Source organism: Bifidobacterium merycicum DSM 6492 (assembly GCF_900129045.1).
Lineage (GTDB): Bacteria > Actinomycetota > Actinomycetes > Actinomycetales > Bifidobacteriaceae > Bifidobacterium > Bifidobacterium merycicum.
Genome location: NZ_FQTX01000002.1, coordinates 57,672 through 115,342 on the forward strand (window position 1 = coordinate 57,672; position 57,671 = coordinate 115,342).

The 57,671-nt window shown below is 61.8% G+C and carries 43 protein-coding genes, 1 tRNA gene, 1 other RNA gene and 1 riboswitch (2 of these 46 cut by a window edge); of the genes, 37 read left to right on the forward strand and 8 right to left on the reverse strand.

From position 1 onward, the window contains the following. On the reverse strand, positions 1-524 hold the 5' portion of the coding sequence (locus BUB29_RS02805; protein ID WP_033521955.1) for a threonine aldolase family protein. It extends 502 nt beyond the left edge of the window; the window shows 524 of its 1,026 coding nt (coding positions 1-524); its start codon is at positions 522-524; the stop codon falls past the left edge of the window. A gap of 66 nt (positions 525-590) precedes the next feature. Next, a tRNA-His gene (locus BUB29_RS02810) sits at positions 591-666 on the reverse strand. Positions 667-938: 272 nt separating this feature from the next. Between BUB29_RS02810 and BUB29_RS02815 the strand changes: the two genes are divergently transcribed. From BUB29_RS02815 to BUB29_RS02885, 15 genes are all read left to right on the forward strand, one after another. After that, positions 939-1,976: a bile acid:sodium symporter family protein gene (locus tag BUB29_RS02815; RefSeq protein ID WP_033521953.1), complete on the forward strand. Its 1,038-nt coding sequence runs from the start codon at positions 939-941 to the stop codon at positions 1,974-1,976. A gap of 920 nt (positions 1,977-2,896) precedes the next feature. Beyond that, positions 2,897-3,763: a D-hexose-6-phosphate mutarotase gene (locus BUB29_RS02820; RefSeq protein ID WP_033522131.1), complete on the forward strand. Its 867-nt coding sequence runs from the start codon at positions 2,897-2,899 to the stop codon at positions 3,761-3,763. A gap of 601 nt (positions 3,764-4,364) precedes the next feature. Further along, the gene (rpsL, locus tag BUB29_RS02825; protein ID WP_003825774.1) at positions 4,365-4,736 is read left to right on the forward strand and encodes a 30S ribosomal protein S12; all 372 of its coding nucleotides are present in this window, start codon (positions 4,365-4,367) and stop codon (positions 4,734-4,736) included. A gap of 5 nt (positions 4,737-4,741) precedes the next feature. After that, the gene (rpsG, locus tag BUB29_RS02830) at positions 4,742-5,212 is read left to right on the forward strand and encodes a 30S ribosomal protein S7 (RefSeq protein WP_003825775.1); all 471 of its coding nucleotides are present in this window, start codon (positions 4,742-4,744) and stop codon (positions 5,210-5,212) included. Between the two features lie 33 nt (positions 5,213-5,245). Next, on the forward strand, positions 5,246-7,372 hold the full coding sequence (gene fusA / locus BUB29_RS02835; protein WP_033521949.1) for an elongation factor G: 2,127 nt from the start codon (positions 5,246-5,248) through the stop codon (positions 7,370-7,372). Positions 7,373-7,509: 137 nt separating this feature from the next. Further along, positions 7,510-8,709, forward strand: a complete 1,200-nt coding sequence (gene tuf, locus BUB29_RS02840) for an elongation factor Tu (RefSeq protein WP_033521947.1) — start codon at positions 7,510-7,512, stop codon at positions 8,707-8,709. Positions 8,710-8,898: 189 nt separating this feature from the next. Further along, positions 8,899-9,285, forward strand: a complete 387-nt coding sequence (locus BUB29_RS02845) for a DUF4186 domain-containing protein (protein ID WP_033521945.1) — start codon at positions 8,899-8,901, stop codon at positions 9,283-9,285. Between the two features lie 287 nt (positions 9,286-9,572). After that, on the forward strand, positions 9,573-10,970 hold the full coding sequence (gene hisD / locus BUB29_RS02850) for a histidinol dehydrogenase (RefSeq protein ID WP_033521943.1): 1,398 nt from the start codon (positions 9,573-9,575) through the stop codon (positions 10,968-10,970). After that, a complete protein-coding gene (locus BUB29_RS02855) occupies positions 10,967-12,127 on the forward strand; it encodes a histidinol-phosphate transaminase (protein WP_033521941.1) in 1,161 nt (386 codons plus the stop codon). Before hisD ends, BUB29_RS02855 begins: the two co-directional genes overlap by 4 nt. 163 nt (positions 12,128-12,290) lie before the next feature. Continuing rightward, positions 12,291-12,890: an imidazoleglycerol-phosphate dehydratase HisB gene (gene hisB, locus BUB29_RS02860; protein WP_033521939.1), complete on the forward strand. Its 600-nt coding sequence runs from the start codon at positions 12,291-12,293 to the stop codon at positions 12,888-12,890. Beyond that, the gene (locus BUB29_RS02865) at positions 12,890-13,702 is read left to right on the forward strand and encodes a hypothetical protein (protein WP_033521937.1); all 813 of its coding nucleotides are present in this window, start codon (positions 12,890-12,892) and stop codon (positions 13,700-13,702) included. The genes hisB and BUB29_RS02865 overlap by 1 nt, the downstream gene beginning before the upstream one ends. 27 nt (positions 13,703-13,729) lie before the next feature. After that, on the forward strand, positions 13,730-14,374 hold the full coding sequence (hisH, locus tag BUB29_RS02870; RefSeq protein ID WP_033521935.1) for an imidazole glycerol phosphate synthase subunit HisH: 645 nt from the start codon (positions 13,730-13,732) through the stop codon (positions 14,372-14,374). A 54-nt stretch (positions 14,375-14,428) separates the two neighbouring features. Further along, on the forward strand, positions 14,429-15,154 hold the full coding sequence (priA, locus tag BUB29_RS02875; RefSeq protein ID WP_033521933.1) for a bifunctional 1-(5-phosphoribosyl)-5-((5-phosphoribosylamino)methylideneamino)imidazole-4-carboxamide isomerase/phosphoribosylanthranilate isomerase PriA: 726 nt from the start codon (positions 14,429-14,431) through the stop codon (positions 15,152-15,154). Between the two features lie 242 nt (positions 15,155-15,396). Continuing rightward, a complete protein-coding gene (glnA, locus tag BUB29_RS02880) occupies positions 15,397-16,734 on the forward strand; it encodes a type I glutamate--ammonia ligase (protein WP_033521931.1) in 1,338 nt (445 codons plus the stop codon). A gap of 174 nt (positions 16,735-16,908) precedes the next feature. Then, positions 16,909-17,850 carry a hemagglutinin gene (locus tag BUB29_RS02885; protein ID WP_143155132.1) on the forward strand — a complete coding sequence of 314 codons (942 nt, stop codon included), beginning with the start codon at positions 16,909-16,911 and terminating at the stop codon, positions 17,848-17,850. Positions 17,851-17,961: 111 nt separating this feature from the next. On the opposite strand, the gene serA is transcribed toward BUB29_RS02885, so the two are convergent. Further along, positions 17,962-19,161 carry a phosphoglycerate dehydrogenase gene (gene serA, locus BUB29_RS02890; RefSeq protein ID WP_033521929.1) on the reverse strand — a complete coding sequence of 400 codons (1,200 nt, stop codon included), beginning with the start codon at positions 19,159-19,161 and terminating at the stop codon, positions 17,962-17,964. A gap of 10 nt (positions 19,162-19,171) precedes the next feature. Then, the gene (locus BUB29_RS02895; RefSeq protein WP_033521927.1) at positions 19,172-21,451 is read right to left on the reverse strand and encodes a HelD family protein; all 2,280 of its coding nucleotides are present in this window, start codon (positions 21,449-21,451) and stop codon (positions 19,172-19,174) included. Positions 21,452-21,863: 412 nt separating this feature from the next. On the opposite strand from BUB29_RS02895, the gene mraZ reads away from it, so the two are divergent. From mraZ to ssrA, 13 genes are all read left to right on the forward strand, one after another. Continuing rightward, positions 21,864-22,340: a division/cell wall cluster transcriptional repressor MraZ gene (gene mraZ, locus BUB29_RS02900; RefSeq protein WP_033522127.1), complete on the forward strand. Its 477-nt coding sequence runs from the start codon at positions 21,864-21,866 to the stop codon at positions 22,338-22,340. Then, positions 22,340-23,398: a 16S rRNA (cytosine(1402)-N(4))-methyltransferase RsmH gene (gene rsmH / locus BUB29_RS02905; protein ID WP_033521925.1), complete on the forward strand. Its 1,059-nt coding sequence runs from the start codon at positions 22,340-22,342 to the stop codon at positions 23,396-23,398. The genes mraZ and rsmH overlap by 1 nt, the downstream gene beginning before the upstream one ends. 2 nt (positions 23,399-23,400) lie before the next feature. Further along, positions 23,401-23,856: a cell division protein FtsL gene (locus tag BUB29_RS02910; protein WP_033521922.1), complete on the forward strand. Its 456-nt coding sequence runs from the start codon at positions 23,401-23,403 to the stop codon at positions 23,854-23,856. Next, a complete protein-coding gene (locus BUB29_RS02915) occupies positions 23,853-25,664 on the forward strand; it encodes a peptidoglycan D,D-transpeptidase FtsI family protein (protein WP_051914825.1) in 1,812 nt (603 codons plus the stop codon). Before BUB29_RS02910 ends, BUB29_RS02915 begins: the two co-directional genes overlap by 4 nt. A 30-nt stretch (positions 25,665-25,694) precedes the next feature. Further along, entirely contained in the window at positions 25,695-26,585 is an 891-nt protein-coding gene (locus tag BUB29_RS02920) for a hypothetical protein (RefSeq protein WP_033521919.1), read from the forward strand. 105 nt (positions 26,586-26,690) lie between these two features. Then, positions 26,691-28,157 (forward strand): UDP-N-acetylmuramoyl-tripeptide--D-alanyl-D-alanine ligase, encoded by a 1,467-nt coding sequence (locus BUB29_RS02925; protein WP_033522123.1) that lies wholly within the window; start codon positions 26,691-26,693, stop codon positions 28,155-28,157. A 60-nt stretch (positions 28,158-28,217) separates the two neighbouring features. Beyond that, positions 28,218-29,324 (forward strand): phospho-N-acetylmuramoyl-pentapeptide-transferase, encoded by a 1,107-nt coding sequence (gene mraY / locus BUB29_RS02930; protein WP_033521915.1) that lies wholly within the window; start codon positions 28,218-28,220, stop codon positions 29,322-29,324. A 63-nt stretch (positions 29,325-29,387) separates the two neighbouring features. After that, a complete protein-coding gene (gene murD, locus BUB29_RS02935; RefSeq protein ID WP_033521913.1) occupies positions 29,388-30,842 on the forward strand; it encodes a UDP-N-acetylmuramoyl-L-alanine--D-glutamate ligase in 1,455 nt (484 codons plus the stop codon). A gap of 166 nt (positions 30,843-31,008) precedes the next feature. Beyond that, positions 31,009-32,145 carry an FtsW/RodA/SpoVE family cell cycle protein gene (locus BUB29_RS02940; RefSeq protein ID WP_234356074.1) on the forward strand — a complete coding sequence of 379 codons (1,137 nt, stop codon included), beginning with the start codon at positions 31,009-31,011 and terminating at the stop codon, positions 32,143-32,145. Positions 32,146-32,168: 23 nt separating this feature from the next. Beyond that, positions 32,169-33,338 (forward strand): UDP-N-acetylglucosamine--N-acetylmuramyl-(pentapeptide) pyrophosphoryl-undecaprenol N-acetylglucosamine transferase, encoded by a 1,170-nt coding sequence (locus tag BUB29_RS02945; RefSeq protein WP_033521911.1) that lies wholly within the window; start codon positions 32,169-32,171, stop codon positions 33,336-33,338. A 221-nt stretch (positions 33,339-33,559) separates the two neighbouring features. After that, a complete protein-coding gene (gene murC / locus BUB29_RS02950) occupies positions 33,560-34,972 on the forward strand; it encodes a UDP-N-acetylmuramate--L-alanine ligase (protein ID WP_407640905.1) in 1,413 nt (470 codons plus the stop codon). Beyond that, positions 34,972-36,423, forward strand: a complete 1,452-nt coding sequence (locus tag BUB29_RS02955; RefSeq protein ID WP_073117575.1) for a cell division protein FtsQ/DivIB — start codon at positions 34,972-34,974, stop codon at positions 36,421-36,423. Before murC ends, BUB29_RS02955 begins: the two co-directional genes overlap by 1 nt. Positions 36,424-37,081: 658 nt before the next feature. Next, positions 37,082-37,479, forward strand: a transfer-messenger RNA (tmRNA) gene (gene ssrA / locus BUB29_RS02960). A gap of 291 nt (positions 37,480-37,770) precedes the next feature. Here ssrA and BUB29_RS02965 read toward each other — a convergent pair. Next, positions 37,771-39,459 carry an aryl-sulfate sulfotransferase gene (locus tag BUB29_RS02965; RefSeq protein WP_081888347.1) on the reverse strand — a complete coding sequence of 563 codons (1,689 nt, stop codon included), beginning with the start codon at positions 39,457-39,459 and terminating at the stop codon, positions 37,771-37,773. Positions 39,460-40,506: 1,047 nt separating this feature from the next. On the opposite strand from BUB29_RS02965, the gene efp reads away from it, so the two are divergent. The 6 genes from efp to gmk all read left to right on the forward strand — a co-directional run bounded on the left by efp (position 40,507) and on the right by gmk (position 48,084). After that, positions 40,507-41,064 (forward strand): elongation factor P, encoded by a 558-nt coding sequence (gene efp / locus BUB29_RS02970; protein WP_033521907.1) that lies wholly within the window; start codon positions 40,507-40,509, stop codon positions 41,062-41,064. A 20-nt stretch (positions 41,065-41,084) separates the two neighbouring features. Next, entirely contained in the window at positions 41,085-41,498 is a 414-nt protein-coding gene (gene nusB, locus BUB29_RS02975) for a transcription antitermination factor NusB (RefSeq protein ID WP_033521905.1), read from the forward strand. A gap of 205 nt (positions 41,499-41,703) precedes the next feature. Then, positions 41,704-42,900, forward strand: a complete 1,197-nt coding sequence (carA, locus tag BUB29_RS02980; RefSeq protein WP_407640900.1) for a glutamine-hydrolyzing carbamoyl-phosphate synthase small subunit — start codon at positions 41,704-41,706, stop codon at positions 42,898-42,900. A gap of 1 nt (position 42,901) precedes the next feature. Continuing rightward, the gene (gene carB, locus BUB29_RS02985) at positions 42,902-46,285 is read left to right on the forward strand and encodes a carbamoyl-phosphate synthase large subunit (protein ID WP_033521903.1); all 3,384 of its coding nucleotides are present in this window, start codon (positions 42,902-42,904) and stop codon (positions 46,283-46,285) included. Position 46,286: 1 nt separating this feature from the next. After that, complete coding sequence (gene pyrF, locus BUB29_RS02990; protein WP_407640901.1) at positions 46,287-47,237, forward strand: orotidine-5'-phosphate decarboxylase; 951 nt, start codon at positions 46,287-46,289, stop codon at positions 47,235-47,237. 268 nt (positions 47,238-47,505) lie between these two features. Then, complete coding sequence (gmk, locus tag BUB29_RS02995) at positions 47,506-48,084, forward strand: guanylate kinase (RefSeq protein WP_033521901.1); 579 nt, start codon at positions 47,506-47,508, stop codon at positions 48,082-48,084. A gap of 593 nt (positions 48,085-48,677) precedes the next feature. On the opposite strand, the gene BUB29_RS03000 is transcribed toward gmk, so the two are convergent. After that, positions 48,678-51,227, reverse strand: coding sequence for an energy-coupling factor transporter ATPase (locus BUB29_RS03000; protein WP_033521899.1), 2,550 nt, complete (start codon positions 51,225-51,227; stop codon positions 48,678-48,680). 43 nt (positions 51,228-51,270) lie between these two features. After that, positions 51,271-51,936 carry an ECF transporter S component gene (locus tag BUB29_RS03005; RefSeq protein ID WP_051914827.1) on the reverse strand — a complete coding sequence of 222 codons (666 nt, stop codon included), beginning with the start codon at positions 51,934-51,936 and terminating at the stop codon, positions 51,271-51,273. A 6-nt stretch (positions 51,937-51,942) separates the two neighbouring features. Then, positions 51,943-52,094: riboswitch (FMN riboswitch) on the reverse strand. 231 nt (positions 52,095-52,325) lie between these two features. On the opposite strand from BUB29_RS03005, the gene ppgK reads away from it, so the two are divergent. Both ppgK and BUB29_RS03015 read left to right on the forward strand, forming a co-directional pair. After that, positions 52,326-53,096 (forward strand): polyphosphate--glucose phosphotransferase, encoded by a 771-nt coding sequence (gene ppgK / locus BUB29_RS03010; protein ID WP_033522111.1) that lies wholly within the window; start codon positions 52,326-52,328, stop codon positions 53,094-53,096. 166 nt (positions 53,097-53,262) lie between these two features. Continuing rightward, positions 53,263-54,435 (forward strand): pyridoxal phosphate-dependent aminotransferase, encoded by a 1,173-nt coding sequence (locus BUB29_RS03015; protein WP_033521895.1) that lies wholly within the window; start codon positions 53,263-53,265, stop codon positions 54,433-54,435. A gap of 55 nt (positions 54,436-54,490) precedes the next feature. Here BUB29_RS03015 and BUB29_RS03020 read toward each other — a convergent pair whose 3' ends face one another. Next, positions 54,491-55,300: an ATP-binding cassette domain-containing protein gene (locus tag BUB29_RS03020; RefSeq protein ID WP_033521893.1), complete on the reverse strand. Its 810-nt coding sequence runs from the start codon at positions 55,298-55,300 to the stop codon at positions 54,491-54,493. 312 nt (positions 55,301-55,612) lie between these two features. Between BUB29_RS03020 and BUB29_RS03025 the strand changes: the two genes are divergently transcribed. Beyond that, positions 55,613-57,671 carry the 5' portion of a hypothetical protein gene (locus BUB29_RS03025; protein ID WP_234945696.1) on the forward strand. Its footprint extends 29 nt past the window's final position, so the window shows 2,059 of its 2,088 coding nt (coding positions 1-2,059); it begins with the start codon at positions 55,613-55,615; its stop codon lies off the right edge, out of view.

Genomic DNA, 57,671 nt, shown 5'->3' on the forward strand with positions numbered 1-57,671 from the left:
GCACCGTCCACGAACAACGGCATATCGTACTTGTGCGCCACGTCCGCGATGCGACGCAGATGCTCCTTGGTGTACACGGTCCCGTATTCGCTGGACTGCGACACGTACACGCATCCGGGGAACACCATGTGCTCGTAGTTGCCGTCCGCGTAGAAGGTGGCGCAGAACTCATCCAGTTCGTCGGCGTCCATCAGGCCATCGTGCTGGGGGATGGTGAGCACCTTGTGCCCAGAGTATTCGATGGCGCCCGCCTCATGCACGTTCGGATGGCCGGATTCCACGGTGACCACGCCCGCATACGGGGGAGTGATGGCGTCGATGACCACCTGATTGGTCTGCGTGCCGCCCACCAGGAACCAGATGTCCGCATCCGGCTTGCCGCAGGCCTTGCGGATGCGCTCCTTGGCGTGGTCGCACACCTCGTCGCTGCCATAACCGGGGTAGGGGGTGTCGCTGATGGCGGCCAAAGCCTCGAGCACGGCGGGGTGCGCGGCCCTGGAATAGTCGTTTTCGAAGTGCAGCATCGGTTCTCCTTTTGGTTCGGACATGCTTTGGATACGAAAAAACCCTTCCCGAGGGAAGGGTTTCAGTGGGGTGGATAACGCGGCTCGAACGCGCGACCTTCTGAACCACAATCAGATGCTCTACCAACTGAGCTATATCCACCATGTTCATGTGAACGGCGAACCGTTTCGCACAACGAGTGATTACTATACACGATTTTTGCGCTTCGCACGCATCGGCGTGTTGCGGCGTGTTTTTTATCGGCCGCGCGGTTGGTCGATGTCTGTCGGATCATGTTCGAAATGTGATTGATGCGTGGTTATGCGGATGCGAGATGCCTATTTTTTGGGGCGAAACTGTTCGCGGAACAGCGTATGCCGGGAATTGGCGACAATGCTTGGCGTAAAGCAATGAGAGAAGGATAGAAGTCAACAATGGAAAAGGTCAAAGCCTTTGGGGAGTGGCTTACCAAATGGTTCACCGCGATCGTGATCGCGTGGGCCGTGTTCAACTATTTCGTGCCGCAGGCCAGCCTGTGGGGCAAATCCTATACCGGATATTTTCTGGGTATCGTGCTGTTCGGCATGGGCCTGACGCTGACGCTCGATGATTTCAAGCGCATCCTCACCCAACCGCTGATGGTGATCGTCGGAACCGTGGCTCATTTCGTGATCATGCCGTTGGTGGCGGTGTTGCTGTGCTGGATCTTCCGTCTTGACGGTGCGCTCGCCGTCGGTGTGATCCTGGTCGGATGCTGCCCGTCCGGCACGTCCTCCAATGTGATGAGTTATCTGAGCCGCGGCGACGTGGCGCTGGACGTATCGATCGGCATCCTGTCCACGCTGTGCGCGCCGTTCATGATCCCGCTGCTGATGCAGTGGCTTGCGTCCCAATATGTGACGGTGCCGACGCAGTCGCTGTTCCTCAACGCCGTCAAGGTGGTGCTGTTCCCGATCGCGCTTGGCGTGGCTTGCCATGCCATCTTCAAGGAGAAGATCGAGAAGGTCACCGTGGCGCTGCCCATCGTTTCCCAGGTGGCCATCCTGCTGATCATCGGTGTGGTGGTCGCGGCCAATGGTCCGAAGCTGTTCGTGGCTTCCTCCCTGCTGGCCATTCCGGTGGTCATCCTGCATAATCTGTGCGGTTACGCGCTTGGCTTCGGTTTCTCCAAGCTCATGTACAAGGTGTATCCGAAGGGATTCCGGTATGCGCAGCAGAAGGCCATCACCTTCGAAGTGGGTATGCAGGATTCCGCGCTCGGCGCCACGCTGGCCTTGACGTCCTTCGCCTCCAATCCGCTGGCCGCGGTGCCGTCCACCTTCTTCAGCGTGTGGCATAACATCTCCGGCTCCGTGCTGTCCAGCTGGTGGCGTGGCCATGACGACAAGCATCAGATCCATCCTGATTCCGACAACGGCGAGAAGGGCTCCGCGTCCGTGGATGCCAAGAAGCCGGCTTCGGCTCAGGCCTGATGACGTGACCGGTCGCGTGATATGCGTGGCTGACGCGTGATATGCGCGGCTGGATTTGCAAACAGCCTCTGAACTGTGCGAAACAGCTCAGAGGCTGTTCGTTTCTGGCGGCTGTGAGCGGCGATTTGTTCGATTCTGTTCATTTTGTTTGACGTGCTCAAAGCATTGAAATTACTGGTATTCTGAATGTTTTTACGCCGTGTCTCATGTTCGATACGGTGTATACTGTAACTGAAGGCCGGAGTTGCTGACTGGTCGAGGATTCGTCAGATCGCAACGAAGCGCCAAGGCCGTGAGGTGCAAGCGCAACGCCTTCAAAATAATTGAAGATTGCAGGATTGGAACGGCGGCGAGGGAAAGCCGGCAGGGATGCCGGGGCCGTCGGGAACGAGGTGATTGGTTCCTGGCGCATGCAAGGTGGCATGGCGGCTGGGAATGAGAAGCTGAAAGCAGAGGCAGCGGCCCCGGCGAAGGTTATCGCCGGGGCCGCTCTTTTGTGTTTGGCACGATGCTTTCGAGTTTGACCCTTGAGTTTGACCCTTAGGTGTATTAGATGTAGCTGTATGACGAGCTTCCCTCTCTCTGCCTGCACTGGTGGATGCTTGGGGCGTAGCGATTTGGCGGCATTTTCTCTGTCTCTCTACGCTGACGGGGCCTCAGCGTGGTTGTTTGGGGACGGGTTCCCCATTTGTCTGCGCTGAGGGGCTCTCAGCGTAGCCGTTTGGCGGCATTTTCTCTGTCTCTCTACGCTGACGGGGCTTCAGCGTAGCCGTCTGGCGGTATTGTCTCCGTTTGTCTGCGCTGACGAGTTCCCAGTGCATCTATTTGGCGAAGTCTTTGTCGCCTGTCTACGCTGGCGGGGTGCGATCGCCATTCCCCATTCGGGGTGCCGCGATGGTGTTTAGACATATAATATGCATATGTCTAATGAAATGGTGATTAGGAATATCAATGTCGATACCGCATCGGCTATGGTCAGTGATTACGGCGCCCATGTGCTTACTTGGGCTCCGCGTGGGGAAAGCGCGGTCGTATGGTGCCCGTCAGTCGTCCATCTGAACGAAGGTAAAGCCATACGCGGCGGCGTGCCGATCATCTTCCCCTGGTTCAACTTCGGTTTCGAGAATGGCAGGGTCACATCCAAAAAACCGAAGCATGGATTCGGACGTGTAAGTTTTTGGGAATTCGACGAGCGGGCGTCAAACGAGGGGCATCTGCGCTACATGCTATCCGACGAGGCGATCGATGATACCGTCCTCGCGCAGTTCGGTTTTGGCGGCATTCCGCGATTCCATGCCATCTACGACATCGAAATCGGCGAGTCCCTCACCATGGCGTTGACCGTATGCAATGTGGGTAACGTGCCGTTTGCCTATGAGGCGGCGTTGCATACCTATCTGCATGTCGGCGATGTCGATTGCGCCAAAGTGCTGGGATTGGAGGGTGCGCGTTACGTCGATACCACGTTGGAGGACGATCCGATTGTTGTTCAGGGGAATGAGGCGGTCGCCTTCTCCGGTCTGGTTGATCGCATCTACTATTCGACGGACACCCTTCGTCTGCGTGATGATGCGTTGGGCCGCACCATCGTCATCGCCAAACAAGGTGCGCCGCAGACCGTGGTGCGGAATCCGGGTGAACGCAACGGCAATGCGATGGGTGATCTGAGCAAGGGGGAGTGGCGTCGTTTCGTCTGCGTCGAAGCCGTTGCGAACCGTGACGGCGCCATCACCGTGGATCCGGGTGAATTCCACACGCTTTCCCAAACCATTTCCGTCGAACGCTAGCCCCAACCCGTAAATCCGCATCTCGCGCATCTATGAAGTCGTGCGTCCATGCCCTGGGCGTAGCGACTTGGTGGTTTCGTCTCCGTCTGGCTATGCTGAGCGGCTCTGAGTGTAGCTGTTCGGCGAACTCATTTCCATCTTGCTACGTTGGCGGGCTTTCAGCGTAGTCAGTTGGTGATGCTTCCGTCGTTTGTCTACGCTGAGCGGCTCTGAGCGCAGCCGTTTGGCGGGCCCATTTCCGTCTGTCTACGCTGAGCGGTTCCGAGCGCAGCCAGTTGGTGGTGGCGTCGCCGGCTGCATACGCTGAGCCCTCCCCAAAAATCGTCCGCGACACGACGATGGAAAGCATTGTCGCACCCTGCCGTATACTGATAATTCGTGTGTGCCAACGGCAGGCCTTATGTAACAGGCAAGTCGGTTGGGATATCCCGCGAATCGCATGGATCGCGCGCAGTAATGCGGCGGCGAGAGAGGAGCGGGTCATCGGGCCGGTGAACAGTGGCTATCTTTCCGATTCGGGTTCGCCCGTGTGAATGGGAGAGTGTGGTTGCAGTGCGGCGGCCTCACAGGTAAGAAGAACCACTGAATCGGAGAATTCAAGTTGCCTACTATTGAACAGCTCGTCCGTAAGGGACGCTCGCCGAAGCCGAAGAAGTCCAAGACTTTGGCGCTGAAGGGCAGCCCGCTGCGTCGCGGCGTGTGCACCCGTGTCTACACCACCACCCCGAAGAAGCCGAACTCCGCTCTGCGTAAGGTCGCCCGTGTGCGTCTTTCCTCTGGCATCGAAGTCACTGCTTACATCCCGGGTGAGGGCCACAACCTGCAGGAGCACTCCATCGTGCTCGTGCGCGGCGGCCGTGTGAAGGATCTGCCGGGTGTGCGTTACCACATCGTGCGTGGTGCCCTCGATACCCAGGGCGTTAAGGACCGCAAGCAGGGTCGTTCCCTGTACGGAGCAAAGAAGGCGAAGTAAGAGATATGTCACGTAAAGGACCTTCCAAGAAGCATCAGCTGCTGCCGGATCCGATTTACGGCTCCACCGTTGTGGCACAGCTCATCAACAAGATCCTCCTCGACGGCAAGAAGTCGATCGCTGAGGACATCGTGTACTCCGCGCTCGATATGGTCAAGGAAAAGACCGAGCAGGAGCCCGTGGCCGTGCTGAAGCGCGCCCTCGACAACATCCGTCCGTCCCTCGAGGTCCGCTCCCGCCGTGTCGGTGGTGCCACCTACCAGGTGCCGGTCGAGGTGAAGCCCGCCCGTGCGAACACTCTGTCCCTGCGCTGGCTGACCGACTTCTCCCGCGCCCGTCGCGAGAAGACCATGGCCGAGCGTCTCGCCAACGAGATTCTCGACGCCTCCAACGGTCTGGGCGCTTCCGTGAAGCGTCGCGAGGACACCCACAAGATGGCCGAGGCCAACAAGGCCTTCGCCCACTACCGCTGGTAATCACTCGGACCTTTAGAAAGTTAAGGATTAAAAATGGCTGAAGAGGTGCTTTCGGACCTTCATCACGTCCGCAACATCGGCATCATGGCTCACATCGATGCCGGTAAGACCACCACTACCGAGCGTATTCTGTTCTACACCGGCAAGAACTACAAGATCGGCGAGACCCACGACGGTGCTTCCACCATGGACTTCATGGAGCAGGAGCAGGAGCGTGGTATCACCATCCAGTCCGCCGCTACCACCTGCTTCTGGCACCGCCAGTCCCACGACACCAAGGACAAGTTCCAGATCAACATCATCGACACCCCGGGCCACGTGGACTTCACCGCCGAGGTGGAGCGCTCCCTGCGCGTGCTCGATGGTGCCGTTGCCGTGTTCGACGGCAAGGAAGGTGTGGAGCCGCAGTCCGAAACCGTGTGGCGTCAGGCCGATAAGTACGGCGTTCCGCGTATCTGCTTCATCAACAAGATGGATAAGCTGGGCGCGAACTTCTACTACTCCGTCGACACCATCAAGGACAAGCTGGGCGCGACCCCGCTTGTGATGCAGCTGCCGATCGGCGCCGAGAACGACTTCACCGGCGTCGTCGACCTGGTCGAGATGCAGGCTTACATCTGGAACGGCACTGAGGAGCTCGGCGCCAAGTACGACACCACCGAGATCCCGGACGATCTGAAGGACAAGGCCGAGGAATACCACAACGCCCTCGTCGAGGCCGTTGCCGAAACCGATGACGCCCTGATGGAGAAGTTCTTCGGTGGCGAGGAAATCACTAAGGAAGAAATCCGCGCCGCTGTTCGCAAGCTGACCATCAACAAGGAAGCCTTCCCGGTCTTCTGCGGTTCCGCGTTCAAGGATAAGGGCGTTCAGCCGATGCTCGACGGTGTGGTTGACTACCTGCCGAGCCCGGAGGACGTGCCGGCCATCCAGGGTTACGACCCGCAGGATGAATCCATCGAAATCGACCGCAAGCCGCTGAAGTCCGATCCGTTCTCGGCTCTGGTCTTCAAGATCTCCACCCACCCGTTCTACGGCAAGCTCGTGTTCGTGCGTGTCTACTCCGGTGCCGTCAAGCAGGGCGATTCCGTGCTCGACTCCACCCGTGGCAAGAAGGAACGCGTCGGCAAGATCTTCCAGATGCACGCCGACAAGGAGAACCCGGTGGATGAGGCTTCGGCCGGTAACATCTACACCTTCGTGGGTCTGAAGAACGTCACCACCGGCGACACCCTGTGCGCCCTCGACGCTCCGATCTCCCTGAACTCCATGACCTTCCCGGATCCGGTGATCCAGGTCGCCGTGGAGCCGAAGACCAAGGCCGATCAGGAGAAGATGGGCATCGCTCTGGCGAAGCTCTCCGAAGAGGATCCGACCTTCCAGGTCACCACCGACGAAGAATCCGGCCAGACCCTGATCGCAGGCATGGGCGAGCTCCAGCTCGACATCATCGTCGACCGTATGCGTCGTGAGTTCAAGGTGGAATGCAACCAGGGCAAGCCGCAGGTTGCCTACCGCGAGACCATCCGCAAGGCCGTCATGGACCAGGGCTACACCCACAAGAAGCAGACCGGTGGTTCCGGCCAGTTCGCAAAGGTCCTGATGAACTTCGAGCCGCTCGAGACCACCGAAGGCAAGACCTTCGAGTTCGAGAACGCCGTCACCGGTGGCCACATCTCCCAGGAATTCATCCCGTCCATCGAGGCTGGCGTCAAGGAAGCCATGGAATCCGGTATTCTCGCCGGCTTCCCGGTTGTGGGCGTCAAGGCCACCGTCACCGACGGCCAGATGCACCCGGTCGATTCCTCCGAAATGGCCTTCAAGCTCGCTGGCTCCATGTGCTTCAAGGAAGCCGCTCCGAAGGCCAAGCCGGTCATCCTCGAGCCGATCATGGCCGTCGAAGTCCGTACTCCGGAAGAGTACATGGGCGAAGTCATTGGCGATCTGAACCAGCGTCGTGGCAGCATCTCCCAGATGTCCGATGCCACCGGCGTCAAGGTCATCGACGCCAAGGTCCCGCTGTCCGAGATGTTCGGCTACATCGGCGACCTGCGTTCCAAGACCCAGGGCCGCGCTATGTTCACCATGCAGATGGACTCCTACGCTGAGGTGCCGAAGAGCGTCTCCGAAGAGATTATCAAGGCTCAGCGCGGCGAGTGACACACGTTGCCACGCGTGAGGTGGCGTCAGTCTCCAGTCAGCGGTAGTATCGTGTATCGCTGACTGGGTTCTGGCTCATCAATGTGGCACAACCCAGAAACCCAGTAAACCTACGAAACGTCCAGGAGGACAAAGTAATGGCAAAGGAAAAGTACGAGCGTACTAAGCCGCACGTTAACATCGGTACCATTGGCCACGTCGATCACGGTAAGACTACCCTGACCGCCGCCATTTCTAAGGTTCTGCACGAAGAGTTCCCGGATCTCAACCCGGAGTACGACTTCAGCCAGATCGACGCCGCTCCGGAAGAGCAGCAGCGTGGTATCACCATCAACATCGCCCACATCGAATACCAGACCGCTGAGCGTCACTACGCTCACGTGGACTGCCCGGGCCACGCCGACTTCGTGAAGAACATGATCACCGGCGCTGCCCAGATGGATGGCGCTATCCTCGTGGTCGCCGCTACCGACGGCCCGATGGCCCAGACCCGCGAGCATGTTCTGCTCGCTCGCCAGGTTGGCGTTCCGCGTATCCTCGTCGCCCTGAACAAGTGCGATATGGTCGAGGACGACGAGCTCATCGAGCTCGTTGAAGAAGAGGTCCGTGACCTCCTCGACGAGAACGGCTTCGACCGCGATTGCCCGGTCATCCACACCTCCGCTTACGGCGCGCTGCACGATGACGCTCCGGATCACGAGAAGTGGGTTGAGTCCGTCAAGGAACTCATGAAGGCCGTCGACGAGTACATCCCGACCCCGGTCCACGATCTCGACAAGCCGTTCCTGATGCCGATCGAAGATGTGTTCACCATCTCCGGCCGTGGCACTGTGGTTACCGGTCGTGTTGAGCGTGGTAAGCTGCCGATCAACACCAACGTTGAGATCGTCGGCATCCGCCCGACCCAGTCCACCACCGTCACCTCCATCGAGACCTTCCACAAGCAGATGGATGAGTGCGAGGCTGGCGATAACACCGGTCTGCTGCTCCGCGGCATCAACCGTACCGACGTCGAGCGTGGCCAGGTTGTGGCCGCTCCGGGCTCCGTCACCCCGCACACCAAGTTCGAGGGCGAAGTCTACGTGCTGACCAAGGACGAAGGCGGCCGTCACTCGCCGTTCTTCTCCAACTACCGTCCGCAGTTCTACTTCCGCACCACCGACGTCACCGGCGTCATCGAGCTGCCGGAAGGCGTCGAGATGGTTCAGCCTGGCGATCACGCCACCTTCACCGTTGAGCTGATCCAGCCCATCGCTATGGAGGAAGGCCTGACCTTCGCTGTGCGTGAAGGCGGCCACACCGTCGGCTCCGGCCGTGTCACCAAGATCCTCGCCTGATAATTGCTTCAGCGATGATCGACACGCTGTGAACTAGCGTTCCGAAGAACCCCCTTGGAATATTCCGAGGGGGTTCTTCCGTTTTCCGGAGGCGTGAGCCTATTGTTCGGCCGTGCCCGACCGGAGGGCGGTTTGAGTGCACAATGGGTGCGTAATGGGCGCATAATGGAAGAGGAAGAAGGAATCTGCATGATGGATAGGGACGAGGCGGTGTGGATCGAGGATACGATGCGCCGGCTGTCGTATTCGAGGTTCCGGTCCAAATTCGTGCTTTCGGACAAGGACCGTGCGTATGCGCGGGCCAAGGGCAAGGCGACCATCGACCGGCACGCCTGCGAATTGCTTCGGTCGAGGGTGGGGGATGCCCACCCGTTGAAGGACGGCAAGCAGACACCATGGCGTGGGCATCCGGTGTTCACCGCGCAGCATGCCACCGCGACCTGCTGCCGTGGGTGCATCGAGAAATGGCATCATATCCCGCAAGGCCGGGAACTGACCGATGAGGAGATCCGCCGGCTCGCCGATCTGGTCATGGCGTGGATCGAACGAGACTTGACATGGCATCCCGCGGCGTAGACGTTCCGCTCAACATATGCCATGCCTTGTCATAGGATGCCCAAGGCACTTGGATGGGCGATCCACCTGAAGTATCCGAACCATCCGGAATATGCGGAACGGGCACGATGACGTTTCTGAACAATGGTACGGAGAGACGGAACATACGATCTGCGGGCAGCTTGCTTCCGCGGCGTTCCAACGGGCGAACCGATGGATGCGGCGGGGGAGGGGCTTCTGTCTCACGATTTGGGTTTTGGCGGAATTATGACGTTTTCCGTCACGAAGAGAACTTACACTGGGAAGCTATGAGCGAAAACATTATGCGAATCATTGATCTCAGGGGCAAGAACCTCTCCCGTGCCGAGCTGCTGGCCGCCATGCCGCGTGCCGAGATGGGCACTTCCGAAGCCACCGATCTGGTGCGTCCGATTCTCGAGGACGTGAAGGCGCGCGGAGCCGCTGCGCTGCGTGATTTCGGCGAGAAGTTCGACGGCGTGCGTCCGACCAATCTGCGTGTTCCCGTCGAGGCGATGAAGAACGCGCTCGAAACCCTTGATCCTGAAGTGCGTGCGGCCATCGAGGAATCCGTGCATCGCGCCCGCGCCGTGGCGAAGAGCCAGGTGCCGCATGACTTCCACACCGATCTGGCCGATGGCGCCCGCGTCGCCGAGCGTTGGATTCCGATTCAGCGTGTCGGCCTGTACGTGCCTGGCGGTAAGGCCGTGTACCCGTCCTCCGTGATCATGAACACCGTTCCCGCCCAGGCCGCCGGCGTCGAATCGCTCGCCATCGCGACCCCGCCGAGCAAGGGGGATCCGGACGGTCTGCCGAACAAGACCATCCTCGCCACCTGCGCGATCCTTGGCGTCGAAGAGGTGTACGCCGTGGGCGGCGCCCAGGCCATCGCCATGTTCGCCTACGGTGCCAAGGGCAGCGAACCGCAGGACGGCGAGATCCTGTGCGATCCGGTCGACAAGATCACCGGCCCGGGCAACATCTTCGTGGCCACCGCCAAGTCCCTCGTCTCCGGCTTCGTCGGCATCGACGCCGTCGCCGGACCGACCGAAATCGGCATCATCGCCGACAAGACCGCCAACCCGAGCCTGCTGGCCGCCGATCTCATCGGTCAGGCCGAGCACGACGAGCTCGCCGGTTCCGTGCTGTTCACCGACTCCACCGACATCGCCGAGAAGGTTCAGGAGAACCTGAACTACCGCGTGCCCCGCACCGAGCATGCGGAACGCGTGCACACCAGCCTGTCCGGCACCCAGTCCGCCATTGTGCTGACCGACGACCTTGACCAGTCCATCGACGCGGCCAACGCCTACGCCGCCGAGCATCTGGAAATCCAGACCGCCGACGCCGACGCCGTGGTGCCGCGCATCAAGAACGCGGGCGCCATCTTCCGCGGCCCGTACTCCCCGGTCCCGCTGGGCGATTACATGTCCGGCTCGAACCATGTGCTGCCCACCGGCGGCACCGCACGTTTCGCCGCAGGCCTTGGCGTGCACACCTTCATGAAGCCCGTCGAGGTCATCGAATACGACGAACAGGGTCTGAAGGCCATCGCCGCACGCATCAACGCTTTCGCCGTCTCCGAGGATCTGCCCGCACACGGCGAATGCGTGCTCAGCCGTTTCATCGACGATCCGTACGATAAGGCGACCATCGTCGAGCAGGAGAAGAAGGCCGGTCTGCGATGAGCTCCATTCCCGCGAATCTGCCGCTGCGCAATGATCTGATCGGCGAGGAGCCGTACGGCGCCCCGCAACTTGACGTGCCGGTGTGCCTCAATGTGAACGAGAACCCGTATGCGCCCGATCAGGCCGTATGTGAGGCCATCGCCAAGCGCGTGCTGGACATCGCGCCCACGCTGAACCGTTACCCGGATCGTGAGCATGTCGAACTGCGTCAGGCGTTCAGCGACTATCTGGATCGTGAATCCGGCGTGCGTCTGAGCGTCAACGAACTGTGGGGTGCGAACGGTTCCAACGAGATCATGCTGCAGCTGTTCCAGGCGTTCGGTGGCCCGGGCCGCGTGGCGCTCGGCGCCGATCCGACGTACTCCATGTACCCGGAGTACGCCCGCGACACGTTCACCGGTTGGAAGCTGGCGCATCGCAACGCCGACTTCACGCTGGACGTCGACGCGCTGATCGAGCAGATCAAGACGGTCAAGCCGTCCATGGTGCTGCTCACCAGCCCGAACAACCCCACGGGCACCCCGCTGCCGCTGGCCGATGTGGAACGTGTGCTTGACGTGTGCGAATCCGCCGAAGTGGCGGGCGCCGCCGAAGGTGTGCATCCCATCGTCGTCATCGACGAAGCCTACGTGGAGTTCCGTAACCCCGGCACCCCCAGCGCGGTCACCCTGATCGCCGATCACGCGAATCTGGCGGTGTCGCGCACCATGAGCAAGGCCTTCGCCTTCGCCGGTGCACGCGTCGGATATCTCGCGGCCTCCAAGGGCATCATCGACTGCATGCGCATCGTTCGCATGCCCTACCATCTGAGCGCCGTCACCCAGGCTGCCGCACTGGCGGCCTTCGAACACACCGACGAGCAGCTGAGCCGTGTGGAGCATCTGCGTCTGACCCGCGAGGCCACCGCGCAGTGGCTGAAAACCCAAACCTACAAGGGCAGGCCGCTCGATGTGGCCGAATCCGAGTCGAACTTCCTGCTGTTCGGCGGTTCCTTCGACAAGCGCGACGAGATCTTCGACGAGCTGCTCAAGAGGGGCGTGCTGATCCGCGTGGTTGGCCCCGACGGCTGGCTTCGCGTGTGCATGGGCACCGACGAGGAGATGGAACGGTTCCGTACGGCACTCACCGAAGTGCTGCGTATAGTGGAAGCGGAGTAGATGACCAGTGCGGGGCGTGGGGGGAGACTTCCTGCGCCCCGCGCCGGCGGATATGTGCACCTTACAATCGTGCGCATATCCAGGCGAACAGAATCGAGGCATGCGCGTGTGGCACATGGACGCATGCGAACAGACAGAGACACAATGCCGTAAGGAGCGCAACATGGCAAGAACCGCGCGCATCGTTCGCGAAACCAGCGAATCACATATCGAACTTGAACTCAATCTCGACGGCACCGGTAAGACCGACATCGATACTTCCGTGCCGTTCTACAACCATATGATGACCGCCTTGGGCAAGCATTCGCTCATCGACCTGACCATCCATGCCCACGGCGACACCGATATCGACGTGCATCACACCGTGGAGGACACGGCGATCGTGTTCGGCGAGGCGTTAAGGCAGGCGCTGGGCGACAAGCGTGGCATCCGTCGTTTCGCCGACGCCACCGTGCCGCTGGACGAGGCGCTCGCCAAGGCTGTGGTCGATATCTCCGGGCGCCCGTACTGCGTGTGCTCCGGCGAGCCGGAAGGTTTCGAGTACTGCATGATCGGCGGGCATTTCACCGGTTCGCTGGTACGTCATGTGATGGAATCCATTGCGATGCATGCGGGCATCTGCCTGCATATGCAGGTGCTGTCCGGCCGTGATCCGCATCATATCGCCGAAGCGGAGTTCAAGGCGTTGGCGCGTGCGCTGCGTTTCGCCATCGAGCCCGATCCTCGCGTGGACGGTGTTCCCAGCACCAAGGGCGCACTGTGATGGCCGATAATCCGAACGATAACGGGAAGGACTTCGACCCGGACGACTCCTTGTTCTCCGACGAGGAACTCGATGCGGCCATGTCCGATTTCGAATGGGAATTCGCGCAATCCGCGGATGAGCTGACCGGATCGGGTGAATCCGACGGCAGGGCCTCCGGAACCTCCGATGTTTCCGGTTCCGGGGATTCCTCCGGTTCCGCCGCCGCCAGCAACGGCGTGAACGGGGCCGATGATGGCATCGAAGGCTTTGATGACATCGATTCCATCACCATTCCCGACGATGCTTCCGAAATCGACCCGTCCGTGGGATTCGAGGATGAACTGGCCGGACTGCTCGGCAACAAGGCAAAGCGTGCCGCGCTAATCACCGGTATCGCCTCGGCGGAACTGCTGGCCGCATTCTGCCAGCTGTCCGACATTTCGGCCGACTGCATAGGGTCGAATCAGGGTGCCGTCGCCGTGCTGCGCAACCTCGATGGGGACTCCCCGGAAGCCGCAGCCAAGGACATCACCACCGTGGTCGCAGGCATGTCGGTGGTGCTGGGCGTGAACCGCGCCGACAAACTCGAAATCACCATGTACGCCGGCGGCAAGGCCGGTCCGACGATGGCTCCACCCATTCTGTTCAATTCCACGCCGCGTTTCGTGGAGGATCTGATGCTGGGCATCACCACCGTGGGCCAGCTCAAGGAACAAGGATTCGAGGTCATCGATTCGGGAAGCTTCGACCATGCTTCGGCCATGCAGGTGATCGCCAAGCACACGCGTCCGGGCCGGGGCGGATCCGTTCCCGGTGCGAGCATCGAATAGCGAGACAGCAAGAGACAGGGAAAGACAATGACCACGGCAGTTGTATTCGATTACGGTTTCGGCAATGTACGTTCCATGGTCCGTGCCATGGCGCGTCTGGGCGTCGACACCACGCTGACCTCCGACTACCGTCAGGCCCTTGAGGCGGACGGTCTGGTCGTGCCCGGCGTCGGCGCGTTCGCCGCATGCATGGAAGGCCTGAAGACGGTTGACGGCGACAGGGTGATTCTGGACCGTCTGCGCGCCGGGCGACCGGTGCTCGGTGTGTGCGTCGGCGAGCAGGTGATGTTCGAGCTTGGCCGCGAACACGGCGCTGACGCTCCCGGCATCGGCCTGATCGGCGGCAGCGTCGATCCGCTGGACGCCGACGTGGTGCCGCATATGGGTTGGGATACCGTCGAAGCCCCCGAGGGGTCGCAGCTGCTCAAGGGCATCGAGGATGAGCGTTTCTATTTCGTGCACTCCTGCGCCGCCCATGAGGCCCGCGAACTCGACCTGAGCAAGTCTGGCATCGACATCAGCGCCCATCAGCAGGTGACCTGGTGCGAGTACGGTCGCAGCCGTTTCGTCGCCGCGTATGAGCGCGGCCCCCTGTTCGCCACCCAGTTCCACCCCGAGAAGTCCGGCGACGCCGGCGCCCAGCTGTTGGAGAACTGGATCGCGACGTTCTGAACCGGACGGCATCGAAACACGTAAAGCCACGAATCGCAATATAAGGAGAGAACCATGCCACTTACCCTTCTGCCCGCAGTGGATGTGCGCGACGGCAAGGCCGTGCGTCTGCGTCAGGGTGAATCCGGATCCGAAACCGATTACGGTTCGCCGTTGGAAGCGGCCCGCACATGGGTTGAATCCGGTGCGCAGTGGATCCATCTGGTCGACCTCGACGCCGCGTTCGGCACCGGTGACAACCGTGCCCAGCTGCGCGCCATCGTCCAGGAACTGGGCGACAAGGTGAACATCGAGATGTCCGGCGGCGTGCGTGACGACGCTTCGCTTGAATCCGCGCTGGAGGCTGGCGCCGCCCGCGTGAACATCGGCACCGCGGCCTTGGAGAACCCGGATTGGACCGCATCCGTGATCGAGAAGTACGGCGACCGCGTGGCTGTCGGCCTTGACGTGCGTGGCCATACGCTCGCCGCACGCGGTTGGGTGAAGGAAGGCGGCGACTTGTTCGAAACCATGGCGTTCCTCGACTCCGTCGGCTGCTCCCGTTACGTGGTCACCGACGTCGCCCGCGACGGCATGATGAGCGGGCCGAACATCGACCTGCTGCGTGAGGTCGTCGAACGCACCAACGCCAAGGTCACCGCATCCGGTGGTATTTCGAAGCTCGACGACCTGCGCAATATCAAGCGGCTAGCCGAACTCGGCGTCGACTCCGCCATCCTCGGCAAGTCGCTGTACGCCCGTGCGTTCACCCTTGAGGAGGCGTTGGAGGTCTCCCGCTGAGCGCGGCGCATATCATATCGGATATCGGACAAGGCGCGTTCCCGAACCATGACTCATGGCTTGGGAACGCGCCTTTCCATATGCTGATTCGAGGGATGTCTCTGATATTCTCCGGTGTTTTCCGGCATGGTGGGTCGCCGTCTGCGTTTTCCCGATACGGTGCCGTCACAATCCGAACCGGGTACGGATGCACGACTTGTGTTAACGATGTTCGTAACACGCGCATGGAACGATGGGATGTTATGGATAAGCAGCAGGAGTTTGCTCTGCGCACGGTCGAAGAACGCGACGTGCGCTTCATTCGTCTATGGTTCACCGACGTGTTGGGTACATTGAAATCGGTGGCCATCGCCCCCGCGGAACTTGAAGCGGCCTTCGAGGAGGGACTTGGATTCGACGGATCGGCCATCGAAGGCATGACTCGTGTCTCCGAGGACGACATGATCGTCAAGCCCGACCCCTCAACGTTCCAGATTCTGCCGTGGCGAGGAGGCCCCCAAGGCACCGCACGCATGTTCTGCGATGTGCTGACCCCCGACGGTGAGCCGAGTCTCGGCGACCCGCGCCATGTGCTCAAGCGGGCGCTCGCGAAGGCGAAGGAGAAGGGTTTCACCTTCTACGTGCACCCGGAGATCGAATTCTACCTGTTCGAAAGCCAGGACGACTGGTCCCAGACCCCCAAGCCCATCGACGAAGGCGGCTACTTCGACCATGTGCCGCGCAGCCCCGGCATGGACTTCCGCCGTGCCACCGTGAACATGCTCGAACAGATGGGCATTTCGGTGGAATACTCCCATCACGAGGGAGGTCCAGGCCAGAATGAGATCGATCTGCGCTATGCGGACGCGCTCACCACGGCCGACAACATCATGACGTTCCGCACCGTCGTCAAGGAGATTTCGCTGGAGCGCGGCATCCACGCCAGCTTCATGCCCAAGCCTCTCGCCGACGCGCCCGGCTCCGGCATGCACACGCATCTGAGCCTGTTCGAAGGTGATTCCAACGCCTTCTACGAGGCCGGTCAGGAATTCAACATGTCGCTCACCGCACGCCAGTTCGCCGCGGGCATTCTCGCCCATGCGGCCGAGATCTGCGCGGTGACCGACCAGTACGTGAACTCGTACAAGCGCCTGTGGGGCGGCAACGAGGCTCCGAGCTACATCTGCTGGGGTCATAACAATCGTTCCGCGTTGTTGCGCATCCCGCAGTACAAGCCAGGCAAGGGCAATTCCGCCCGCATGGAGTTCCGTGCGCTCGACCCGGTCGCCAACCCGTACCTCGCGTATTCGGGGCTGCTGGCAGCCGGCCTTGACGGCATCGACAAGCAGATGACCTTGGGTGAGCCCACCAGTGATGATGTGTGGGAGTTCACCGACGCCGAACGTCAGGCCATGGGCATCGAACCGCTGCCCACATCGCTTGGCGAGGCGTTGGAGATCATGGAGAAGTCCGACTTCGTGGCCGACGTGCTGGGTGAGCATGCATTCGAGTACTTCCTGGCCAACAAGCGTCAGGAATGGCACGAATACAACCGTCAGGTCACGCCGTTCGAGCTGAAGAAATATCTGCCGAAGCTCTGAAACCCCAAGGTCCGTGCCGTTCGGTCCGGCGGAAGGCCGGTATCCGTTCGGAACGGTTCTCTTGGAAACACCGTTACGGGAAACCTCGTTCAGGGGTTTCCCGTTTTGTGATTATTCGGTTCCGAATCGACCAAGTGCCTTGCGAATCGACCGACCTGTGCGAAGGTGGAGTGGATGTCAGATACACGTAGGAAGAAAAGCGGCGATGCGCCGGTCCACAAGCCGGCATCCAACCGCAATCCCGTGTCCAACGCCCGTAAACGCAGGAAGAAAGTCACGTTGTCGCAACGTTGGCGACGTGCCAGCTTCGCCACACGGTTCAAGATCATCTCCATCGGCACGATCACCACGATCTGCGTGATCGCGCTGGTGACGGGACTGGTGTACTTCCTGCGTTGGTACAACGATCTGCAGGCGGCCGAGGCGCGGCAGCTGGAACTGTCGCAACAGTACAATTTCGATCCGGGCAACATCATCTCCGACGGTCAGTTCTTCAATGGCAATGCCATGAGCGAGGCCGAAATCCAATCGTTCCTCGATTCCAAGGGCGGTGCCATAGCCACGATGCGATTTGATACGACAACCCAGAAAGCCGACGAGCTGTGCGGCGAATACAAGGGAGCGAAGCAGGAGCGCGCCGCCGCGATCATTGAGAAATCCGGTCGGGCATGCAAGGTGAGCCAGAAGGTGTTGCTCACCGTGCTGCAGAAGGAGCAGCATCTTGTCACGGCGACGGAGCCGAACGACTTCCAGCTCAAATCGGCCATGGGATTGAGCTGCCCTGACGATGACAGCTGCGATCCGCAGTATGCCGGATTCTTCAGGCAGATGTTCGGCGCGGCGAAACGATACCAGTACTACGTGAGGCATGAAGGCGACTATGCGTACCAGTCGGGCAAACTGACGCCGATCCTGTACAATCCGGACAAGAATTGCGGTTCCGCGGACGTCTATATCCGCAACAAGGCGACCGCGCTGCTGTACATCTACACGCCGTACCAGCCCAATAAGGCGGCGCTCGAAGCCGGGGACGGGGAGGGCGATGCCTGTTCCACCTACGGCAATCGCAACTTCTCGAACATCTACAATTACTGGTTCGGCAATCCGCGCAACTGATCGTCTGCCGACTGACTGTTGGCCATCCGTGACGGGCCGAATACCAGAAAGGGCCGTTCCCGCTTGCAAGTGCAGCGGGAACGGCCCTTCCTTGAAGGCGGATGCGGTGCGTCAGCTGATCACGCGCATACGAATGGTGCCTTCGATGGAACGAAGTGCCTCCAGCGTTTCACGGCTCGGACGCTGGGCCACGTCGGTGACCACATAGCCGAGTTCGCCCTCGGTGCTGAGCGCCTGCGCGGCGATGTTGATGTTCTCCTCGCCAAGCACATGGTTCACGCGGGCCAGCACGCCGGGCAGATTCGAATGCAGGTGCGCGATGCGGGCCACGCCGCGGTTGTCGCCCAGATTGATCTGCGGCATGTTCACCGAAAGGGACGTGGAGCCCTTCTCCCAGTAATCCTCAAGACGCTGCGAGACGAAATGGCCGATGGACTCCTGTGCCTCCAGCGTGGAACCGCCGATATGCGGGGTCAGGATCATGTTGTCCTCGTTGGCCAGCGCGGTTTCGAACGGGTCGCCGCTCTTCTTCGGTTCGATCGGGAACACGTCCACCGCGGCGCCGGCGATATGGCCGGAATCCAGATGCTGCTTCAACGCGCCCAGATCGGCCACGAAACCACGCGACAGGTTCAGGAAGATGGAATCCTGCTTCATATGGGCGAACTGATCCTCGCCGAAGAAGCCGGTGTTGGACTTGCGGCCGTCCACATGGAGAGTCACGATGTCGGACTGTTCGAGCAGTTCATTCAGGGTCTCGCAACGATGCGCGTTGCCCAAGGCGAGCTTCTCCTCCAGATCATAGAACACCACGCGCATGCCGAGCGCCTCGGCCAGTACGGACAGCTGCGAGCCGATGTTGCCATAGCCGATGATGCCCAAGGTCTTACCGCGGACCTCGTGGGAGCCGGTGGCGGACTTATCCCACATGCCGTGCTTCATATGATGCGTGTGCGCGGGGATGCGACGCAGCAGGCAGATGATGTCGCCGATGACGAGCTCCACCACGGAACGGGTGTTGGAATACGGGGCATTGAACACGGCGATGCCATGTGCGCCCGCATACTCGAGATCGACCTGATTGGTGCCGATGCAGAAGCATCCGACGGCGCTGAGGTTCGGACGCGCGTCGATCACTTTGCGGGTGACGGTCGTCTTGGATCTCACGCCGAGCAGGTCGACGCCGTCGAGCGCTTCGATGAGCTCGTCCTCGCTCAAGGCGCCCTTCATGGTGGTGACGGTGAAACCGTGATCACGCAGCGACTTGGCCGCGTCGGGATGGATGTTTTCCAGTAACAGTGCTTGAGGCATGATACCCACCTTAGAGTTCGAGTTCGTGTTCGTCCAGCAATGTCCGAACAATGGCCAGACGCTGGGTCGGTCGCGTCATCGCCACATACAGGTCGGCGGCGGAGACCAGACGGCTCGGAGCCTCCTGATCGATCAGCGCCGGTTCGACCACTACGACCGCATCATATTCGAGCCCCTTCACCGTTTCGGTGTCGCTCACCATGATCTGGCGGTCCCAGGAATCCTGCGAGCGCAGACGGTGTGCTTCCTCGGCGCCGAATTCGCGTTCCACCTCGGCATACACACTGGACTCCAACTGGTCGAGCAGCTGGTTCGGGCCGATTACGGCGACACGGCCGGTGCCGTCCTGCGCGACGAATTCGCGGGCCAGTTTCACGGTTTCGCGGGCGACGGCGCCGAACAGCGCATCGCGATCCTCCACGGTGACGCGTTCGACCGAATCCGGAATGCCGCGCACGGCGTGCACGGTGGAGATGTACAGGCCTTGCTTGGCAGCGAAATTGGAGGCGAGACGGGAGACTTCCTGCGGGTTGCGGTAGTCGATGGTCAGTTCGTTCACGTCCCAGTGGCCGTGGCCGAACAGGCGGTCCATGGTCTTCGCCCAGGATCGGGTGCCGCCCAGGGCCGAGGTTTGCGCCACGTCGCCCACGATGGTGAACGAGCGCGACGGGCAACGGCGCATGAGCATGCGCCAGTCCATGGCGGTGAGTTCCTGCGCCTCATCCACCACGATATGGCCGTACGTCCATTCGCGGTCGTTGGCCGCACGCTGGGCTGTGTCTTCGGGGGAGGAGCCGTTGATGTTGTCCAGCAGCATCTGGGAGGTGACGATGCCGTTGCCGATGCCGTTCTGCGCGAGCGTATCCTTGGCGAACTGGATTTCCTCGTCATGCTTCGCCTTCAGGCGTTCGCGCTTCGCGGCCAGCTTCGGGTCCTCGCCCAGCAGTTCCATGGCCTCGTCCAACAGCGCGATGTCGGAACGGGTGAGCGGGGAGCCTTTCGGGCGGGTCAGCGCCTTCACCTGCTCGTCGCTCAGCCACGGGGCGTAGCGGCGCAGCTTGTGCGGCTTGGAGAACATGTCGTCGAGCAGCCATTGGCCGGTCATCGGCAGCCAGGCCAGATTCAACGTCACGCGTACCTTATCGTTCATGCGCAGCAGCGACACGGTGCGGTAGAGCTCGTCCTGATCGGGCGTGTAATCCAGCTGCTCCTCGTAGCGCATGCGCATGGCCGACAGCATGGACTTGACGAACGTCTCACGGGCCTTGTTATGCGGCTGATGCGTGCGACGTGCGTCGCCCAGCGCCTGTTCGATGTCGGCGGGCAGCATGGGCACGTCAATGCCGTTGATATGCACGACCGGCAGGTTCGAGGGGATGCGCTCGCGGTCGGCGACGGCATTGCGGATCGCGTTGGCCATACGGCGCTCGCCCTTGAGATAGGCAACCTGCGGCGTATCGACGGCGGTTGCCATCACGCCGGGGATGAGGTCGGCGATGGTGCGGCTCACCACACCGGTTTCACCAAGCGACGGCAGCACCTGGTCGATGTAGTGCAGGAACGCGGGGCTCGGGCCGACGACGAGCACGCCCGATCTGGACAGCGTGCGGCGATGCGTGTACAGCAGGTAGGCGGCGCGGTGCAGCGCGACGGCGGTCTTGCCTGTGCCGGGGCCGCCCTGCACCACCACGGCGCGGCCGATGTCGGAACGGATGATCTTGTCCTGTTCGCCCTGGATAGTGGCGACGATATCGGTCATCTTGCCAGTACGACGGGAGCTCAGGGACGCGAGCAGCGCACCTTCGCCGGTGAGCGTGCCGGAGGTCGAAGCCTCGTCCACGGATTTCGAATGGACATCCAGGACCTCATCCTCCAACGCCACCACGTCGCGGAAATGCAGGGTGATGTGGCGTCGCATCACGATGTCGCCGTGATGCGACGGCGTGGCCTCATAGAACGGGCGTGCGGCTTCGGCACGCCAGTCGATGAGCATGGGGTTGTGACGTTCGTCGGTCAGGCCGATACGCCCGATGTACAGGCGGTCGCCCTTCGAATCGTCGAGACGTCCGAAGACCAGCCGATCCTCCACGCCGCGCAGCTGTATGAGACGATCCTCATACATGGTGGCGAAGGAGTCGCGTTCGGTGCGCTGCGTGGGCGAGCCATGCGAGCCGGCGGCCCTGACCGCGTCAAGACGGTGCTTCGTCTCCTCGCGCAGTGCGTCCAGTCGGTTGTAGGCGCGGCTGACCGCGCGCTGTTCTTCCTCAAGTTGCGAGGCATAGGTCGACATCAGTTAGTATCCGTCCCCTCACGATGCGTGAAAACTCAGACGTTCCAATGTACTCCGTCCCAAGGTCATTTCGGCCGCCGGCGCAGAGCCGCGATGTCGGTTCAATGCGCCGGGACACGGCCATGATGCGGCAGCGGCGCATGACCATATGCAACCCCTATGCGCCGTTTACGCACCATATATAGGTGGCGCAGTGGTGCATGCGGCCCGCAGGCACCATCCGATGCGAAGGAATCATGGCCAAGTGTGTCTTTTATGCACTGAAATGCCCTCAAGTGGCGACGCCGTGGGGAGAAATGGGGATAGGTGGGGTAAAGTGGGGCACAGTGTGTGAGTGAAGTATACCCAAAATCGTCTGGAAGGAGGTGGGGCAGTGGCCGAAGAACCAGCGAACGAAGCCGCGCCCGCCACCATGATGGACGATATGGCCGGCGGCATGATGGGATTGCCGCCACTGTTGTTGGGAACCTACACTCCGAAAATCGACGCCAAAGGGCGTATGGCTTTGCCTGCGAAAATGCGCTCGCAGCTTGGAAACGGGTTGGTCATGGCCAGAGGGCAGGAGCGCTGCATCTACCTGCTGCCGGTCATGGAATTCCGCCGCATCGCCATGCAGATCCAACGGACCTCGATGAGCGACAAGGCCGCACGTGAATACCTGCGCGTCTTCCTGTCCGGGGCGAGTGATCAGACCCCGGATAAGCAGGGGCGTGTGCTCGTACCGCAGATGCTGCGGGATTACGCCGACCTTGGGGACGACATCGTGGTGATTGGCGTGGGAACCCGCGCCGAGATCTGGAACCGAACGACTTGGGAAGAATACTTGGCCGACAAAGAACAGAACTACGCCGATATCGCCGATGATGTGCTGCCGGAGGTGGGATTCTGATGACGACGGATGACCGTTCCATTTCCACGATCCACCAGCCGGTATTGCTGGAGGATTGCGTGCGCCTCGTCACCGGCGGACTGTCCCGTCGGCATGCCCCGACCATCGTCGACTGCACGCTCGGCCTCGCCGGTCACGCTACCGCGTTCCTGAAAGCGGCCCCGGAAGCCCGGCTGATCGGCATCGACCGTGATGCCGAGGCGCTGGGACTGGCGACCGAACGCATGCGCGATGAGGGACTCGCCGACAGGTTCACCCCGGTGCACGCGCCCTTCGATGAATTCGCGCACGCCCTGGAGGACAACGATATCCGCCATGTCGATGCGGTGTTCATGGACCTTGGACTGTCCAGCCTGCAGATCGACGAAACCGAACGCGGCTTCTCGTACTCCCACGACGCGCCTCTGGACATGCGCATGGATGTCAGCCAATCGCTGACCGCCGAACGGGTGCTCGCGGAATACAGTGAACGCGAGCTGGCCCGCATCTTCAAGGTGTACGGCGAGGAACGCTTCGCGCGTCCCATCGCGCGTCACATCGTGGCATGGCGTACCCAGGAGGGGCCGCTCACCACTTCCGCCGAACTCAACGAGCTGGTGGACGAGGTGATCCCGAAAGCGCACCGGCCGGCCGGCAATCCCGCCAAGCGCGTATTCCAGGCGCTGCGCATCGAGGTGAACGGTGAACTCGACAAGCTCGCCCGTACACTCCCGCAGATCGCGCTGAAGCTCAACAAAGGTGGTCGCATCGTGGTCGAGTCCTACCATTCGCTGGAGGACAAGACCGTCAAATCCTTCATGGCCCAGGGACTCACGGCCCGCGTGCCCGCGAACATGCCGATCGTGCCGCCCGAGGCGATGCCGTTCTTCAAGGAACTGACGAGAGGCGCGATCAAAGCCGACGAGCAGGAGATCGCGCAGAACCCGCGTTCCGCCTCAGTGCGCCTGCGCGCGGTGGAACTCACCAGGCCACTACCGGATGATATCCGCCACCAATTCGCAGACAAGGCCGAGGCATCGACGACACGCGACCGACATTCCACCGGGGAGGGCATCTGAGTATGGCCACAGCACGTACGATCCGTTCCTCGGAACCCTCATCGAGGAAGGCATCGCCCGACATCCGTCCCTCGGCGCGACCGGAACTGCATGTCATGTCCGGCGGCAAGGATACGGACCGCGACGGTTCCGGAGCGAGCCGCTTCACCCGTTTCATCGCATGGGCCAGCAGCCGCAGGGCTCCGGCGATACGCGTGGTCATCGCCGTCGTGATCCTCGTGTCCACGCTGTTGTGCGCACTGGTGCTGCGCACCCAGATGATCCAGAATTCCTTCGACTCCTCGCGCCTGGAGGCTTCCATCAGCAGCCTGACGCAGGATGTGCAGGATGATCAGGCCAAACTCAACCAACTGCAGGCATCCCTGCCGCAGAAGGCAACCGATATGGGCATGATTCCACAGCAAGGGTCGGTATCCATCGACCTGAAGGGTTACAAGAGCAACGGGGAGCGGAAATGAAGCGGTTTCGCGACTGGAAGCGGGTGCATGGCATCGATGCCTTCGCGACCCGTTGCATCGCGGTCGGCGTCGTGCTGGCGCTCGTAGCCAGCATCTGCCTGTGGAAGCTGGTCTGCGTGCAGCTGCTTGACGGTCAGGCCACCGCCGAGGCCGCTACCAGCTCCCGTACCTCCAAGGTGACTATCAGCGCCAAACGCGGGCGCATCCTCGCCTCCAACGGCACGGTGCTCGCCCAAAGCGTGGAACGCTACAACATCATCGGCGTGCCGGACGCGGCCACCTCCTTCACTCCAATCGACTGCGGGACCAAACAGGCCAAAGCGTTGAAATACTGCCATTCCATCGATGGCAAACCGGTCGGAGCCACCGGCGCGGCCGCGGTTGCCCGACTCCTCGCCCCGGTACTGGGAATGGACGCGATGGAACTCGGCGCCGAACTCAACGGCACGAACCAGTACGTGATCCTTAAAAAGGACGTCACCCCGCAGGTGAAACGAGCCATCGACAAGCTCAATCTCTCCGGCATCGTGTACGGCGAGCTGAGCAGCCAGCGCGTGTACGCGGAGAACACGCTGCTGGGACCGCTGCTCGGCGGCATGAACGATGACGGCACCGCGGCATCCGGCCTGGAACTCACCTTGGACAAGCAGCTCAGCGGCACCGACGGATACATCGTGTACCAGCGCGGCAACAATGGCCAGGTGATCCCCGGAACGGTCAGCGAAACCAAGAACGCTCAGGACGGCAGCGACGTGATGCTCACCATCGACTCCGACGTCGACTGGTACGTCAAGAAGGTTCTGAGCGAAGGCGCGGCATCAAGCCACGCCAAGTGGGGCATCGCGGTGGTCGAGGACGCCCGTACCGGCGAGATCCTCGCGCTGGAGGACAGCGACAGCATCCAGGCCGGCTCCAGCGAAGCCAAGGCCAATGCGTCACGCGCCGTGACGCAGACCTTCGAACCAGGTTCGATCGGCAAGGTGCCGGGCCTGGCCGCGATCCTGCAGAACGGCGTGCATAAGATCGACGACCATTTCACCGTGCCTTACGAATACACGTCGGACGGGCAGACGTTCCATGATGCCGTATACCACCCCGACAAGCATTGGACGCTGGCCGGCATCCTGCAGAACTCCTCGAATTCCGGCATGGTCATGGCCGCGGAGAAGCTCAGCAACCAGCAACGGTACGAGATGCTCACCAAATTCGGCATCGGCCAGGCCACCGGGCTGAACCTTCCCGGTGAATCACGTGGCATGCTGAGCAGCCCGAGCGCATGGGACGGCCGTACCAAGAACACCGTGCTGTTCGGCCAAGGCTACACGGTGAACGCCCTCCAGCTGAGCCGACTCGTCTCGGTCATCGCGAACAAGGGTGTGAACCGCCAGCAATCGCTGATCAAATCCGTGACCGACAAGAACGGCAAGGTCGTCAGCAAGCTCAATACGTCCGCCACCCGCGTGCTTGACGAAAAGATCGCCGACCAGATCAAGAACGCCATGGAATCGGCGTTGGAGGAGTACAAGGACGTGGCCGGCGTGAGCGGGTACCGTGTCGCGGTCAAATCCGGTACCGCTGAAGTGGTGGGTGACGACGGCAAGCTGAGTTCCATCGTCGCCGATTTCGCGGGCATCATCCCCGCGGACAATCCACGGTTCATCGTCACCGTGGTGATGCAGGATCCGGACGGCCTGTACGGCGGCACCACGTCGGGTAAGCTGTTTGCGAAGATAGGTGAATTCCTCATGCAGAAGTACGACATACCGAATTCGGCGGCACGCACCGATGCCATACCGGTCGAATGGTGACAAGTGTGATGCGAAGCGGAAGGCCATAATATGAGTGCGGTAAATGAATCCATCATGCAGCGGATGACGCTGGGACAGCTGGCAGAACATTACGGATGGGACCTCGTCCCGTCCTTCGCCACCAGCGTCACCATCACCTCGCTGGCGAACGATGTGGAATCAGTGGCTCCCGGCGCCCTGGTGATCATGGGCGACGATGCGGACGTGGACAAACTCCACCATGCGCGAGCCCGCGGAGCCTACGCCGCGCTCGTATCACCCGCGGTGCGTGAGACGCTGGTCGAGGAATCCGATCTGCCGCTGCTGTTCGCGAACCCCACATCGCAGCAGCTGGGCCAGCTCGCCTCCCACATGGCGGGCAACCCCTCCAGCATGCTCGCCGTATTCGCGGTATGCGGCAGCACGGCACGCCAGAACGCCGCAGTGGTCACGCAGCTCACCCGCTTCCTGCACATGCTCGGCAACCCTGTGGGCATGCTGAGCGTCGCCGGCTCATACTCCCTGGAACGCAACCTGAACCTCAGCTACCCGCTGAACATGCTCGACATGCAGCGCTCGCTGGCGGTGTGCGGCGAGGATGGCGTCGCCGCGGTCGCGGTTTCGCTCGACGATCTTACCGTGGCATCGCACGGCATGCAGGGCGTGAACGTGGACGTGCTCGGATCCATGCAACCCGTGCCGGTGAACGCCGATCAGGCATTCATCGAACGTCTGCAGGCGGAATACGGTTTCAAGACGGAGAACCCCATCAAGGTGACGGTGCGTACCCTCGAATCGGATGCGCTCGCACGGCAGGCGTCGGGAGCCTTGTCCCAAGAGGATGAGCAGCGTTTGTCGTTGGCCATCGCCATGGTCCTGGCGGCCGGGGTGCATCGCACGAACATCCGCAGCGCCCTGCGCATGGCGAAGGAAATGAAATAAGGAACGGAAACGGAAGACATTACGGGACGGGATGGGCCGCATCGGCGGCGTACGGACCGGAACGGACGAATACGGAAAGATGAGGAACTGAAAGTGACAAGCATGATGATGCCGATGACCATTGATGAGGTCGCCGAAGCCGTCGCCGGGCGGATCGTGGCCGGACCGCAGGGCATCCCCGACGGTGCCGTGGCGTTGCATGCCGTCAGCGATTCGCGCCAGGTGGAGGACGGCAGCGTGTTCATCGCAATCAAGGGTGAACGCGTCGACGGCCACGATTATGTGGCGACAGTCGGTGCCAAGGGCGCAATCGTGGCGATCGTGGACCATGAGGTTCCGGACGCCGACGTGACGCAGATCGTGGTGGACGATACCGTCGAGGCTTTGGGCGATCTCGCCAAAGCCAACCTCGTGCGCCGTCGCGCCAGCGGCGAGCCGTTCACCATCATCGGCATCACCGGTTCGGTCGGCAAAACCACCACGAAGGATCTGACGAAGGCGCTGCTGTCCACCATGGCACCCACGGTCGCGCCGGTCGGCTCCTTCAACAACGAGATCGGCCTGCCGCTCACCGCGTTGACCGTGGGGGAGCACACGCGCTATTTCGTGGCCGAAATGGGCGCGAACCATCTCGGCGAGATCGCGCATCTGACCACCATCGCTCCGCCGGACATCGCCGTGGTGCTCAAGGTCGGCGTGGCGCATCTGGGTGAATTCGGCTCGGTGGAGCATATCGCGCAGGCCAAAACGGAAATCGTGCGCGGCCTGATGCCCGACGGCATCACCATGCTGAACACCGATGACGCCCATGTGGAAGCCATGTCCGCAGTGGCGCCTGGCACGGTGCTGCGCTTCGGTGTCGACGAGGCCAACGCCGGACGTGACACGCTGCACGCCCGCGACATCACCGTCGACGGATTCGACAGGGCATCCTTCACCATGGTCACGGATGACGGCGAAACCGTTCCGGTCAGCCTGTCCATCCCCGGCGCCCACAACGTGATGAACGCGTTGGCGGCATCCATGGTGGCGCACGAGCTGGGCATGCCGTTGAACGACATCGCCCGCGTGCTCGGCGAACAACGCCGCATCAGCCCCCACCGTATGGCGGTCTCCACCGTTGAACGAGACGGCGCGAGCTTCACCCTGATCGACGACTCGTTCAACGCGAACCCCGACTCGATGCACGCCGGACTGGATGGTCTCGCATGCTGGTCCGAAGGCGCGCAATACCGCGTGGCGGTGCTCGGCGCGATGCTCGAACTCGGCGGCGACGAACAGCGGCTGCACCGTTCCATCGGCGCGTATGCCGCGGAGCACGGCATCGACGCGGTGATCGCGGTCGGCAGCGCGAAGGACGCGGACCTGGACGCCTTGGCCGGGGAACTGGCCGAAGGCGCGAAGGAAGCGGGAACCGCCGCAACCGTGGCATGGGCTCACAGCGCCGACGAGGCCGACGGCATCATCACGCGCATCGCCCGTGACCATGCGGGTACGGTGGTGCTGTTGAAAGGCTCGCATGCCTCCGGTCTGAGCGCGCTCGCCGAACGTTGGTCGGCGGACGAGCGATAGTCGGAAACCATCGAAGACAATCGGAAAATACAGGAACACAGAGGGAAAAGAGACGTTTAAGTGATTGCGCTCATCATTGGAATCCTGGTGTCGTTCATCGTCACGATCGTGGGCACACCGCTGCTTATCCGGCTGGTGCACCGTCTGCACTACGGTCAGTACATCCGTCAGGACGGTCCGCAGTCGCATCTGGTCAAGCGCGGCACCCCCACGCTGGGCGGTGTCGTCATCAACCTGGCTATCCTGCTTGGCTGGCTCTCCAGCGCGATCTACCGGTACTGCCGTAGCGGCGACGTGCCGTCACCCTCCGCATTGCTTGTGCTGTTCGCCATGCTGTCCATGGGTATGCTCGGCTTCATCGACGATTTCGCCAAGGTACGCAAAAAGCAGAGCGAAGGCCTTACCGTCCGCGGCAAGTTCATCGGCCAGTTCGTTCTTGCCACCATCTACGCGGTGCTGTCGCTGATGATCCCCACCAAGTCCGGTTTCGCCAGCGCCCAGGCAGGCATCAGCTTCGTCGAGAAGCCGTTCATCAGCTTTGAATTCGCGGGCAGAGTGGCGGCCATCATCCTGTTCGTCATTTGGGTGAACTTCCTTATGGCGGCATGGAGCAACGCCGTGAACCTGACCGACGGCCTGGACGGTCTGGCCGCAGGTTCCTCGATGATCGCTTTCGTCGGCTACGCGGTCATCGCGTTCTGGGAAAGCTACCATCTCAAGGGTGATAACAGGGGCGGCTTCGCCTACGCGGTCTCCGACCCGCTTGACCTGACCATTATCGCGGTATGCGCCGCGGTCGCCTGCCTCGGCTTCCTGTGGTATAACACGAATCCCGCATCCATCTTCATGGGCGACACCGGTTCCCTGGCGCTGGGCGGCCTGTTCGCCGCGCTGTCCATCGCCACGCACACTGAAGTCCTCGCCGTCATCCTGGGCGGCCTGTTCGTCATCGAAGCGATGAGCGACGTGATCCAGGTCGGCTACTTCAAGATGACGCACAAGCGCGTGTTCAAGATGGCGCCGATCCATCATCATTTCGAACTGCTCGGCTGGCAGGAGTCGAAGGTCGTGGTGCGTTTCTGGATGATCGAACTCATGTTCGTGATGCTCGGCCTTGTCCTGTTCTACGGCGACTGGGCTTCCAGGTCCGGACTGCTGTTCGGCTGAGCCGGTCCAGCGAACACGGGTAGGCGCATAAGGGTATGTACAGGGGTTATTGAAGGAGCAACAATGGATTTCACCAATACAACAGTGCTGATCGCAGGACTCGGGGTCTCCGGGGTCTCGCTGGCCGAAGTGCTCACGGAGCGCGGGGCCCGCGTCATCGGCGTGGATGAAAGGAAACCGGAAGCGGACCTGCACTCCTTCGACGAGGTGAACTGGGATGAGATCGACTATGTGATGGCATCCCCGGTCTTCAACCCCCGCACGCCCTTTATCCTCGAAGCGAACAGGCGCGGCATCCCCGTGATGAGCGAAGTGGAATTCGCATGGCAACTGCGCGTCGACAACGCCCGCACCGGCAAGCCCGCGCCGTGGATCGGCATCACCGGCACCAACGGCAAAACCTCCACCACGGAAATGACCTCGGCCATGCTGACCGCCTGCGGCATGGACGCGCCCACCGCAGGCAATATCGCCTCCGGCAACATGGCCATGAGCCTGTCCCGATGCGCCACCAACCCGGAACACGACGCGCTGTGCGTGGAGCTCAGCTCCTTCCAGATGCATTTCACCGATTCCATGGAACTCGATTGCGCGGCGATCACCAATATCGCCGACGACCATCTCGACTGGCATGGCGGGCGTGAGAACTATGCCGCCGACAAGGCCAAGGTGTTCCACAACGTCAAGCGCGCACTGGTCTACAATGCGGACGATCCCGTGGTCACGGCCAAAGCCGACGAGGCACAGACCGCGGAAGGCTGCCGCAGGATCGGTTTCACGCTGGGCGAGCCCACGGACGGGCAGATCGGCGTCGTCGACGGTTGGATCGTGGACATGAGCGGTGTCGCATCCGGTGAGGCAGGAAAACCGAACCGTTTGGCACCCGTCAACGAATTCACCCATCTGACTGAACCGGATGGCACTGTCTACCCGCATCTGCTCGCCGACGCGCTGACCGCGCTTGCACTGGCCCTCGGTCTCGGTGCGGATACTGACAAGGCTTTGGAAGCGTTGAAGGCTTTCGCCCCCGGCGGCCATCGCATCGCCACCGTCGCCGCGACCGAGCCCGGCGCGGACGGCAACGCCATCCGTTTCGTGGACGATTCCAAGGCGACCAACGCTCACGCAGTGAAGGCATCCATCTCCAGTTTCGCTCGTGGCAGCGTGGTGTGGATCGCCGGCGGTCTGGCCAAGGGCAGTCGTTTCGAGGATCTCGTGGCATCCCAGGCCGACGCGCTGAGAGGTGCGGTGATCATCGGCACTGATCAGGCACCCATGCTCGAGGCCTTCGCCTCACAGGCTCCGAACATCCCGCTGGCGGTTATCGACCCAGCCACCCCGAGGGAACAGGTGATGGAACGCGCCGTCGAGGAGGCAGGACGTATGGCCCAGCCCGGCGATGTGGTACTCATGGCCCCTGCCTGCGCGTCCTTCGACCAGTTCAAGTCGTATGCGGATCGCGGGGACAAATTCGCTCAGGCCGCCAAGCAATGGGTGGTGGCTCGTGGCGCGCATTGAATCGCCGAAACCCAAGCCGAAGGAGTCGCGTAGGGCGGTATCGTCCGGCAAAGTGGCATCCGGCAAGACACAGACCGGCAAGACGGTATCGCGCTCCACGTCGAAGGCAGCGCATTCCGTGAACACGGGGGAGGCCGGCTCCGATCAGAATCGCAGCCATTTCGGCATGAGTAGCCTGTTCAACCCGCTGTGGTGCTATCACGGGTTCATCATGTCGGTGGTCGGGCTGAGCGTGTTCGGTGTCATCATGGTGTTCTCCAGCTCGGCGGTATCCGCGGCGGCGGCAGGCAGATCGCCGTTTGTCTCATCCCTGAGCCAGCTCGTGTTCTTTCTGATCGGCCTGGTCATGGGCACGGTCTGTTCAAGAATGCCCATCGCCCTGTACCAGCGTTTCGGATTCGTGGCCGTGGTGATCGCCGGGTTCCTGCAGGCACTTACCTTCACCTCACTCGGCGTGGGTCAGTACGGCAATGATGGTTGGATCTCCGTGGCGGGCATCACCATCCAGCCCGCAGAATTCGTGAAATTCGCGTTGTGCCTCTGGTTGCCGTCCGCGCTGATGGTAGCGAAGAAACGCTACGAAACGAGAGGAATCAGAGCATATGGCATGGCCGGCGTGGTGTATGGTCTGCTGTTGCTCATGATTCTCGGTGGCAAGGATCTGGGCACCGCCATGATTGTCGTGTTCATTGGCGTGGTCGCGTTCATGGTCTCCGGATTCCCACTCAAATGGATGGCGGGTCTGGTCGGGGCTTTGGGCTCGGTCGTGCTGATTATGATCATGACGAGCCAGAACCGACGCGACCGCATTCTCGCCGCCTACTCGGCGTGCACCGCCGCCGACATGCAGAACATCTGCTACCAGTCCATGCACGCCAAATACGCCATTGCATCCGGCGGCCTGTTCGGCGTGGGATTGGGCAATTCCCGTGAAAAATGGAATTACCTGCCCGCGGCGCATAACGATTTCATCTTCGCCATCATCGGCGAGGAAACCGGTTTCATCGGCGCGGCCATGGTGATCCTGATTTTCGTGATACTCGGCTGGTGTCTGGTGTTCAGCGCGGTCCAGATCAAGCAAAGCTACAGTTCGATCTCCCTGATGTGCATCGCCACATGGCTGGTCGGTCAGGCCGTGGTGAACATCGGCGTCGTGGTCGGTGTATTCCCGGTGTTCGGCGTGCCCATGCCGTTCGTTTCGGCAGGTGGTTCATCCATGATCATGTGCCTGATGATATCAGGCGTAGCGATGGGCCTGATGCGTCAGCAACCGCAGATCAAGGCCGCATCGCAACGCGTTTAGTTCACGGACTATGCTCGGAGATTATGAAAAAGATTGTTCTTGCAGGCGGAGGCACCGCCGGACATGTCAACCCGCTGCTTTCCGTCGCCGACGCCATCATCAGGCTTGACCCGGATGCCAAGGTGAGCGTGCTTGGCACCGCGGTCGGATTGGAGAAGGACCTGGTTCCGGCGGCCGGGTACGAACTCGATACCGTGGAGAAGGTGCCCTTCCCAAGACGACCCAACAAGGCCGCGCTCCAATTCCCCATGAAATGGAAGAGGGAATGCGCCAAAACCCGCGAGATCCTCGAAAGGCGCGAAGCCGACGTGGTGGCTGGATTCGGCGGCTACGCCTCGGCTCCCGCATACTCCGTGGCGCACAAGATGGGCATTCCCGTGGTGATCCACGAGCAGAACGCGCGCGCGGGCATGGCCAACAAGCTGGGTGCGCGCTGGGCTGATTTTATCGGCGTGGTGTACGAGGGTACCGGTCTGAACGTCAAAGGCGATGGTGTGATTGAACGCGTCGGCCTGCCGCTGCGTCCCGTCATCGCGCAGTTGGCATCGAAGCTGGAAATCGATCGTGCGGCGGCCCGTAAGGAAGCCGCGAAGGAACTCGGCGTCGACCCGGATCGCCCGCTTGTGCTCGTCACCGGCGGATCGCTGGGTGCGGTGAGTCTGAACCGTGCGATTGCGGCCGCATCCAAGGATGTGCTCGCCGTCGCCCAGATCGTGCACCTGACCGGCAAAGGCAAGGCCGATGAGGTTCACAAACTGGTCGAGGTGAACGCCGGCGAAGGGCATGTCACCGGTCTTGGCGCACAATACGCGGGTAACGGCGACTACCATGTGGCCGAATATCTCGAACGCATCGATCTCGCGTTCGCCTGCGCCGACCTGATTGTATGCCGTTCCGGCGCGGGAACCGTCGCGGAACTTACCGCGCTGGGCCTGCCCGCCGTCTACGTGCCGCTGCCCATCGGCAATGGCGAACAGCGTTTCAACGCGCAGCCTGTCGTGGAGACCGGTGGCGGTGTCATGGTCAATGATGCCGACCTGACCCCGGCATGGGTGCGCGACCATGTGCCCGCGATGCTGGCCGATGAGGCGGCACTGCGGGCGATGGGCAGCAAGGCTTGGGAATACGGCATCCGCGATGCCGCCGACACCATGGCACGCCGCATCCTCGATCTGGCCGGACACGCCGACTGAACCGGCTGAACCGACCGAACCGGCTGAACCACGGAATGCGGTGCCCGCGCAACCGGGTGCCGCGCCATAATCGTCGTAACGAAACAAGAGCAGAAAACCATATAAGGAGCGTTTTCGTGACTGCAACCATCACCCTTACCCCCGCCAATGCGGCGTTCGATGCTGAGGAAGGTATCGAGGTACTGGGACACACGCATTTTATCGGCATCGGCGGAGCCGGCATGAGCGTGCTCGCCGAGATGCTCCACCAGCGAGGCGTCGCGGTAGGCGGATCCGACCGTGAACGCAGCGCCAAAACCGACCGTCTGGAAGCGCTGGGCATCCATGTCGAATTCGGCCAGCGTGCCGAAAACGTGGCCGACGCGGACACGGTCGTGTACTCCAGCGCCATCAAGCCCGATAATCCGGAAATCGTGGCCGCGGCGGAACGCGGTGCCCGCATCGTGCACCGCAGCGACATCCTCGCCCTGCTCATGCACGGTCGCCGCGCGGTCACCGTCGCGGGTGCGCATGGCAAAACCACCACCAGTTCGATGCTCGCGCACGTGCTCGTACGCACGGGCAACGATCCGAGCTACGCGATCGGCGGTTCCATCCAAGGCGCGGACGGTTCCACGCTCGACGGCGGCCATGTGGGTGCGGGTGACGCGCTCGTGGCCGAAGCCGACGAATCCGACGGCAGCTTCGACAAATACCGTCCGCTGATCGCGATCATCACCAACTGTGAAGCCGACCATCTCGACCATTACGGCGATGAGGCGCATTACCGCGCCGCGTTTGTGCGTCACGCGGGGCATGCGACCGGGCATGTGATCCTGTGCGCGGATGACGCCGACGCACTGGCCGTGCTCAATGCCATGCCGTCCGAAACCGCAGCCAAGGCGGTCGCCTACGGCACGAGCGATCCGGCGGAACTGGAACTGAACGGCGCCGCATATGTGCGCATCGTCGCCGAAAGCGAAAGCGCGGGAAGCGGCGTGGAACGCTTCACCCTGAATGTACCGGCGGACGTGGCGGGGGAGAGCGCGTTCGATCTGGCTGTGGAACTCGCCGTCCCCGGCGTGCACAATGCGCGCAATGCCGCCGCGGCGCTCACTGCGGCCATGCTGTTAGGCGTCGAACCCGAAGCCGCCGCCAAGGCGGTCGCCGACTTCCGTGGCGCCGCACGTCGATTCCAGGTTCGCGGAACCGTCAAGCAGGTCACCGTGGTGGACGATTACGCGCACCATCCCACCGAAATCGCCGCGCTGCTGGACGCCGCCCGCCGTCGTTACCCCGAGAACACCATCCACGTACTGTTCCAGCCGCACCTGTTCTCCCGTACGAAGTTCTTCGCGCACGAATTCGCGGAAGCACTCGGCAAGGCCGATGACGTGATCGTCACCGGCGTGTTCCCTGCCCGCGAGAAGCAGGAGGATTTCCCCGGTGTCGGACCGCTCACCATCGTGCGCGAAGCCAAAGGCATGAGCGGCGTGGAATTCACCGCGCAGGAGGATATGCGCGTGGCGGCGCAGATGATGGTGATGCGCGCGCATCACGGCGACGTGATCTTCACCGTCGGCGCCGGCGACATCACCGACATGGGACCGGTGATGCTGCACGCGTTGGAAGCGCATCGCGAAGGATGTGAGTGATGGCGGGAAGGGTGGTTCGCTCGGGCCCCGACCATCAGGGACGCAAGCCACGCACCCTTTCGGGCAAGTCCGATCCCGTGCGAGGTTCCGGTTCCGGAGGCGGGGCTGGCAGGAATGCGGCTGGCACTGGTAACGCCGGTCGTACCAGCGTCGGTAGCGCAGGTAAGGCAGGCAGGAAAACCGGAAACGGCTCCGACATCGCCGGGCGCCGGAAGCCGGAATCCAAGCATCCCATCAAGCCCAGCACCCGCACGCAGCTTCGCAGAACCAGCGCGAGCGGCGCTAGGCAGCATACGAACGCCGCATCGCGCAATGTCTCGTCGAGGAACGTGTCATCGCGCAACAGTGCAGCACGTAACGCATCCGGCGTCAACACCCCGTCCAAGGCGGTGAACAAGCCCAGGAAACACACCCCGTATAAGTCGACCCCGAATTCCACTCCGACGAGGAACGGCAGGTCGAACGTCTCCGCGCAGGCGGGGCAGCGACGGAACGTGACATCCGGCGGTGGTGCGGTCCGTGGTGTTGCTGGCGGGGGGCGTCGCGCGGCAAGCTCTGCGTATGGCATGGTGGCGGCGACCCCCAGCACGAGCGCTCCGGGATCTTTCGTGGATGCCAGGAAACTTGCCAGCGAAGATCTGGTCGCCAAAACACTGCGGGAAAGCGCCGGCACATTCGGTATGGCCGCGCGCCCGAAGATCGTGGATTTCACCGCCAGGGCCAAGGAACGCAAGCGCGTGAGCGCGCATATCATCATCGTGCGTGTCGCCATCGTGACATTGACCGTGCTGCTCGTGATCGGACTCGGATGGCTGCTGTTGTTCTCGCCACTGTTGAGGCTTGACAGTGGGCAGATCGGCATCCGCGGATTGAACAGCTGGGTTTCAGAGACGGAGGTGCGCGATCTTGTGAACGAACAGGCCGGGCGTTCGTTGCTATTGGTCGACACGGCGAAGATCGCATCTCAGTCCAAGAACATCCCCGGTGTATCCGATGCTGAAATCACCAAGGATTTCCCGCACGGACTTGTCTTGTCGCTGACCACGCAACGGCCGGCCGCGATACTGAAGACATCGAAGGGCGGGATTGCGGCGGTCGACTCCGACTACCGTGTCATGCACGTCATCTCAAAGGACGGCGCCGCAGAGATCCCGACCGTCGAAGTAGGTGATATCGAGACCAGCGTGAAGAACCGCTCCGTCAAGGAAGCGGTGAAAATACTGGATGCGCTGCCCGAATCGTTGCGCAAACAAATCACCAAGGTGACAGCGAAAACCCAGGATTCGGTGACCACGGAGCTTAACAATGGTGAGCATTCCGTGGTGTGGGGCGACTCCTCGGATATCGAACTCAAGAAGGCCGACGTCGACAAGATTCTTTCCGATCCGAATGTCATCGGGGATAAGACACAGGTTGATGTGTCGTCGCCGTACCATCCGGTGTTGCGCTGAGGGCTGGCTGCACGTTGGCGCAGCCGGGTGTGGCCCGGTTGCGGCCGTGCGGCTGTGGCTTGCTTGGTTGTGCGGTCGTGAGGCCGTGAGGCCGTGAGGCTGCGTCACTCGGCCGCGCAACCTCACAAACCACGTCTTGGTACATCACAAACGGGCGCAAACCGGTGGTTTGGGCTGCGTCGGATTACTAACTCGCCTATATATGGCAGATTTCGTGGTTTGGAAAATACGAGGTGGCTTATATATGGCACTTGGAACGCGATATGCCGAGTACGAACTGCGGAATTGCAACGCTCATACTTGCGATATGTGGGTTTGCGTGCCATATATAAGCCACCTAGCGCAATCGTGACCTCTGAATCTGCCATATATAAGCCGAGTGGGCACCACGAGGGGAGCCTGAGCTTCCATGGGAAACGGCGGGGAGGATTCGAAAGGCCCTGAAAGGCCTGAAGCCGGTAAAAACCGCTCTGCGCCATGTCGTTAGGAACGAATCAAGCGCGCGGTGAGGCCTCGGTCCGAACGCTGGCACCGTACCGGCATCAGCGGTTTCATCATCGGCAATCCGCCGGTTCACTCACGGCGGATTGCGTGTATCGCCGTCGCGGTGTATTCTGAAAAGTCCGGTCGAAATGCCGGGGCTTGATAATTCAAGATTGGGGCTGATCGGTTTCGACGGTGACCTGTTCGTCGCAGGGAAGCGTGCCGAGAACGCAGGGTCCGCTCGCGGATGCCCCCTGCAAAAGAATAAGTGCTAAATCTAACCGCACTGAGTTCGCTCTCGCTGCCTGAGCTTCGCGCCAGGATTAACCAGTGAGCAGCTGCTCCGTCCACTCCTCTTCGTCTTCGGGAGGGTGTTGGGCGTCGTTAAGAAGACTTGCCTTACCAGTTGAGCCGCAGGGCCGGTAGGGGACTTTAACTGTGGATATGCTCGCCAACGGTTGTCTGCGACAAAGTTGGGGGCAGAAAAATCGCCGTCTTGGCCAGCAGACTACGCACGTAGAAGACTGAGGGTACGGTCATCGGACCGGGGTTCAATTCCCCGCAGCTCCACTGGTTAAAAGCCGCCAGAAATGGCGGCTTTTCCTTTATTTCCAACGGTTTTCTACAGCTTTCGGCATTGTCTCGACTTACCTGAATCAGACATTATTTTCGAAAAACGTTGTCTATATGTTGTCATATGCCTCCGGGCAGAGCGGTCGATGGCTCCATGGCTTGAATGTTGGGAGGGCGGCAATACGCTTTCCTCCCTCCCAACATTCGTTGGCGTTGGGGACTAGATATCCGGAGCCAACGCGCCCGGTCCGGCCTGCTCGCCCCATCCGGCTCAGTTTGGCCCGGTTCAGCTCATGCGAAGTAGAATCCTTGGAAATCGTACAGATACACACGGTAGATGTACGTCGTGGCCAACTTCATCGCATACTGCGCCTGCAGTGTGCCATCGGCATCGTACACGCCGAACAGACCCTGCATGCCGGAATCCACCAGATTCAGTTCGTCGTCGATCTCCTGAACGGAGCTGACATAAGGGGAGTAGGGCACGTCGAAGGAGTTCACTTCGGTGTAAGTGCCGGTCTCCTCATCCACCAGGTACTTGCGCAGTTGTGAGCGTGAATCTGCGTCCTTGGCATTTTGCGCGGTGCTCAGGCCGATCTTGCTCCAGTCGTAATCCGGGCGGGTTATGGCGTAGCCGAAGCTGTTGTCGAACAGCGTGAGGTAGTAGCTGCCGTTCTCCAGTGAATCGTCCGTGCTGTACGTCACGGAATGCTGGCCGCCGGTGTCGCGGAAATCGGCGGCCTTGGTGAGGAACGACGACTGGTATTGCGTGCCGTCCCATACGCTCGGTTCGCCGATCATGTACTCAAGCGTCGGCGTACCTTCGATGTCGGCGATCTTGATGATCGTGGAGGTTTCGCGCGCCGAAAGGATGGTCGAACCGTCATCCAACAGCTGGATGGTGTTGCAGTGGATCCAATCCCAGCGGTCCGAAGCGGACGTGTCGGATTCGTCGATGCCCGAATGCGTGGTCGTCTTCTTGTAGTCGGCGAACATCGTGCCTAAATCGAGCAGATGCGTGGTTTTACCCGTGGTGGTGTTGAGTTTGGCCACCTGATCCTGCACCGCATGATCGGAACGTTTCAGATTGGTGGTGAGCAGCACGAGATTGCCGTCCGAGTCGAGCGCGTAATCATGGTGGAGGATGAACCGTTCGTCCAGGTCGAAGATCTTCTCTAGCTTGTCGAGCCGGTTCATGCCGACCATCGTGTGCGTGGACGCGGAGAACCACATCAGCTCGTCATCGCCGAACACCAGACGGTGCGAACGGTAGTATTTCACCGGTATCTCGCCACGCAGCACGCCGTTCACGTCGTAGTAGTACATGAAATCCTGATTGCCGGAATCGTTGCCGAGAATCGCATACAGTCCGTTGTCCACGCTTTGTTTGGCGGCCGCTGTGGGCTGCGTTTTCTGCTCGAGCTGAACCTCCTCTTCGCCGAGCAGCGTCGGGCCTTTCTGCTTGATTTGCTTGGTCACCACGGTGTTGCCGCCGGAATCGGTGAGTGTGAATGTGATGGTATTGGTTTTCTTCGGAATGAGGCCGAGCACTGTGAATTCATGCTCGGTGGAGTAGCGTTCGTCCTGGTTGGCGGTGGCGGAGAAGTCCGGATAGCCTTCCACATGGATGGTGTAGGAGACGCTGGTGGCTTGGTCGGTGGTGAAATACACGTACAGCGAAGTGGTGTTTGTGCCGTAGGGGTTAACCGTGGTGAACGGTTCGTCAAGCGTGGTGGATGACTTCTCGCGTTGCTCGGCGAGTTTGGTGTCGGCGGTCTGTTGGTAGTCGCTGGTGTAGATGCTGGTGATTTTGGCGCTGAGCCGTTCGAGGCGGTTACGTTCGATCGCGGAGCTGATCTTGCTGCCGGCGAGGGGAGTCAGCGCGATTACGATGGCGGCGGCGATGACGATGGCCGCTGGTTTGACGATGTTCTTTCTGGCGATGATGCCTTGTGGGATGTGCGGTTTCAGGGCTCTCATGGTTTGGCTTTCACATGGGGTGGGGTTCGGCGTGGTCCGGGTGTTGGCGTTGTTGGCGCCGCCGGTTGCTTGGCGTTGTACTGATTATTTTGTTGTTTTGGGTTGCTGGGTTGTGTCGGCTTGTGGCCTGCGGGCGATGACTGCTGGCTGAGGCACCTGCGATGGTAGGGGCATCGGTTGTCGGCGCTGCGGGTTGCCGGCGATGGCCATCAGTTGTCGCTTCCGGTAATAGGGCGGTACGCGACCCCACGGGTTTCGTGGAATGGGGCTTAAAAAGCGGCGGCATTTTTCTGAATGTTTTCTGGGAATGTGGGTGATGGTGGTGTGGTATGGGGCGCTTGTTGGGCGAGTATGGTGCGATTGTCGAATATTGGGGTTGCGGTTGTGCGGGGCAGAGCGGAGAAGGGGTTGGCGGGACGTTATCTCGCCTATGTATGGCAGATTCATGGGGCGTGGAAATGCTAAGTGGCTTATATGTGGCACCTGAAACGTGATATGCCGAGTACGGGGCGCGGAATTACAACGTCCATACCTGGGATATCGGGGTGCGCGTGCCATGTATAAGCCACTTAGGAAAAAACAAAGTGCGGAATCCGCCATACATAAGCCGAGTAGGCGTTTGAGTGCTCGCTTCATCCCGTTTTCGGACATGATGGGGCTGATTCTGTCTGATTCTGAGGAACGGGGGTTTCTCTCTTGGGCGGGGCTTGACTGTGTTTTCGGAAGTGTCCCCATTTTCGGACAGGATGGGGCTGATTCTGTCCGATTTTGGGGAAGCATGGGCGGCTGTGTTTCCGCTCCGGGTGTGAGTTTCCCATTTTCGGACAGGATGGGGTTGATTCTGTCTGATTATGAGGAAGTGGGGGCTGCGAGAATGTGCCGAATTCCTCTGGGGACACTTTAAACACCTTTGAAAACGCCCCCGAAAAGGCCCCCGTACGCACCCTGCAAACGCCGCGTCACACGGTGTTCTAGGGGTGGTGGCATAATAGCCAAGGCAATTTTTAGGGTTTTGCCCTTGAGGACCAACAGTATAGGTGAGTAAACGTGGCACAGACTACCAATGACATCAAGAACGGTTCCGTTCTGAACCTTGACGGCCAGCTGTGGACCGTCCTGAAGTTCCAGCACGTCAAGCCGGGCAAGGGCCCCGCCTTCGTGCGCACCACCATCAAGAACGTGCTGAGCGGCAAGATCGTCGACAAGACCTTCAACGCCGGCATGAAGATGGAATTCGAAACCGTTGACAACCGCACCCTCCAGTACTCCTACGAGGACGGTGACAACTACGTCTTCATGGACATGACCACCTACGATCAGATCATGGTCCCGAAGACCCTCGTCGAGAGCAAGTTCCTGCTCGAAGGCACCGACTGCATCGTGTCCTTCCACGACGGCACCCCGCTGTCCGTCGAACTGCCGGCTTCCGTCGTGCTGACCGTCACCCACACCGAGCCGGGCCTGCAGGGCAACCGCTCCAACGCCGGCACCAAGCCCGCCACCGTCGAGACCGGCGCCGAGATTCAGGTCCCGCTGTTCATCAACGAGGGTGAGCGCGTCAAGGTCAACACCACCGACGGTTCCTACCTCGGCCGCGAGAACTGAGTCGAAGGGCTGACGGCTGTATGGCACGTTCCACTGCTCGCAAGAGAGCTCTGAATACGTTGTATGAGGCGGACGAGAAGGGGCAGGACATCCTGTCCCTCCTTGAGGAGCGCATCGCCGTTCCCGGCGCTCAGACGCCGTTGCCCGATTACGCCATCGACATCGTGCGTGGCGTCGCCGAGCATCGTCGTGACATCGACGCGAAGCTGAACGAATGCTCCACCGGTTGGAAGACCAGCCGTATGGGCGTCGTCGACCGCAATATTCTTCGTATCGCCGCATGGGAGATCATGTACAACGATGATGTTCCCGACAAGGTGGCCATTGACGAGGCACTCGGCCTGGCGAAGACGTTGTGCGATGACGAATCGCCTGCTTTTATTCACGGACTGTTGTCCGCCGTATGCGCGGCTCATGAGAAGCCGTTGGATTGATATTTGTTGAACGCCTCCCGTATTTCCGCGGGGGGCGTTCTTTTGAGATGTGTTATACAGGGTTCCGTTCCATGGCCGCACAGTACATGGAACGATGCGAAGGCGTGGCGCGGGCTTCGGTACGATGCCGTCGGTCGGCGTGTGAGTCTGCGCTGAACGTTACGCTTGGCATGAATAACCCGGATGAGAATAAGGGGGTTGCGCGGTGAGCGACAAACCAATCTGTGACCAGAATGAGGCCATTCTCGTTCTGGAAGATGGTCAGGTATATGTAGGTGAGCCTTACGGGGCCGAAGGTAGGACGACCGGCGAAATCGTGTTCGCCACCGGTATGACCGGCTATCAGGAGACTCTTACCGATCCGAGTTACGACCGTCAGATTGTGGTGCAGACCTTCCCGCATATCGGCGATACCGGTGTCAACGGTGAGGACCCGGAATCCGCGCGTATTTGGGTTGCCGGCTACGTGGTGCGCGATCCCAGTCCGAACGTGAGCAACTGGCGTGCCGAAGGCAGCCTCGACGATGACCTGAAGCAGCAGAACATCGTGGGCATCAGTGGCATCGACACCCGTAAGCTCGTGCGTCACCTGCGTTCCGCCGGTGTGATGCGTGCCGGCGTGTTCTCCGGCGCGGCGCTGCTGGACGACAAGGGCGATGTGCGCGATCTGGACGAGTTCCTCGCCGAAGTGAAGGCCACCGCGCAGATGCAGGGCCTGAGCCTGTACGAGGAGGTCAGCACCAAGCAGGCCTACACCATCGAACCGTGCGGCGAATTCGAAGGCAAGGAGCCGCTGTACACCGTGGCCGCCGTCGATCTGGGCATCAAGGCCATGACCCCGCACCGTATGGCGGAACGCGGCTGCCGCGTGCACGTCGTGCCCTCCAGCATCACGTTCGAACAGTTGCAGGAGCTCAACCCGGACGGCGTGTTCTTCTCCAACGGCCCGGGCGATCCGGAACAGGCCGGCCCCGAAGTCGAACTGCTGCGCAAGGTGCTCGACGCGGGCTACCCGTTCTTCGGCATCTGCTTCGGCAATCAGCTGCTCGGCCGTGCACTCGGCTTCGGCACCTACAAGCTGAAGTTCGGCCACCGCGGCATCAACCAGCCGGTGAAGGACATGACCACCGGCAAGATCGAGATCACCGCGCACAACCATGGTTTCGCGGTCGACGCCCCGATCGGCGAAACCGTCGACGCCCCGTTCGAGAACGGCAAGTACGGCAAGGTGTTCGTCTCCCACATCGACCTGAATGATGATGTGGTCGAAGGCCTGCAGTGCGTGGACATCCCCGCGTTCTCCGTGCAGTACCATCCCGAGGCCGCCGCCGGTCCGCACGATGCGGCGTACCTGTTTGATCGTTTCGTTGAACTGATGAAGAATTCCAAGGAAGGTAAGTGACATGCCGAAGCGCACCGACATCAAATCCGTGATGGTAATCGGTTCCGGGCCGATCGTGATCGGTCAGGCGGCGGAGTTCGATTATTCAGGTACCCAGGCCTGCCGCGTCCTTCGTGAGGAAGGCATCCGCGTCATCCTGGTCAACTCCAACCCGGCCACCATCATGACCGACCCGGAGATGGCCGATGCCACCTACATCGAGCCGATCGCGACCCCGATTCTCGAACGCATCATCGCCAAGGAACGCCCGGACGCGCTGCTGCCCACCCTGGGCGGCCAGACCGCGCTGAACGCCGCCATGGCGCTCGGTGAGGCGGGCGTGCTCAAGAAGTACAACGTCGAACTGATCGGTGCGTCCCTCGATGCCATCGACCGCGGCGAGGACCGTGAACTGTTCAAGAAGGTCGTCGAAAAGGCCGGCGCGGAATCCGCAAGATCCGAGATCGCGCACTCCTTGGCCGAAGTCGACAAGATCGCCGAGGAATTCGGCTACCCGCTGGTCGTCCGCCCGAGCTTCACCATGGGCGGTCTCGGCTCCGGCATCGCGCATGACGAGGAGGAGCTGCACCGCATCGCCGGCGCCGGCATCCACTACTCGCCGACCGACGAGGTGCTGATCGAGGAAGGCATCGAAGGTTGGAAGGAGTTCGAGCTCGAACTCATGCGCGACCGCAACGACAACGTCGTGGTCGTCTGCCCGATCGAGAACGTCGACCCGGTCGGCGTGCACACCGGCGACTCCATCACCGTTGCCCCGTGCTTCACCCTGACCGATCGTGAATACCAGAAGCTGCGCGACATCGGCATCGCCATCATCCGCGGCGTGGGTGTCGACACCGGCGGCTGCAACATCCAGTTCGCCATCCACCCGAAGACCGGCCGCATCATCGTCATTGAGATGAACCCGCGCGTGTCCCGTTCCTCCGCCCTGGCATCCAAGGCCACTGGTTTCCCGATCGCCAAGATCGCCACCAAGCTGGCCCTCGGCTACACGCTGGACGAGATCCAGAACGACATCACCCAGTCCACCCCGGCCTCCTTCGAGCCGACCATCGACTACGTGGTCACCAAGGTGCCGCGTTTCGCCTTCGAGAAGTTCCCTGGCGCCGACCCCACCCTGACCACCTCCATGAAGTCCGTGGGCGAGGCCATGGCCCTGGGCGGCAACTTCCAGGAATCCCTCGGCAAGGCCATGCGTTCCATCGACAAGCGTCACATGGGCTTCAACTGGGATGGCGACAAGCCGTCCGCCGACGAGGTGAACGATCTGCTCGCTGCCATCAAGGTGCCGACCGAAAACCGTTACCTGCAGCTCATGCGCGCCATCTGGGGCGGTGCGACCATGGAGCAGCTGTACGCCGCCACCAAGATCGACCCGTGGTTCCTGCAGCAGTTCATGCTCATCAACGAGACCGCGCTCAAGGTGCGTGACGCCGAAGCGCTCACCCCGAAGCTGCTGAAGAAAGCCAAGCTCGCCGGCCTGTCCGATTTGCAGATCGCGCACCTGCGCCATCTGGGCGACGAGGGCGAGAACACCATCCGCGAACTGCGTTGGACCTACGGCCTGCGCCCGGTCTACAAGACCGTCGACACCTGCGCCGCCGAATTCGACGCGGCCACGCCGTACTACTACTCCTGCTACGCCGACGAGACGGAAGTCAAGCCGCGCGAACGCGAAGCGGTCATCATCCTCGGTTCCGGCCCGAACCGTATCGGCCAGGGCATCGAGTTCGACTACACCTGCGTGCACGCGGTGCAGGAGCTCGGCAAGGATTACGACACGATCATGGTCAACTGCAACCCCGAGACCGTGTCCACCGATTACGACATCTCCGACCGCCTGTACTTCGAGCCGCTTACCTTCGAGGACGTGCTCGAAATCTACGAGGCCGAGAAGAAGATGGGCCCGGTCAAGGGCGTCATCGTGCAGCTCGGCGGTCAGACCCCGCTGTCGCTCGCCGCGCGTCTGAAGGCCGCCGGCGTGCCGATCCTGGGCACCACCCCGGAGGCCATCGATCTGGCCGAAAACCGTGAGCTCTTCGGCGAAGTGCTGAAGAAGGCCAAGATGAACGCGCCGCGCTACGGCACCGCCCTGAGCCTTGAGGAGGCCCAGGAGGCCGCGCACTCCATCGGCTACCCGGTACTGGTGCGCCCGAGCTACGTGCTCGGCGGCCGTGGCATGGAAATCGTGTACGACAACGCGCAGCTTGAAAAGTACGTGGAGCGAGCGCTCGCCGAAGCCCAGGCCGACACCGTCGTGTCCGGCCGTCTGCCCAGCCCGCTGCTCATCGACAAGTTCCTGCAGGACGCCATCGAAATCGACGTCGACGCGCTGTTCGACGGCGAGGAACTCTACATTGGCGGCATCATGGAACACATCGAGGAAGCCGGCGTGCACTCCGGCGACGCCGCCTGCACCCTGCCGCCGAACACCCTGTCCGAAGATCAGATCCGCCGCCTGCGCGAAGGCACCTACGCCATCGCCAAGGGCTGCAACGTGCAGGGCCTGATCAACGTGCAGTACGCCTTCATGGCCAACACCCTGTACGTAATCGAAGCCAACCCGCGCGCCTCCCGCACCGTGCCGTTCGCTTCCAAGGCGACCGGCGTGGCCCTGGCGAAGGCCGCCGCACGCATCATGGCCGGCGAGACCATCGCCCAGCAGCGCGCCAACGGCCTGCTGTTGCCGAAGGGCGACGGCGGCGACTTCCACCGCGGCCAGCAGATCGCGGTCAAGGAATCCGTGCTGCCGTTCAAGCGCTTCCGCACTCCGGTCGGCAAGACCGTCGACATCCTGCTCGGACCCGAAATGCGTTCCACCGGCGAAGTCATGGGCTTCGACCGTGACGTTCCGCACGCGTTCGCCAAGAGCCAGCTCGCCGCATACGATGGCGGTCTGCCCACCGAAGGCAACGTGTTCATCTCCGTGAACGATACCGACAAGCGTCAGCTGCCGCTCATGGCCGTGCGTCTGGAAGAGCTCGGATTCAAGATCTGGGCCACCGAAGGCACCGCCTCCGTGCTGCGCCGCTACGGCATCGAATCGAAGATCGTGGACAAGATCTCCGGCCGTATCGACTCCGATCCGGATGATCCGGTCGTGGTCAAGCACGCCGAAGGCTCCGTGGGCAAGAACGTGGTTCAGCTCATCGAGGACGGCGAGATCGACATGATCCTCAACACTCCGAACTCGCGCGGTTCGCGCGCTGACGGCTACTCGATCCGAGCCGCCGCCATCGCCGCCGACCTGCCGCAGTTCACCACCATCACCGAGTTCAACGCCGTGCTGCTCGCCATCGACGCGGTCAAGCGCAACGATTACCAGGTGATGAGCATTCAGGAACACGCCAAGCAACTGTTCGCACTGGAGAGCGAGGGCCGTTAAGGTGACCGAGGTTATTGCCAGCAGCCACGAGGATCAATTGTGCGCACAGCGTTCCAATTTCGGTCTGCGCCTGCACAATTCCATGAGCAAATACGGTCCGCTGTGCGTTGGCATCGACCCTCACCGAAAACTCCTGACGGACTGGGGCTACAACGTTGACGCGAACGGCGCGGAGATGTTCTCGATGCGCATGTTGCAGGCCGCGAACGGCCGCGCCGCCGCCGTCAAATTCCAGATGCCCATGTTCGGACGCTACGGTTCCAAAGGATTCGCCGTGCTCGAACGAGTGCTGTACGCGGCCCGGCAGATGGGCGTGATCACCATCGTGGACTGTCTGCACGGCGGCCTGTCCACCACGATCTCCGCCATCGCCGACGCGTACTTCAAGCCGGGCGCACCGTTGAAAGCTGACGCGATCACGCTGCTGCCATACTACGGCGAGCGTTCGCTGCGCGGCCTGATCGACGATGCGCTCGACAATGGCGGTGGCGTGTTCATCGCTTCGCTGACATCCAACGAGGAGGGGCGCAGCGTGCAGAGCGCCATCCGCCAAGGCGGCTCCTTCAAAGGGCAGACCGTGGCCTATGGCATCGCGGCGGCGGCGCAGAAGCATAACGCCGAGCATGAGGGCATGGGTTCCGTGGGCCTGATTGTGGGAGCCACCGTAGGGCAGTGGATCGAGCAGACGGGTGTCGACCCGGCGCATTTCACCGGTCCGATTCTCTCGCCCGGCTACGGCTGGCAGGGTGCGGAAGCCAAGGATCTGAAGACCTTGTTCAAAGGCACGCACGGCAACGTGCTGGTCACGGTGTCCCGTTCCATCGCCACCAAAGGGCCGGCGATCGCCGATCTTGCGGCGGCCACCGAATCCATCGCGTTGGACGTGCGGCAGGCCATTATGGAAGCCGAGGACGAAACCGACGAGGATGGCAGATCGGAGGTAACGGCCTGATATTCTGCGGTTTGTGCGGTTTCTGCAATTTGTACGGTTTTCGAGGTTTTTGAAGTTTTCGCGGTTTTCGCGTTGGCTGAGGTTCTGCGGTTCTGCGGGGTTTCGGGGCTTCGCGGTTCTGATGTTTGCGTTCCGCGGTTCCGCAGTTTGCGGTTCCGATACCTGCGGCGAAGACTCAGGTGAAATCTCAGATGAAGCCTCATTGGGCCTGAACGCGAATAGGCGTGATGAGGCTTCATCCGTAAAACGAATCATGGAGGTATAGCAAGTGACGAATGGACGTCTCATCGTTCTGAGCGGACCGACCGCCGTTGGCAAGGGCACGGTGGAGCAGAAGCTGCTCGCCGATCACCCGGAGATCTGGGTGTCGGTGTCGGCCACCACGCGCGACCCGCGGCCCGGCGAGAAGAACGGCGTGAACTATTGGTTCATGAGCGAGGACGAGTTCGTCGCCGGCGAACGGGACGGGAAGTTCCTGGAAACCGCCGTGGTGCACGGCATGGCGCATTACGGTACGCCGCTTGAGCCCGTGAAGGAGCATTTGGAGCGGAACGTGCCCACGCTGCTGGAGATCGATCTGCAAGGCGCCAGACGTGTGCGCGAACGTGCCGCCGAACTGGGGCTTGAAGTGGTGTACGTGTTCATCGCGCCGCCGAGCTTCGAGGAACTGAAGCGCCGACTGATCGGGCGTGGCACCGAAACCGCGGAACAGCAGGCCAAACGGCTGGAAACGGCGAAGGTCGAGCTCGCCGCGGAGAACGAGTTCGATGTGGTCATCGTCAACGACACCGTGGAGCGCGCGGCCGAAGAGCTGTGGAAGGTGATCGCCGAGGAATACGGCCTGTGATTGCCGGGCGCTTGCCCAAGGAAGCCCATCCCATGATTTTGCATGGGATGGGCTTCTCTATATCTCATGTGAACCGCACCTCCGATTATCGAATCCGAATTTCTTCAGTCCAACGATCGGGGTGCGGCTCAATGGGAGGGCTTCTTATATTCGTCCTCTTTTTCTTCGCCGCTCTTCTCCCAGCGTATCCATTTGGCGAAGCCATCCCCGTCTGTTTACGCTGAGGGGTTCTCAGCGTAGCTGTTCGGGTGTGGTTTCTCCATTCGCCTACGCTGAGCGCTTGTCAGTGTAGCCAAACGGTGGTGCCGTCTCTGTTTAGTTACGCTGAGCGGCTCTGAGTGTAGTGGCTCGGTGATGGCTTCTCCGTTTGACTACGCTGGGTGATTGTCAGCGTAGCCAAACGGGAATGGTTTCTTCGTTTGGCTACACTGGTGGATTCTGGGCGTAGTTATTTGGTGATGGCTTCTCCATCTGGCTACAGTGAGGGGCCTGAGCGTAGCCAGACGGAGATGGCGTCTCCATCTGGGTACAGTGAGATGCCGTCAGCGTAGCCAAACGGTGGTGCTGGTTCCGTTTAGCCACGCCGAGGGTGACTAGGGGAGGAACGCGAACGCGATGATGCCGGCGAGAGTCAGGGCGATCGCCATCATGAATACGATATCGCGCGATTCGATGCGCAGTACACGCCAATGCGTGCGATGAATGCCCTCCTCATAGCAGCGGGCATCAAGCGCAAGCCCCAAGTCATCCGCATGCCGCAACGCCCCGGCGAACACGGGTACGATGATCGCGGCCATCGCACGCAGCCGTCGCGTCGGCGTCCCGGTTTCGATGGAGCCACCACGGGCGGACTGCGCATCCATGATTGCACGGGTTTCCGTCGCCAGCGTCGGCATGAATCGCAACGCCAGACTGAACACTAACGCCACTTCCTGGGTGTGCACGCCGAATCGTCGCAGGGGTGAGAAAAGCGCATCGACCGCATCGGTGATCGCGGTCGGCGTAGTGGTGGCGAGGAAAACCGCTCCCATTACGATGACCATGGTGAATCGGCAGATGTAAAGCGCCGATATGGCCAGTCCGTCATCTGTGATGGGGATGGATCCGATGGTGGCGAGCGTGGTGCCGGCGCGCACGAAGAACACGTTCGCCAGTCCCATGAACACAAAGAGCACGAGGAACACACGAATCGAACGCCAGAGACGCCCCGCGCCGATGCGCGACGCGATCAGTACGCCGATCACCGTGCATGCGCCGACCGCAAGCTGCCGGACGTTCGTGATGGCGAACGCGCACATCATGACCAGCAGAAATGCGGGCAGTTTCACGCGGGGGTCGAGTCGACCGATCAGCGATGCGGCGGTCCGATCCGGCGCTCTGCGGTGTGTGTCATCGATTCGCGTATCGCGTTGGGCGGCGGCTTCGGATTTCTTGGAATCCCCGGAATCAGCAGAACCGACAGAATCCCCGGAACCGACAGAACCGACAGAATCAACGCCCGCGCCACCCGCCGGAATCCGCACGATGCGATCGGCGAGCATACGCGCCTCATCGCTGTCGTGCGTGATGAGCATGACGGCGACGCCTTGCCCGCGCAGATGCCGGATCAGCGCATGCAGCCGATGCCGGGCGTTCGCATCCAGTCCAGCCGCGGGCTCATCCATAATGACGAGCTTCGGCTGGCAGGCCAATACGCCCGCTATGGCGACGAGACGCTGCTGGCCACCGGATAGGGCGAACGGCGAACGGCCGGCCAGATGACTGATGTGCAGCAGCCGCATGACATCCTCGGTCCGCTGCGTGACCTCATGATCGTCAAGGCCTTGGTTGCGCGGCCCGTATGCGATGTCTTCGGCAACGGTTTGGGCGAAGAGCTGTCGTTCGGGGTGCTGCATGATGTAACCGACCGTGGCGTGCACGAGGGAGCGTTGCCTGCGGTTGGCGTATCGGATGCGCGTGCCGTGGTTGCGCGGGCGGGCCACGGGGATGCCGTCTACCGTGACCGTGCCGGCGTCGGGCACGGCGAGGGCGCAGAGGATGCGTGCGAGCGTGGATTTGCCGGCGCCGTTGGGACCCATGATGGCAACGATTTCACCCGGATCGATGGTGAGCGACAGGTCGTTGAGCGCGGGGGAGGAGGCGCCGGGGTAGGTGTAGGAGAGATGTTCGACCGAAACCAACGGTGCGGATGAGGGAAGCGGAGCGGACGAGGGGGACGGGACTGATGCCCCATCATCCGACGAACCGATGGCGGTTGCGCTCGCAGCCGGTTCAGCCGCAACCGACTCAGCCACAACCGACTCAGCCGCAACGTCAGCCGCAACCGACTCGGCCGCTACATCAGTCGTAGCCGACTCGGCTTCAACATCCTCCGTCCAAACATCGGCAGTAGCGGCATCAGCCCCACTTCCGGCATCATCCCCGCTTCCCGCCTCAACACGGGCGCTCATCCCATCGACCTGCGTGAGCACGCTGTTCTCCAGCTTGAGGATGCGCGTCGCATGGGCGGTTTCCTCGGGGCGGTGCGTCACATGGACGATGGTGGTCCCGTGCCGCTGCAGGTCGTCGAGCACGCTCATCACGTCGGCGCGTGCCATCTCGTCCAGCATTGCGGTCGGTTCGTCGAGAACCAGCAGTCGGGGCTGCATCGCCAGCATGCCGGCGATGGCGGTGCGTTGCTGTTGCCCGCCGCTCATACGGGTCGGATCGGCTTGACGTAGGCCATCCAATCCGACCGCATGCAGGGCGTGCGCGATACGCGTGCCGATGTCATCATGCGCGACCGCGAGGTTTTCGGGACCGAACGCCACATCGTCCTCCAGCACGGTGGTGACGATCTGGTCCTCGGGTTTCTGGAACACCGCGCCGATGCTGCGCCGTGCGGTACGGTAGGCCTCGGCATCGGCGCCATTGTCGGCGCCGAACACCTGCTGGCCCAATAGACGGATGCTTCCCGAATCAGGTGCCGTGAGTCCGGCGATGAGCCGGGAGAGCGTGGATTTGCCCGAGCCGTTCGCGCCGATCAGGCAGATGCGTTCGCCGGGCATGATTGTAAGGTCGATGCCGTTGAGCGTCCAGTGCGCCCCGCCGTCGTAGCTGAAGTGCACGTTGCGCAGTTCGGCCACCGCCTCGCCGTTCGTCATATCCGGCGTTGTTCCTGGCATCATGTCCGGCATGGCCTCCGTCTTAGGCGGCATGGTCGAGCAGCGTGGTGATCGGCTTGTAGATCAGGAACGTCACCACGGCGTGGATCGCGAACTTCAGCAGGTTGAACGGCAGCAGGATCGGCACGATCATCGCGGCCACCTGTGCTACGGTCATGTGGGCGTACAGCGGGGTGACCAGCAGGTTCGAGATCAGCGCGACCACCAGCGCGATCACCATGCCCAACGCCATGCCGGTCATCGCGCCGCGGCGGGTGCGCTTGCGGCGGTAGACGAGCGATGCGGGTACGGAAATGGCGAGCGCCACCAGCATGCCCATGAGCGCACCCCACGGGCTGGTGAACACATGCGGCAGGAAGCCGAGAATGGAAACGATTGCAGCGGCGTAGGGGCCGAAGGCGAATCCGGCCACTAGGCAGACGATGCCGGACGGATCGTATTTGAGCCACGGCGCGGCCGGGAAGATGGGCAGTTCGATGAGGCTCGCCGCCATGGCGAGTGCGACGAACAGCGCGTACATGGCGATGCGGCGTGTGGACCAGCGTCCGTGGTCGGCGACTCCGGTGGAGTGTGCGCCGACGGCGTGGTCCGTTGGCCTGTTGGCGGTGTGCGCCGTTGGGGTTTCGGTCGCCGCAGCGGTGCTGCGATCGGAATCGGTATGGGATTGCATAGCAGAAGACTGGCTCATGGGAGCTCCTCGTTTCTTCCATCCGGACTGTACCGTTGGCTTCGGATTCGCACCGAATCGGCCGCTTGCGCGGGTCGCGGGCTTGCCGGTCGCACCGTTATGAATGCCGGGCGCCGATTTACCGCCAGTAAGGAATTTCACCTTCCCTGAAACTTACGGGATTCGTTCTACAGGAGACGTGGGACTATGGGGGCTTCGCAGGGGTGTGCTGTCCACAGTGCGAGACGATGCATGGTAACGTTTGCACCACGCCGAGGGGGTCGAAATTATCGCACACGTTTGCATAAGATGCGGTGGTGTTATGGGATTTCCCGCGTGGCACGAGGCATTCGGGGATACCATGATAATACCGGTTCACTAACTATTCACCTTCCGAAGAGAGGTCAATGATGATTGAAACAGCCCAGGCATTTGGCGTCGATATCGGCGGATCCGGAATTAAGGCCGCCCCCGTCAATCTTGAGAAGGGCGAGTTTGCTGAACCCCGTCTGAAGATTCTTACCCCTGAGGTCTCCACCCCGGAAGCGGTGGCCGCCATCGTCAAGCAGCAGCTTGAGCACTTCGAAGTGCCGGATGACGTTCCGGTCGGCGTCGCGTTCCCGGCTCCGATCAAGCCCGGCCAGCCGCTGGACTTCATGGCCAACCTCGACCAGTCCTGGATCGGCACCGATGTCACCAAGGTGTTCTCCGATGCGTGCGGTCGTCCGATCACCGTCGTGAACGACGCCGATGCCGCCGGTCTCGCCGAGCAGCAGTTCGGCGCCGCCAAGGGCCAGAAGGGCCTGGTCATCGCCACCACGCTGGGTACTGGCATCGGCACCGCCCTGATCATGGACGGCGTGCTGGTCCCGAACACCGAGCTCGGCCACATCATCCTCAACTCCAAGCATCTGGATGCCGAGAAGTACGCCGCGTCCTCCATCAAGGACATCGAGGGCATCACCTACAAGAAGTGGGCGAAGCGCCTCACCAAGTACTACGGTCTGCTGGAGAAGTACTTCAACCCGGATCTGATCGTGATCGGCGGCGGCGTCTCCCGTCAGGCCGACAAGTTCATCCCGCGCATCGACATCAAGACGAAGGTCGTGCCGGCGACGCTGCGCAACGAGGCCGGCATCATCGGCGCCGCCTACTACGCGAGCGTCAAGCAGCAGCACTGATTCGCGCCATCGGCGCCATCGTGCGGCACACGTGCAGGGGGAGACGGTTCGACTTCGGTCGGGCCGTCTCCCTTTTTCGTATCGTTCAAGTCCTCCCGCCCCGTCTTGCGTTCCCCTCGCGGCGTCGCGGGCACCGGTATGCGTGGGCGCGAGTAGTCTGGGACGCATGACTGTGCATTTCTCGTTCCGTGTGGACATCAGCGCCCCGAACCCGATCGCGGCGGCCCAGGCCAAGGCCAAGGAACAAGGCATTGAGCTCGGAAAGCTCAACGATTCCAACCCCACTCGTCACGGGCTTGCGCCGGACCTGATCCCCAACGTGTACGAGGCAAACCCGCGCGGCCCCAAAGCGGCCAGGGAGGCGCTGGCCGGGTTCCTCGGCGCCCAGGATGGCACGGCGGTCGACCCGGAACGCCTCTACCTGCTGTCCTCCACATCCGAGGCGTACTCGTGGCTCATCAAACTGCTGTGCGACGCCGGTGACGCGGTGCTCGCGCCCAAGCCGGGTTATCCGCTCATCGAATCAATCGCCGGACTCGAATGCGTGCACGCGGTCGAATACCAGCTGCGCTACGATGGTTCCTGGTATGTGGAGGCCGCCGACATCGCGGCGATCCTCGATTCACCCGAAGGCGAGCGCATCCGGGCGCTCGTGCTCATCAACCCCAACAATCCCACCGGCTCCTACATCAAACACGACGAACGTGAGGCGCTGGTCGCATTGTGCCGTGAGCGCGGCATCGCCATCATCGCCGATGAGGTGTTCTTCGATTACGATTTGGAACCCATCGCCGCGAACCGTCGACTGGCGGGGGAGGAGGGTGTGCTCACCTTCGCGTTGGACGGGTTCTCGAAGATGCTGGCCGCGCCGCATGCGAAGGTCGGTTGGATCCGCGTGTCAGGACCGGAGCATGATGTCGCCGAAGCGCAACGCAGGTTGGATGTGATCGCCGACGACTATTTGCCGATGAGTGACATCATCGCCGACCGTATCCCCGAACTGCTGGATGCCGCCGCGTTGCAGACCGCCAAGGTGCGTGGCAGGGTGCGTGGCAATTTCGCCGTGCTGCGGGGGATGCTCGACGCTGACGAACTCGGCGTGGTGGACGTGCTGCGCCCCGAAGGCGGTTGGAACGTGCTGTTGCGTGTGCCGTCGGTGCTGGACGAGAACGAGCTGGTGCTCACACTGATCGAGGACCATCGCCTCACCGGCCAGCCTGGGTATTTCTTCGACATGACCTCGAACGGGTATCTGGCGGTGTCACTGCTGCCTGAACCGGAGGAGTTCAGGCATGGCATCGCCGCGGTGCTCGACACGGTACGGGCCATGCTCGGCTGAGATCGCAGCCGAGCATGGCCCTGCAACCGTATCTGCAACCGCGGCTGGATCGGCTTCAGCGAAGCAACTCGTAGCGTCGCCGGACGAGATCGGTGTAGAACGTGACCGCATCGGCGGGCGTGCCGTCGAACGCGACCGCGCCGTCATCCAACACCAGCGTGCGTTCGATCGCGTACTCCGGGCGCACGATCATATCCGTGTCATGCGTGGCGAAAACCACCTGGGTGTCATACGAGAACAGCGCCTTCGCCACATGCGCGGTGCCGATCTCGTCCAATCCCTTCGACGGTTCGTCCGCCACGACGCAGCTCGGCCTGAGACTCAACGCCGCGGCGATCGCCAGCAGATGCCGCTGCTCGCCGTTGAGCGCGGACGCAGGTTCCTTCGCCGCGCTCGCCAAACCGAAATGCGCGAACAGGTCGCCGATAATCGCCTGACGTTCGGATTCCGGCACGCGATGCTTCTTGAGCAGAACATCGACCGCGTCGGCGATGTTCTCCGACCGGTTGAACGATTCGGGAATCTCCTCGCGACGCACGCGGCCGATCAGCTCGTCGATGCGCCTCATATCACGCTTCGACGCGGGATCGAGGGATTCACGCTCGCCGCCGTCCGCGGATCCGTCAGCCGATCCGGCGATGGTCACCGAGCCGCAGGTGGCCTTCAACGTGCCGTCCAGCAAGCCCAGCAGCGTGGACTTGCCGGTGCCGTTCAAACCGATGACGGCGACACGGCGCTCGCTGATGGTCAATGATGTGGGTGCAAGGCCCGTGACGCCGTCATCGTAGGTGTGCCCGGCTTCGGCGAGGGCGAAGGTGAGACGGCGGGGTTTCGGACGTGCGGTGCGCTTGGAGAAAATCGACATACCCGTATCTTAAGGCGCACCCGGGGCGCATACGATGCGAGCGTGGCATCGGCGCCCGGCCGATTCGCCGGCTCCGCGTGGAACATGGCACACGCTATATAGAATGGGGGTGTGCCTCACCTCCTCCACCCCATGCCATCCGCGCGAGCCGCGCAATCAACGCGATCCGCGAACCCAGCGGACCCCGCGCAGCCCTGGCCGCGCCGAGCCACCCACTGTCCGCACACCGCACGCCGTACACGCCGACGCACGATCCGCGTGATCCTGGCCGCGCTGCTGGCCATCCTGCTCATCGAATGCGTGGGATTCAACATGCCGTTCTGGCGCACCCGCGGCGCGAGCACCGACACCGCCGCATACGCCAACACCATGGGATCGGGTCTCGAACGCACCAAGGAGGGGATGCTGCGCATCACCGACCCCACCGAAGCATGGCTCGAAGTGCAAGCCGACGGCACCTCCGACTACGCGCGCATCGACCCGTCATTCGTCACAGGCAAAGCGCTCGCCGTCGTGCACATCAGGGCATCGGTGAACCACGCCACCGCCGGCGCGACCTCGTTCAGTCCGCAATCGGCGCGATCAAGCTACATCCGCGCACCGGGCAAAGGCGTGCTGCGCGTAAGCATCGAAGAACCCAAAGGCTCCCTCATCCCCATCCAAGCCGTCCGCGCGAACGTGAGCGTCCCCTTCGACTTCAACCCGATACGCGTGGGCCTGATGCTCGCCATACTGCTGATCGTGGCATGCTGGAGGCCCGGATCGCGATTGTGGCGCATACCGCTCGACACGGCAAGCAACACCCAACGCGTGCTCGGCCTGTGCTTCGTCATCCCCCTCGCGGCCCTCATGCTGTACGGTGCCGGCAGCCAGTTGACCGGCGACCCGCTCGTATTCCACGAGGCGGGCGGCTACACCTACGATTTCGACCAGTACGGGCATATCGCCGACGCGCTGCTGAACGGGCACGCCTCACTCGACCTCGACGTGCCGAAGGCGCTCGCCGACACACCGGACCCGTACGATATCGCCACCCGCTCGAAACTGCTCGCCGAGGGCGTGAACCCGATCTACTGGGATTACGTCTACTATGACGGGCACTGGTATTCGTATTTCGGCGTTCTGCCTGCGGTACTGCTGTTCATGCCGTTCCGCGCCATCACCGGGCACATGCTCTCCAGCGGCGCGGCCGTACTGCTGTTCATGCTCGTCGCCCTGGTGTTCCTGGCGCTGCTGGTCGTGCGTCTCATCTCGCGTCTCGCGCCGAAAACCTCACTGGCCGCGACATCCATGGCGCTCGCCCTCATGCTGATCGGATCGAACGCGGGCTACCTGCTGTTCCGCCGCAACTTCTACTCGGTGCCGTTCGCCGCATCGCTCGCGTTCAGCGTACTCGGACTTTGGCTGTGGCTGGGCGCCACGGAACCGGATGGGAACGGACCGCAAGGGGACGCGGCGAAACCGAAGACGAGCGGGAACGGTGAACCCTCCCGTCACGCATTCGGCCGCTGGAAGGTGGGGGACTCCCCGGCGCTTTCACTGCTCAAAGTCGGGTTCGGCGCATTGTGCATCGCCGCGAACTTCGGATGCCGGCCGACCTTCTGCCTGACCGCGCTGCTCGGCATCGCACTGTTCTGGCCGCAGATCCGCGCAATCGGCACGGTATTGCGCGGCAGGACCGTCGCCCCCGGCAAGGCGCTGCTGGCACCCGCCGTGGTCGTCGTCGCGGCGCTTATCCCGGTACTGCCGCTCATGGCTTACAACGCAGTCCGATTCGGCTCGCCGCTGGACTTCGGCAACGACTACCAGTTCACGGTCACCGACTTGACGAAATACCGCGTCGCGCCGGCGAACATCCTGCCGATCGTCGCCGACTACCTGCTGCTGCCGTTGCGATTCGTCGGCCAATTCCCTTGGGTCGCGCTATCCAAAGCGTCACTGCCCGAATGGTCGTATATGGAGCCGATGATCGGCGGACTGTTCGCCATGTGCCCGCTGCTGGCGCTTTCAATCGCCCTGCCATTGCTGCGCCGCGTCGCGGGCAGGCCCGGACGCACCCCGTTCACGCTCGCCGTCTTGGCGCTGGGACTCGGTTTGACGATGTTCGACGCGGTGCTCGCCGGACTGGGATGGCGGTACATGACTGATTGCGGATGGCTGTTCACGCTGGCCGCGCTGCCGGTGATGCTACGGCTGTTGGGGGAGCCCGGCACGCCGGACCTGCACGGCGGGAACGGCATGACCCTGCGAATCCGCGTGGGCCGTCTGGCGGTCATGATCGCCATGCTGTTCACCATCACGGTCGCGCTGCTCTCGATGTTCACCATCGGACGCCATGATGCGTTGATCTCCTCGGCGCCGAGCCTGTTCT

What these genes read in the sequence shown, in the direction of transcription:
- BUB29_RS03005 (WP_051914827.1), bottom strand. Translation starts at nt 51,936, where the DNA reads ATGAGCCAGTCTTCTGCTATGCAATCCCATACCGATTCCGATCGCAGC.
- BUB29_RS02940 (WP_234356074.1), top strand. Translation starts at nt 31,009, where the DNA reads ATGAGTAGCCTGTTCAACCCGCTGTGGTGCTATCACGGGTTCATCATG.
- BUB29_RS02920 (WP_033521919.1), top strand. Translation starts at nt 25,695, where the DNA reads ATGAGTGCGGTAAATGAATCCATCATGCAGCGGATGACGCTGGGACAG.
- BUB29_RS02895 (WP_033521927.1), bottom strand. Translation starts at nt 21,451, where the DNA reads ATGTCGACCTATGCCTCGCAACTTGAGGAAGAACAGCGCGCGGTCAGC.
- BUB29_RS03015 (WP_033521895.1), top strand. Translation starts at nt 53,263, where the DNA reads ATGACTGTGCATTTCTCGTTCCGTGTGGACATCAGCGCCCCGAACCCG.
- rsmH (WP_033521925.1), top strand. Translation starts at nt 22,340, where the DNA reads ATGACGACGGATGACCGTTCCATTTCCACGATCCACCAGCCGGTATTG.
- mraZ (WP_033522127.1), top strand. Translation starts at nt 21,864, where the DNA reads ATGATGGACGATATGGCCGGCGGCATGATGGGATTGCCGCCACTGTTG.
- priA (WP_033521933.1), top strand. Translation starts at nt 14,429, where the DNA reads ATGCCACTTACCCTTCTGCCCGCAGTGGATGTGCGCGACGGCAAGGCC.
- BUB29_RS02965 (WP_081888347.1), bottom strand. Translation starts at nt 39,459, where the DNA reads ATGAGAGCCCTGAAACCGCACATCCCACAAGGCATCATCGCCAGAAAG.
- hisH (WP_033521935.1), top strand. Translation starts at nt 13,730, where the DNA reads ATGACCACGGCAGTTGTATTCGATTACGGTTTCGGCAATGTACGTTCC.
- hisB (WP_033521939.1), top strand. Translation starts at nt 12,291, where the DNA reads ATGGCAAGAACCGCGCGCATCGTTCGCGAAACCAGCGAATCACATATC.
- BUB29_RS02885 (WP_143155132.1), top strand. Translation starts at nt 16,909, where the DNA reads ATGTCAGATACACGTAGGAAGAAAAGCGGCGATGCGCCGGTCCACAAG.
- glnA (WP_033521931.1), top strand. Translation starts at nt 15,397, where the DNA reads ATGGATAAGCAGCAGGAGTTTGCTCTGCGCACGGTCGAAGAACGCGAC.
- murC (WP_407640905.1), top strand. Translation starts at nt 33,560, where the DNA reads ATGAGCGTGCTCGCCGAGATGCTCCACCAGCGAGGCGTCGCGGTAGGC.
- ppgK (WP_033522111.1), top strand. Translation starts at nt 52,326, where the DNA reads ATGATTGAAACAGCCCAGGCATTTGGCGTCGATATCGGCGGATCCGGA.
- BUB29_RS03020 (WP_033521893.1), bottom strand. Translation starts at nt 55,300, where the DNA reads ATGTCGATTTTCTCCAAGCGCACCGCACGTCCGAAACCCCGCCGTCTC.
- BUB29_RS02915 (WP_051914825.1), top strand. Translation starts at nt 23,853, where the DNA reads ATGAAGCGGTTTCGCGACTGGAAGCGGGTGCATGGCATCGATGCCTTC.
- BUB29_RS02945 (WP_033521911.1), top strand. Translation starts at nt 32,169, where the DNA reads ATGAAAAAGATTGTTCTTGCAGGCGGAGGCACCGCCGGACATGTCAAC.
- BUB29_RS02855 (WP_033521941.1), top strand. Translation starts at nt 10,967, where the DNA reads ATGAGCTCCATTCCCGCGAATCTGCCGCTGCGCAATGATCTGATCGGC.
- carB (WP_033521903.1), top strand. Translation starts at nt 42,902, where the DNA reads ATGCCGAAGCGCACCGACATCAAATCCGTGATGGTAATCGGTTCCGGG.
- nusB (WP_033521905.1), top strand. Translation starts at nt 41,085, where the DNA reads ATGGCACGTTCCACTGCTCGCAAGAGAGCTCTGAATACGTTGTATGAG.
- BUB29_RS02925 (WP_033522123.1), top strand. Translation starts at nt 26,691, where the DNA reads ATGATGCCGATGACCATTGATGAGGTCGCCGAAGCCGTCGCCGGGCGG.
- rpsG (WP_003825775.1), top strand. Translation starts at nt 4,742, where the DNA reads ATGTCACGTAAAGGACCTTCCAAGAAGCATCAGCTGCTGCCGGATCCG.
- BUB29_RS02865 (WP_033521937.1), top strand. Translation starts at nt 12,890, where the DNA reads ATGGCCGATAATCCGAACGATAACGGGAAGGACTTCGACCCGGACGAC.
- serA (WP_033521929.1), bottom strand. Translation starts at nt 19,161, where the DNA reads ATGCCTCAAGCACTGTTACTGGAAAACATCCATCCCGACGCGGCCAAG.
- BUB29_RS02815 (WP_033521953.1), top strand. Translation starts at nt 939, where the DNA reads ATGGAAAAGGTCAAAGCCTTTGGGGAGTGGCTTACCAAATGGTTCACC.
- hisD (WP_033521943.1), top strand. Translation starts at nt 9,573, where the DNA reads ATGAGCGAAAACATTATGCGAATCATTGATCTCAGGGGCAAGAACCTC.
- BUB29_RS02845 (WP_033521945.1), top strand. Translation starts at nt 8,899, where the DNA reads ATGATGGATAGGGACGAGGCGGTGTGGATCGAGGATACGATGCGCCGG.
- fusA (WP_033521949.1), top strand. Translation starts at nt 5,246, where the DNA reads ATGGCTGAAGAGGTGCTTTCGGACCTTCATCACGTCCGCAACATCGGC.
- BUB29_RS02955 (WP_073117575.1), top strand. Translation starts at nt 34,972, where the DNA reads ATGGCGGGAAGGGTGGTTCGCTCGGGCCCCGACCATCAGGGACGCAAG.
- BUB29_RS03000 (WP_033521899.1), bottom strand. Translation starts at nt 51,227, where the DNA reads ATGACGAACGGCGAGGCGGTGGCCGAACTGCGCAACGTGCACTTCAGC.
- murD (WP_033521913.1), top strand. Translation starts at nt 29,388, where the DNA reads ATGGATTTCACCAATACAACAGTGCTGATCGCAGGACTCGGGGTCTCC.
- BUB29_RS02910 (WP_033521922.1), top strand. Translation starts at nt 23,401, where the DNA reads ATGGCCACAGCACGTACGATCCGTTCCTCGGAACCCTCATCGAGGAAG.
- tuf (WP_033521947.1), top strand. Translation starts at nt 7,510, where the DNA reads ATGGCAAAGGAAAAGTACGAGCGTACTAAGCCGCACGTTAACATCGGT.
- BUB29_RS02820 (WP_033522131.1), top strand. Translation starts at nt 2,897, where the DNA reads ATGTCTAATGAAATGGTGATTAGGAATATCAATGTCGATACCGCATCG.